This window comes from Desulforegulaceae bacterium, assembly GCA_034006035.1.
Lineage (GTDB): Bacteria > Desulfobacterota > Desulfobacteria > Desulfobacterales > JACKCP01 > JACKCP01.
In genome coordinates, this window is record JAVETN010000010.1 from 1 (window position 1) to 57,671 (window position 57,671).

At 32.0% G+C, this 57,671-nt stretch carries 57 protein-coding genes and 1 tRNA gene (1 of these 58 running past the window's edge); 19 read left to right on the top strand and 39 right to left on the bottom strand.

The features are described 5' to 3' along the window. Window positions 1–48: 48 nt before the first annotated feature. Window positions 49–123: transfer RNA gene (locus RBR53_08400), tRNA-Gly, on the bottom strand. A 272-nt stretch (window positions 124–395) separates the two neighbouring features. On the opposite strand from RBR53_08400, the gene RBR53_08405 reads away from it, so the two are divergent. Continuing rightward, window positions 396–1,247, top strand: coding sequence for a DMT family transporter (locus RBR53_08405; GenBank protein ID MDY0132675.1), 852 nt, complete (start codon window positions 396–398; stop codon window positions 1,245–1,247). Window positions 1,248–1,299: 52 nt separating this feature from the next. On the opposite strand, the gene RBR53_08410 is transcribed toward RBR53_08405, so the two are convergent. Together RBR53_08410 and hemL are read right to left on the bottom strand one after the other, a co-directional pair. Next, window positions 1,300–2,736, bottom strand: coding sequence for a Mur ligase family protein (locus tag RBR53_08410; GenBank protein ID MDY0132676.1), 1,437 nt, complete (start codon window positions 2,734–2,736; stop codon window positions 1,300–1,302). Between the two features lie 75 nt (window positions 2,737–2,811). Further along, window positions 2,812–4,104 (bottom strand): glutamate-1-semialdehyde 2,1-aminomutase, encoded by a 1,293-nt coding sequence (gene hemL, locus RBR53_08415; GenBank protein MDY0132677.1) that lies wholly within the window; start codon window positions 4,102–4,104, stop codon window positions 2,812–2,814. 136 nt (window positions 4,105–4,240) lie between these two features. Between hemL and RBR53_08420 the strand changes: the two genes are divergently transcribed. Continuing rightward, on the top strand, window positions 4,241–4,978 hold the full coding sequence (locus tag RBR53_08420; protein MDY0132678.1) for an RNA 2'-phosphotransferase: 738 nt from the start codon (window positions 4,241–4,243) through the stop codon (window positions 4,976–4,978). A 29-nt stretch (window positions 4,979–5,007) separates the two neighbouring features. Here RBR53_08420 and RBR53_08425 read toward each other — a convergent pair whose 3' ends face one another. Next, the gene (locus RBR53_08425) at window positions 5,008–6,687 is read right to left on the bottom strand and encodes a response regulator (GenBank protein ID MDY0132679.1); all 1,680 of its coding nucleotides are present in this window, start codon (window positions 6,685–6,687) and stop codon (window positions 5,008–5,010) included. Between the two features lie 199 nt (window positions 6,688–6,886). Between RBR53_08425 and RBR53_08430 the strand changes: the two genes are divergently transcribed. After that, complete coding sequence (locus tag RBR53_08430) at window positions 6,887–7,387, top strand: hypothetical protein (GenBank protein MDY0132680.1); 501 nt, start codon at window positions 6,887–6,889, stop codon at window positions 7,385–7,387. Window positions 7,388–7,406: 19 nt separating this feature from the next. Here the strand turns inward: RBR53_08430 and RBR53_08435 are convergent, their stop codons facing one another. The 3 genes from RBR53_08435 to RBR53_08445 all read right to left on the bottom strand — a co-directional run bounded on the left by RBR53_08435 (window position 7,407) and on the right by RBR53_08445 (window position 11,278). Then, window positions 7,407–9,575 carry a DUF3141 domain-containing protein gene (locus tag RBR53_08435; GenBank protein ID MDY0132681.1) on the bottom strand — a complete coding sequence of 723 codons (2,169 nt, stop codon included), beginning with the start codon at window positions 9,573–9,575 and terminating at the stop codon, window positions 7,407–7,409. 192 nt (window positions 9,576–9,767) lie between these two features. After that, window positions 9,768–10,619: an AAA family ATPase gene (locus RBR53_08440; protein ID MDY0132682.1), complete on the bottom strand. Its 852-nt coding sequence runs from the start codon at window positions 10,617–10,619 to the stop codon at window positions 9,768–9,770. 197 nt (window positions 10,620–10,816) lie between these two features. Next, window positions 10,817–11,278, bottom strand: coding sequence for a chemotaxis protein CheX (locus RBR53_08445; GenBank protein MDY0132683.1), 462 nt, complete (start codon window positions 11,276–11,278; stop codon window positions 10,817–10,819). A gap of 161 nt (window positions 11,279–11,439) precedes the next feature. On the opposite strand from RBR53_08445, the gene RBR53_08450 reads away from it, so the two are divergent. Then, on the top strand, window positions 11,440–13,434 hold the full coding sequence (locus RBR53_08450; protein ID MDY0132684.1) for an acyl CoA:acetate/3-ketoacid CoA transferase: 1,995 nt from the start codon (window positions 11,440–11,442) through the stop codon (window positions 13,432–13,434). Between the two features lie 61 nt (window positions 13,435–13,495). On the opposite strand, the gene RBR53_08455 is transcribed toward RBR53_08450, so the two are convergent. From RBR53_08455 to gspG, 13 genes are all read right to left on the bottom strand, one after another. Then, window positions 13,496–13,993 carry a hypothetical protein gene (locus RBR53_08455; protein ID MDY0132685.1) on the bottom strand — a complete coding sequence of 166 codons (498 nt, stop codon included), beginning with the start codon at window positions 13,991–13,993 and terminating at the stop codon, window positions 13,496–13,498. Between the two features lie 238 nt (window positions 13,994–14,231). Continuing rightward, entirely contained in the window at window positions 14,232–15,098 is an 867-nt protein-coding gene (locus RBR53_08460; protein MDY0132686.1) for a hypothetical protein, read from the bottom strand. Continuing rightward, on the bottom strand, window positions 15,091–16,812 hold the full coding sequence (gene gspE / locus RBR53_08465; protein MDY0132687.1) for a type II secretion system ATPase GspE: 1,722 nt from the start codon (window positions 16,810–16,812) through the stop codon (window positions 15,091–15,093). The genes RBR53_08460 and gspE overlap by 8 nt, the downstream gene beginning before the upstream one ends. Continuing rightward, window positions 16,805–18,727 (bottom strand): type II secretion system secretin GspD, encoded by a 1,923-nt coding sequence (gspD, locus tag RBR53_08470; protein ID MDY0132688.1) that lies wholly within the window; start codon window positions 18,725–18,727, stop codon window positions 16,805–16,807. Before gspD ends, gspE begins: the two co-directional genes overlap by 8 nt. Before the next feature lie 87 nt (window positions 18,728–18,814). After that, the gene (gspC, locus tag RBR53_08475) at window positions 18,815–19,675 is read right to left on the bottom strand and encodes a type II secretion system protein GspC (protein MDY0132689.1); all 861 of its coding nucleotides are present in this window, start codon (window positions 19,673–19,675) and stop codon (window positions 18,815–18,817) included. After that, on the bottom strand, window positions 19,672–20,535 hold the full coding sequence (gene gspN, locus RBR53_08480; GenBank protein ID MDY0132690.1) for a type II secretion system protein GspN: 864 nt from the start codon (window positions 20,533–20,535) through the stop codon (window positions 19,672–19,674). The genes gspC and gspN overlap by 4 nt, the downstream gene beginning before the upstream one ends. Beyond that, window positions 20,528–21,061, bottom strand: a complete 534-nt coding sequence (gene gspM, locus RBR53_08485) for a type II secretion system protein GspM (protein ID MDY0132691.1) — start codon at window positions 21,059–21,061, stop codon at window positions 20,528–20,530. Before gspM ends, gspN begins: the two co-directional genes overlap by 8 nt. Beyond that, the gene (locus RBR53_08490; protein MDY0132692.1) at window positions 21,054–22,424 is read right to left on the bottom strand and encodes a hypothetical protein; all 1,371 of its coding nucleotides are present in this window, start codon (window positions 22,422–22,424) and stop codon (window positions 21,054–21,056) included. The genes gspM and RBR53_08490 overlap by 8 nt, the downstream gene beginning before the upstream one ends. A 9-nt stretch (window positions 22,425–22,433) precedes the next feature. Then, window positions 22,434–23,528 (bottom strand): type II secretion system protein GspK, encoded by a 1,095-nt coding sequence (locus RBR53_08495; GenBank protein MDY0132693.1) that lies wholly within the window; start codon window positions 23,526–23,528, stop codon window positions 22,434–22,436. After that, window positions 23,482–24,147 (bottom strand): prepilin-type N-terminal cleavage/methylation domain-containing protein, encoded by a 666-nt coding sequence (locus RBR53_08500; GenBank protein MDY0132694.1) that lies wholly within the window; start codon window positions 24,145–24,147, stop codon window positions 23,482–23,484. The genes RBR53_08495 and RBR53_08500 overlap by 47 nt, the downstream gene beginning before the upstream one ends. Next, a complete protein-coding gene (locus tag RBR53_08505; GenBank protein ID MDY0132695.1) occupies window positions 24,140–24,538 on the bottom strand; it encodes a prepilin-type N-terminal cleavage/methylation domain-containing protein in 399 nt (132 codons plus the stop codon). The genes RBR53_08500 and RBR53_08505 overlap by 8 nt, the downstream gene beginning before the upstream one ends. Next, window positions 24,535–25,029, bottom strand: a complete 495-nt coding sequence (locus RBR53_08510) for a prepilin-type N-terminal cleavage/methylation domain-containing protein (GenBank protein MDY0132696.1) — start codon at window positions 25,027–25,029, stop codon at window positions 24,535–24,537. Before RBR53_08510 ends, RBR53_08505 begins: the two co-directional genes overlap by 4 nt. Before the next feature lie 3 nt (window positions 25,030–25,032). Continuing rightward, window positions 25,033–25,470: a type II secretion system major pseudopilin GspG gene (gspG, locus tag RBR53_08515; GenBank protein MDY0132697.1), complete on the bottom strand. Its 438-nt coding sequence runs from the start codon at window positions 25,468–25,470 to the stop codon at window positions 25,033–25,035. A gap of 237 nt (window positions 25,471–25,707) precedes the next feature. Between gspG and ndk the strand changes: the two genes are divergently transcribed. Then, entirely contained in the window at window positions 25,708–26,133 is a 426-nt protein-coding gene (ndk, locus tag RBR53_08520; protein MDY0132698.1) for a nucleoside-diphosphate kinase, read from the top strand. Further along, entirely contained in the window at window positions 26,134–26,904 is a 771-nt protein-coding gene (locus RBR53_08525) for an RNA methyltransferase (GenBank protein ID MDY0132699.1), read from the top strand. Between the two features lie 140 nt (window positions 26,905–27,044). On the opposite strand, the gene RBR53_08530 is transcribed toward RBR53_08525, so the two are convergent. After that, window positions 27,045–27,512 carry a hypothetical protein gene (locus tag RBR53_08530; GenBank protein ID MDY0132700.1) on the bottom strand — a complete coding sequence of 156 codons (468 nt, stop codon included), beginning with the start codon at window positions 27,510–27,512 and terminating at the stop codon, window positions 27,045–27,047. A gap of 440 nt (window positions 27,513–27,952) precedes the next feature. Here RBR53_08530 and RBR53_08535 point away from each other — a divergent pair, with 440 nt between their 5' ends. From RBR53_08535 to RBR53_08555, 5 genes are read left to right on the top strand one after another with little or no spacing between them, the layout of a single operon-like run. Next, window positions 27,953–28,753: an ABC transporter permease gene (locus RBR53_08535; GenBank protein MDY0132701.1), complete on the top strand. Its 801-nt coding sequence runs from the start codon at window positions 27,953–27,955 to the stop codon at window positions 28,751–28,753. A gap of 2 nt (window positions 28,754–28,755) precedes the next feature. Further along, complete coding sequence (locus tag RBR53_08540; GenBank protein MDY0132702.1) at window positions 28,756–29,502, top strand: ATP-binding cassette domain-containing protein; 747 nt, start codon at window positions 28,756–28,758, stop codon at window positions 29,500–29,502. 22 nt (window positions 29,503–29,524) lie between these two features. Continuing rightward, complete coding sequence (gene mlaD, locus RBR53_08545; protein MDY0132703.1) at window positions 29,525–30,001, top strand: outer membrane lipid asymmetry maintenance protein MlaD; 477 nt, start codon at window positions 29,525–29,527, stop codon at window positions 29,999–30,001. Further along, complete coding sequence (locus RBR53_08550) at window positions 30,002–30,613, top strand: ABC transporter substrate-binding protein (protein ID MDY0132704.1); 612 nt, start codon at window positions 30,002–30,004, stop codon at window positions 30,611–30,613. Between the two features lie 10 nt (window positions 30,614–30,623). Beyond that, the gene (locus RBR53_08555; protein MDY0132705.1) at window positions 30,624–31,463 is read left to right on the top strand and encodes a VacJ family lipoprotein; all 840 of its coding nucleotides are present in this window, start codon (window positions 30,624–30,626) and stop codon (window positions 31,461–31,463) included. Between the two features lie 48 nt (window positions 31,464–31,511). On the opposite strand, the gene RBR53_08560 is transcribed toward RBR53_08555, so the two are convergent. From RBR53_08560 to RBR53_08625, 14 genes are all read right to left on the bottom strand, one after another. Next, entirely contained in the window at window positions 31,512–32,144 is a 633-nt protein-coding gene (locus RBR53_08560) for a hypothetical protein (GenBank protein MDY0132706.1), read from the bottom strand. Window positions 32,145–32,180: 36 nt separating this feature from the next. Then, the gene (locus RBR53_08565; protein ID MDY0132707.1) at window positions 32,181–33,113 is read right to left on the bottom strand and encodes a hypothetical protein; all 933 of its coding nucleotides are present in this window, start codon (window positions 33,111–33,113) and stop codon (window positions 32,181–32,183) included. 245 nt (window positions 33,114–33,358) lie between these two features. Continuing rightward, a complete protein-coding gene (locus RBR53_08570) occupies window positions 33,359–33,682 on the bottom strand; it encodes a hypothetical protein (GenBank protein ID MDY0132708.1) in 324 nt (107 codons plus the stop codon). Between the two features lie 25 nt (window positions 33,683–33,707). Beyond that, window positions 33,708–34,424 (bottom strand): SH3 domain-containing protein, encoded by a 717-nt coding sequence (locus RBR53_08575; GenBank protein ID MDY0132709.1) that lies wholly within the window; start codon window positions 34,422–34,424, stop codon window positions 33,708–33,710. A gap of 3 nt (window positions 34,425–34,427) precedes the next feature. Then, a complete protein-coding gene (locus RBR53_08580) occupies window positions 34,428–36,107 on the bottom strand; it encodes a BatD family protein (GenBank protein ID MDY0132710.1) in 1,680 nt (559 codons plus the stop codon). Continuing rightward, complete coding sequence (locus RBR53_08585) at window positions 36,107–37,912, bottom strand: VWA domain-containing protein (protein ID MDY0132711.1); 1,806 nt, start codon at window positions 37,910–37,912, stop codon at window positions 36,107–36,109. The genes RBR53_08580 and RBR53_08585 overlap by 1 nt, the downstream gene beginning before the upstream one ends. Continuing rightward, complete coding sequence (locus RBR53_08590; GenBank protein ID MDY0132712.1) at window positions 37,909–38,889, bottom strand: VWA domain-containing protein; 981 nt, start codon at window positions 38,887–38,889, stop codon at window positions 37,909–37,911. The genes RBR53_08585 and RBR53_08590 overlap by 4 nt, the downstream gene beginning before the upstream one ends. Window positions 38,890–38,892: 3 nt before the next feature. Then, on the bottom strand, window positions 38,893–39,429 hold the full coding sequence (locus RBR53_08595; GenBank protein ID MDY0132713.1) for a hypothetical protein: 537 nt from the start codon (window positions 39,427–39,429) through the stop codon (window positions 38,893–38,895). Then, window positions 39,422–40,315, bottom strand: coding sequence for a DUF58 domain-containing protein (locus RBR53_08600; GenBank protein ID MDY0132714.1), 894 nt, complete (start codon window positions 40,313–40,315; stop codon window positions 39,422–39,424). The genes RBR53_08595 and RBR53_08600 overlap by 8 nt, the downstream gene beginning before the upstream one ends. 5 nt (window positions 40,316–40,320) lie before the next feature. Then, window positions 40,321–41,295, bottom strand: coding sequence for an AAA family ATPase (locus RBR53_08605; GenBank protein MDY0132715.1), 975 nt, complete (start codon window positions 41,293–41,295; stop codon window positions 40,321–40,323). Between the two features lie 152 nt (window positions 41,296–41,447). After that, complete coding sequence (locus tag RBR53_08610) at window positions 41,448–41,639, bottom strand: hypothetical protein (protein MDY0132716.1); 192 nt, start codon at window positions 41,637–41,639, stop codon at window positions 41,448–41,450. Between the two features lie 185 nt (window positions 41,640–41,824). Further along, window positions 41,825–43,057 carry a tryptophan synthase subunit beta gene (gene trpB, locus RBR53_08615; protein MDY0132717.1) on the bottom strand — a complete coding sequence of 411 codons (1,233 nt, stop codon included), beginning with the start codon at window positions 43,055–43,057 and terminating at the stop codon, window positions 41,825–41,827. Between the two features lie 4 nt (window positions 43,058–43,061). Next, the gene (locus tag RBR53_08620) at window positions 43,062–43,358 is read right to left on the bottom strand and encodes a Trp family transcriptional regulator (GenBank protein MDY0132718.1); all 297 of its coding nucleotides are present in this window, start codon (window positions 43,356–43,358) and stop codon (window positions 43,062–43,064) included. Window positions 43,359–43,431: 73 nt separating this feature from the next. Continuing rightward, on the bottom strand, window positions 43,432–43,686 hold the full coding sequence (locus RBR53_08625; protein MDY0132719.1) for a hypothetical protein: 255 nt from the start codon (window positions 43,684–43,686) through the stop codon (window positions 43,432–43,434). Window positions 43,687–43,776: 90 nt separating this feature from the next. Between RBR53_08625 and RBR53_08630 the strand changes: the two genes are divergently transcribed. The 4 genes from RBR53_08630 to pyk all read left to right on the top strand — a co-directional run bounded on the left by RBR53_08630 (window position 43,777) and on the right by pyk (window position 49,025). Continuing rightward, window positions 43,777–45,057 (top strand): glycosyltransferase N-terminal domain-containing protein, encoded by a 1,281-nt coding sequence (locus RBR53_08630; protein MDY0132720.1) that lies wholly within the window; start codon window positions 43,777–43,779, stop codon window positions 45,055–45,057. Between the two features lie 253 nt (window positions 45,058–45,310). Then, the gene (gap, locus tag RBR53_08635) at window positions 45,311–46,303 is read left to right on the top strand and encodes a type I glyceraldehyde-3-phosphate dehydrogenase (protein MDY0132721.1); all 993 of its coding nucleotides are present in this window, start codon (window positions 45,311–45,313) and stop codon (window positions 46,301–46,303) included. A 14-nt stretch (window positions 46,304–46,317) separates the two neighbouring features. After that, window positions 46,318–47,514, top strand: coding sequence for a phosphoglycerate kinase (locus RBR53_08640; GenBank protein MDY0132722.1), 1,197 nt, complete (start codon window positions 46,318–46,320; stop codon window positions 47,512–47,514). Between the two features lie 110 nt (window positions 47,515–47,624). Further along, entirely contained in the window at window positions 47,625–49,025 is a 1,401-nt protein-coding gene (pyk, locus tag RBR53_08645; GenBank protein ID MDY0132723.1) for a pyruvate kinase, read from the top strand. A gap of 29 nt (window positions 49,026–49,054) precedes the next feature. Here pyk and RBR53_08650 read toward each other — a convergent pair whose 3' ends face one another. After that, a complete protein-coding gene (locus RBR53_08650; protein ID MDY0132724.1) occupies window positions 49,055–49,492 on the bottom strand; it encodes a PaaI family thioesterase in 438 nt (145 codons plus the stop codon). Between the two features lie 115 nt (window positions 49,493–49,607). On the opposite strand from RBR53_08650, the gene RBR53_08655 reads away from it, so the two are divergent. The 4 genes from RBR53_08655 to RBR53_08670 all read left to right on the top strand — a co-directional run bounded on the left by RBR53_08655 (window position 49,608) and on the right by RBR53_08670 (window position 54,671). Then, complete coding sequence (locus RBR53_08655) at window positions 49,608–50,612, top strand: HDOD domain-containing protein (protein MDY0132725.1); 1,005 nt, start codon at window positions 49,608–49,610, stop codon at window positions 50,610–50,612. A gap of 225 nt (window positions 50,613–50,837) precedes the next feature. Beyond that, complete coding sequence (locus RBR53_08660) at window positions 50,838–52,286, top strand: acyl-CoA dehydratase activase (GenBank protein MDY0132726.1); 1,449 nt, start codon at window positions 50,838–50,840, stop codon at window positions 52,284–52,286. A gap of 2 nt (window positions 52,287–52,288) precedes the next feature. Continuing rightward, window positions 52,289–53,338: a 2-hydroxyacyl-CoA dehydratase family protein gene (locus tag RBR53_08665; GenBank protein ID MDY0132727.1), complete on the top strand. Its 1,050-nt coding sequence runs from the start codon at window positions 52,289–52,291 to the stop codon at window positions 53,336–53,338. Next, complete coding sequence (locus RBR53_08670; GenBank protein ID MDY0132728.1) at window positions 53,328–54,671, top strand: 2-hydroxyacyl-CoA dehydratase family protein; 1,344 nt, start codon at window positions 53,328–53,330, stop codon at window positions 54,669–54,671. The genes RBR53_08665 and RBR53_08670 overlap by 11 nt, the downstream gene beginning before the upstream one ends. 58 nt (window positions 54,672–54,729) lie before the next feature. Here the strand turns inward: RBR53_08670 and RBR53_08675 are convergent, their stop codons facing one another. From RBR53_08675 to RBR53_08685, 3 genes are all read right to left on the bottom strand, one after another. Then, entirely contained in the window at window positions 54,730–55,227 is a 498-nt protein-coding gene (locus RBR53_08675) for a ferritin family protein (protein MDY0132729.1), read from the bottom strand. A gap of 110 nt (window positions 55,228–55,337) precedes the next feature. Beyond that, window positions 55,338–56,726, bottom strand: a complete 1,389-nt coding sequence (locus tag RBR53_08680; GenBank protein ID MDY0132730.1) for an MATE family efflux transporter — start codon at window positions 56,724–56,726, stop codon at window positions 55,338–55,340. A gap of 278 nt (window positions 56,727–57,004) precedes the next feature. After that, a protein-coding gene (locus RBR53_08685) for a bifunctional diguanylate cyclase/phosphodiesterase (GenBank protein ID MDY0132731.1) crosses the window boundary here: on the bottom strand, window positions 57,005–57,671 show its 3' portion. The gene runs 1,235 nt beyond the window's last position; the window shows 667 of its 1,902 coding nt (coding positions 1,236–1,902); the start codon falls outside the window, past its right edge; its stop codon occupies window positions 57,005–57,007.

Below are 57,671 nucleotides of genomic sequence, written 5' to 3' on the forward strand. Positions count from 1 at the left end.
GAATAAAGGCTTTGCAGGCCTCTGCCTTACCACTTGGCTATGCCGCCGTGGAGCGGGAAACGAGATTCGAACTCGCGACTTCAACCTTGGCAAGGTTGCACTCTACCACTGAGTTATTCCCGCTCATTAAAAGCACGACATTTTGTATGACAGATTCAATTCTTTGTCAATGACTTTTTTTACCAGCTATAATCTTTTATACTCTTTACTATTTTTAATCTTAATGTAATTAATATATGTTTTCTTCAAGTTGAGAATCCTTGGTCATAAAATTTACTTCTTTTAATCTAAGACTATCTAAAGTTTATAGCAAATCCAACCTCAACCATGAAAAAATAAAAACTCAAATTTTAGATAACTTTAAATCAACAGATTTTAACTCTATTTGGTGGAAAATGCTCTCAAACCATACAAAAGGTGCTCTTTCAATTACAATTGCAGGGCTTTGCTTTGCTCTTATGGGAACAATGATAAAAAAACTTTCCTTTTCAATGACAAATGAAACAATAGTTTTTTCAAGAAATTTCTTTGTTCTGATATGCTTTATCCCTTTTCTTTTAAGAAGAAAAAACCGGATAAATCTTAAAACTGATAATTTCAGACTCCATCTTATAAGAGGCCTTTCAGGTCTTTTAGCAATGTATCTTTATTTTTTCACCCTTTCAAAACTTCCCCTTGCCGAAGCAGTTATGCTTTCATATACAAGCCCCCTTTTTATACCTTTTATTGCTTTTTTGTGGATCAAAGAACCACTTGAAAAGAAATTTATTGTTTCTGCTCTTGCCGGGCTTATTGGTATTATATTGATCCTAAAACCAGGAACCAGTATTTTTAATTTCAATGGAATCTTTGGAATAATTGCAGCTTTTTCAGCCTCCTTTGCAATGGTGGCAATAAGAAGAATGTCTAAAACTGAATCAGCTTTTAAAATTGTATTTTTCTATACTCTTATTGCTTCTGTAATTTCTTTTTTCCCTGCAATTTTTGCATTCACCCTTCCTTCAATAAATCAATTGATTCTGATTTCCTTTATGGGAATAGCAGGACTTGGAGGACAATTTTTTGTAACAGCTGGATACTCAATGGCCCCTTCAGCAAAAGTAGGCCCATTTACTTATACAACTGTTTTTTTTGCAGCTCTTATAGGAGTTTTCTTTTTAAATGAAACCTTTGATATTTACTCAATGATTGGAGGAACAATAATTGTTATGGCTGGAATCTTATCTCTTTCTGGAAAAAAAGAATAATGATTGATTAAAGACTGGATTTCTTCATTTTATTGAATTTAAAAACAACTACTTAAACGCTGATTTTTTTATTAAGCTTATCTAAAATTTTTTCATGGATTCCATCAAATCCTTTATTGGACATTACAAGAATAATATCTCCAGGCTCTGCCTTTTTTATTAGAAAATCAACAATTTCATCTGTTTTATCAAAAAGACTTGATTCAATATTTTTTTTATTTAATCCTTCTTTGAGTTTTTCCAAAGAAAGCCTTAACTCAGGTGAAAGCCTGGTTATTTTATCGGGTTTTTTTATACAGACAAAATCACTTCCTGAAAATGAGTTTTCATATTCCTCCTGAAAAACATTTCTCATACTTGTATTTGTGCCGGGTTCAAAAACAGAAATAAGCCTTTTGGGTTTCATACTTTTTTTTATTCCATCTATGGTAAGACGAACTTCCCTTGGATGATGGGCAAAATCATCAATAACTATTATCTTAGAAACTTCTCCCCTTATTTCCTGTCTTCTTTTCATTCCTTTATATGATTTAAGAGCTTGTTTTATCTGCTCAAAGTTCAATCCAAGACTTAAACACACAGAAACAGCAGCAAGACAATTATAAATATTGTGATCCCCTGTCATGGGAAGAAAAATTTCATCTTTTAAATCTTTGGAGCAATAATTAAACTTTAATCCCTTTTCCAGATATTTTTCATTTGAAAAAGAAATATTACTTTTTTCATTTTTTCCATAAAGCATTATATTTTTATTTTTAAACTGAGCTAGAACATCATCAAGTTCTTTGGAAGAATCAAAGGCAAAAATTAAAGATTTATCCTTTGTTTTTTCTATAAGTTCCTTAAAAGAATCTTTTATTTCCTCTACATTGGCAAAAATATCTGCATGATCAAAATCAATTCCTGTAATTACAAGCCTTGAAGAATTAAAATGAAAAAACTTTGATTTCTTATCAAAAAAGGCAGTATCATACTCATCACCTTCAATTACAAAAAGTTCTCCTGGAGCATCCATATATCCCCGATTAAAATTGCTATGAATCCCCCCAATAAAAAAAGAGGGGTTTAATCCGCAATAATGAAGAATCCAGGAAATCATCCCTGTTGTTGTAGTTTTACCATGGGTTCCTGTGACCATTATTACTTTTTTATCTTTAGCAAAAAAATGATTTATAGCCTGGGGCATTGAAAGATAATTGAGATTTTTTTCCATTACTTCTAAAACTTCAATATTGTCTTTACTAACAGCATTCCCAATAATAACCAGATCAAGTTCTTCATGGATATTATCCCTGGAAAACTCCTTTAAAACAATGTTTCTGGATTCAAGAAAAGTGCTCATGGGTGGATAAATACCCTGATCTGATCCTGTAAGATTATAGCCTTTATCAGAAAGCATTGCACAAAGAGCTCCCATTGCTGTTCCACAGGCCGAGATAAGATGGATGTTTTTAATTTGTTCTGGAGGAAAATTTTTCTTAACTGCCAATTAAACTTCCCAAAAAAAAAGGTTAATGTCCGGCTATAAGCCGGACTTTTATAAAATTTTTAAAAACAGCTTTTTTTAATTTTTAGTTAATGTTTTAAAAACACTTAAAGCTGCGTTTACAGTTGCATTTATATCTGCTTCAGTATGGACTGAAGAAACAAACCCTGCTTCAAATTGTGAAGGTGCAAGGTAAATCCCCCTGGAAAGCATTTTTGAGTAATATTGGGCAAACAAATCCAAATCTGACGTTTTTGCATCTTCATAGTTATAAACTTCAATATCAGTAAAAAAGAATCCAAACATTCCACCTAAATGGCTGGCATAAATTTTTATCCCTGTTTCCTTTGCAGCATTTTTTATACCCAGGACAAGTTGTTCTGTCTTTTGGGAAAGCTTATCATAAAAAGAAGGCTCTTTAAGCTGTTTTAAGGTTGCTATTCCTGCTGCCATGGCAACTGGGTTTCCTGAAAGAGTTCCTGCCTGATAAACATTCCCGCTGGGAGCAAGGCATTCCATAATTTCTTTTTTTCCTCCAAATGCTCCAACAGGCATTCCCCCGCCAATAATTTTTCCAAAACATGACAAATCAGGCTTGATATTAAAATAACCCTGGGCTGAATTTTTACTCACCCTAAACCCTGTCATTACTTCATCAAAAATAAGAACACTTCCATATTCCTTGGTTTTATCCCTCAAAGCTTCAAGAAAACCCGGCTTTGGAAGAATACAACCCATATTTCCTGCAACAGGTTCAACAATTACACAAGCTGTTTTATCCCCGTAAAGGTCCATTATTTCATTGAACTTTTCAATATCATTAAAAGGAATTGAAATTGTATTTTTTGTAACATCTAAAGGAATACCCGGGCTTCCAGGAATATTTAAGGTGGCAACCCCAGAACCTGCACCCACAAGAAGAACATCGGAATGTCCGTGATAGCATCCATCAAATTTGATTATAATATCTCTGCCTGTAAATCCCCTTGCAAGCCTTACTGCACTCATGGCAGCTTCGGTTCCCGAACTTACCATTCTTACCATCTCAACAGAAGGAACAAACTCTTTAACAAGTTCAGCCAGCTCTATTTCCAGATCACAGGGAGCTCCAAAAGTTGTTCCTCTTCTTAAAACATCAACTATTGAAGCAGTAACTGTTGAATCAGCATGGCCTAAAATAAGAGGTCCCCAGGATCCTACATAATCAATATATGCATTTCCGTCGGCATCAAAAATTCTTGGGCCTGAACCCCTTTGAATAAATAAGGGGTTTTTATTTACTGATTTACAGGCCCTGACAGGACTGTTAACTCCTCCAGGAATAAGATTAACTGCTCTTTGAAACAGCTTTTCAGAATTTGTATCAACCATTTATCTGCCTTTCATTTTTATTTACATCTTTTCTATACCCTGATATTCATATCTGATAAAAACACTTTATGCTCTAGTAAAAAACAATACTTTACCGACCTTATCAGAAAAATTATTTATCAGCAAAAAAGAAATTATGAACAAAACTAATCAATCAAAAATAGACAAAATTCTTGAGTATATTCTTTTAAGAAGACCTGACGAATTTCTTCTTGTGCCGGATACTAACGGATATTACAGCTTTAAGGAAGTTTTAAAAGCCATTAGCGAAAAAAAAGATTTAAGCTGGATAACCAAAGGAAAAATCATTTCCTGTATCAACCTTGGCCAATCTCCATTAATTGAACTAGGTGAGCCAGGTCTTATCAAAGCTGTAAAATCAGACAAAATTCCTTTTCCCCAAAAAACTGAAAGTCTTCCCGGAGAAATTTACACCTGTATAAGAAAAAAAGCCTGGCCCCATGTTTATGAAAAAGGCCTTAATTATAAAAACAAAAAAATCATCTGTTTTTCATCAAAGGAAAAGGCTCTTATAAAAGGCAGAAGAATTGATCCTGAACCAGTTCTTTTACACGTGAGCACAAAAATTGCCCTATCAAAAGGGATTGGTTTTGAAAAATTTATGGAAGATATTTTTCTTGCTGAAAAACTTGAACCTGAAATGTTTAAAGGCCCGTCTACTGAAAAAACAATTCAAAAACTCAAAAAGAAAAAAACAGTTAAAAAAGAATCTTTCAATCCACCGGGAAGTTTTTCTGTAAATCCTGAAAATGTTTTTCCAGAGTTAAAACCTATGACCAAAGATTCATGGAAAAGAAACAAGAAAAAACTTAGAAGACAAAAAAAGAACTTATGGCCAGATGAAATTCAATAAAAATTTTATTTATCCATAAATTTCAAAAATTAAGACTCAATAACTTTTGAAATTTCAGTTTGAGTATCTTTTTTACATTTTTTTAAATCACCAAAAGCAATTTTAATTGAATCAAGATCAAGAGAATTAATTAACTCCTCTATAATCCCAGCTTTTTCTGCAAGTTTTTGAGCCCCGATATTTGCCGCTGATCCCTTAATTGAATGGGATAATTGATCAATTCTTAAAAAATCTGAATTATTTATTTCTTTTTCCAATTCATTTACAAGTTTTTGCAAATTATCAGTGAAAATATTTATTAGCTCTTTTCCTGCTTTTTCATCGCCCATGAGTTTTGACAAAAGACTTTCAAAGTCAAACAACATTTTTTTATCTTTATTTTCCTCTGAATTTAAATCATTTATTTTATCAGAATCAATATTTTGTTTGCCAGCAAAACTTTCAAGCATATTTGAAAGTTTCAATGGAGATTCAGGCTCTTGTAAATAAAATTCTTTGGAGTTATCCCTGGAAAAATTTAAAATACAATTATAAAGTTGGCCTTGTTTTACAGGCTTAGGAAGAAAAGCAATGGATTTTTTATCTAAATTAAAAAAATATTTCCTGTCTTTGGGAAAAGACATAAAAATTATTTTAAAATCATCAAACCGCCCATCTGCTCTTAGGGCAGAAAGAAGTTTTTCGCCATTCATCCAAGGCATTCTAAAATCTAGAATTCCAAGTTGAAAAGGATTTCCTGATTTTAAAGAATCTAAAAATTTTTCCATCCCCATTTTCTCGTTTTCTGCTGATTCACAATCAAACCCCCAGCTTTTAAGAAGGATTTCAAGATGTTTTCTATTAAGCTCATTATCTTCAACAAGAAGAATTCTTGGATTTGATGAAACTGACTCAGAAACTATTTCAGATAAAAAACTATTTTTACCCTGCCCAAAACCAAAAACTGCTGTAAACCAATAGTTTGTTCCTACAAATTCACTGGTTTCCAACCCAAATTCTCCTCCCATAATTTCAGCAATTTTTTCACAAATTGAAAAATTATGATCTAATTGATCTTGGTTTTTTTGATTATCTATTTTTGAGCCAGAACCTTTAATTCTAAATTTAAGCCTAACTTTATTCTTGGTCTGAGAAACTTTTTCAACCCTTAAACTAACTTCTCCTTTTTTAGCAAGCTTGATTGAATTTTCTAAAAGAATCAAAAGAATTTGACGAAGTTTTTCCGGTTTTCCTTGGAGAAAAACAGGCAGGTCAGATTCAGATAAATACACAAGTTCAATGTTTTTACTCTCTGATTTAAAACCAAGGAGAGCCAAGGTTTCTTCAACTACAGAATAAAGATTGAAATCAACAATTTCAGGCTGAAGTTTTTCAGATTCAATCCTTTGAAAATCCATTAAATCATCTATTATTGCAAGAATTGAGTCTGCCCTGGATTTTATTGTTTTTCCGTATTCCTTTTGCTGATCTGAAATTTTTGTATCAAGAAGAAGTCCTGTGGTTCCAATAATTTCATTAAGAGGAACTCTAATTTCCCGACTTATATTTAAAAAATATTCAGTCTTCAGTCTGGTTAACTGAAGAAGACTTTCATTTTCAATTTTATCTTCAACCCGGGTTTCATCTTCTCTTTTATAAAGAATTTCGCCCATTAAATAAAATCCCCTTGAAAGCTTTGATCTCAGTGTATAAAAAAGCGATTTTTTCATTAGAATCCAAACCTTGTTAGATTAAACTCTTTTATGCTCATTGTCATTTTATCTTTATTTTCTGTAAATCCACTAAACATATCAATACAGACATCAACGCAAAACCAATGCCACAACAACTTGAAAACAAAGGAATTAAACCAACTGGCATTTATCTTGCATATTTTATTGTAGTTAAAAGTTCTATTGAGGAGATTAAATGAGTTCAACCTTAAATTCCATTTCAGCCAAAACAGCTACTCCCCCGGCCAAAATCACCGGCAAAAGGGAAACGGACAGCTATACTCTGGCAGCGGCGGACAGTCTCCTTAAAACAACAGGACAATGGAAAAAATGGGAAAAAATCCGTCAAACCAATGACGCTCTTGCCAAAAATCTGGCTTCACTTTTAATGGAAAGGCACTATTTTTTAAACCAGGCCAAATCAGGTAAAAAAATTAATTGGGAAAAATTCAATCTTCTTACAGCAAAACTTAGCAATAAAGGAATTCATCTTTGGGATAAAAACGCACTTTTAAATTCAGGCTGGGAAAAAAGAAATAATTTAAACATAAATTCCTATCCAGATCCTGATAAAACAAATCCTGTTAATAATCAGATATTAAAATCAAAAAAACCTGAAAATACAAAAGGGCAGATCCCAAAGAATCTGCCCTTTTTTTTATATAGATTTTTAATTTTATTAGAATTTAAATTCTAAACTTAACTCCGATTTCTGGTTAGATTTTCATAATTTCTTTAATCTTTTTAATAATTTCTTCTTCTTTTTCATCAATCACAGAATCTGAAAGTGCTATTTTTTCTGCTATTTCAAGAGCTTCTTGTCTGTCTTTTTTAAAATGAATAAGCTTTGGCAAAGTTTCAAGAGCTGCTTCCTTGTCAAGATGGATAAGCCTTGATTGTTCAATTGTAATTTGTCTTATTTGAACTGGCTTTAATTCGTTAAGTTTGGGGTTTTCTCTTACAATTGACTGGGCTGTAATATACTCGGCTTTGTCAATCACTTCATCTGCACTGGAGATAGCAAGAATTATCCTTATAACTCCTTCTGCAAATCCGCCTTCATCCATTTTTTCCAAAAGTTTTGAATCAAGGCCATTTATTTCTTTATTTACAATTTTTTCAGCATCTTTCCAGATATTTTCTTCAAAATAATCTTTGTAAAAAAACTGAATAAGGGGGTTTCCATAGATTTTTTTAAAAAAGCGTTCTTGACTCAAATCACGTAAATCACGATAAAGATCAAGGCTGTCAACTATGATATTTGAAATGTTTTTTTCAGCTTTTCTATAGGAATTGTCCTTGGGAACTTCTTTTCTTTGTTTTTTCACATATTTTGCCAGGGTTTTCACAGGAATAATAAAAGGGTTCAAATCTGAAAAAATATATCTTTGTGTTCTTAAAGGATGGGTCTGCTTAAGAACTTCAGAAAGGGTTTCATTAGAAAGCATGGAAACAAAAGGACTGAAAAAAGCATTGTAAAACTTATCAAGGGTTGAAGATACAGTGGCAACAGGAAGAAAACTTGCCTCATCGTCAAATCCGTCATCAAGCTTGAGAATATCTTCCATTTCTCTTGGCTTGAATCCTACTTTAAAATGATCTTCCCAGTTTTCTGAACTTGTGTCATTTTCTTCAACAACCATCTCATAAAGCCCGGGTGAAAGAAAAGAAACCATATCTACTGTTCCAAGAATTTCCTTATGCTCTTTTTTAGCAACCCTGGTTGATACAAAAATACCAAGATGACCAATATCTTGATGAACAAGATAAACAATAACCTGATTATTCTTTTTTATTTCATCAGCATTTTTATAAACCTTTGGAATCCAGTTAAGTGCCTGCTGGGGAGGGGTGATATTGTCTCCTCCTGAAGCAAATACAATTATTGGGTCTGTTATATCTTTTATATCAACTTCAAAATCTTTATCTCCAAGTCTTAACTTCCCTCTTTCAAGTCGATTTCCTACAAAAAGGCTGTCAACAATAAAATGAATTTCTTCTTTGTTCATCATGAAAAAACCGCCCCACCATTTTTCAAAATCAAGAAACCGCTTTTCTTCGGTATCCACGTTTTCATAGACATGGTAATATTTAGACCAAAGAGTATTTGAAGGGTTGAGATTTTCCATATTCATTATAAGGTTTGCACCGTCAAAAAGGCCGCTGTTAATATCGCTCAAAAAAGAATTTATCCAAACTCCCCCGAGAAGACCGCCTTTATATCTCATAGGATTAGTTCCTTCAACTCCACCCCAATATGAAAGAGGTGCTCCATTTAATACAAGAGGCCCGCAAATTTCCGGTCTTGCTGCGGCAACAAAAGTTGCAGCCCATCCTGCCTGACAATTTCCTATAATTGCCGGTTTTTCAGCATCTGGATGAAGCTTTCTCACCTCTTCAACAAAAACTATTTCAGCCTGCTGAACATCAGCTATTGTCTGGCTTGGCATGGGTTTGGTAAAAAACAGAACAAAATAAACAGGATGCCCATAATCAAGGGCAAGTCCTACTTGAGAATCTTCTTTTGAGCCTCCGATTCCAGGACCATGACCAGCTCTTGGATCTATTATAATTATTGGTCGTTTAGGACGGCTGTCCTTGGGTTTTGGCTCTCTTTTGTCATTGGATAAAGATTTTTCTTCTTTTCTTCTGTCCTTGATTTTAACCAAAGAATAATTAACAGGAGTATCAAGAGTTCTTCCGTCAACTACCAACTCATACTCATAAATTAAAACAGGGGGCTGACCTTTTTCAAGATGTTCAAGATAAACATTTCCCCTTTTTCTCATTATATCTAGATAAAGAATGCTTCTTTGGACTGAATCTATTAAATATTCGTTTAAATCAGAAAAACCTGCCATTGTATCTGTGGTTTTTTTAAGCATATTAAACTCCTTAGTTTATTTAGTTGGGAATAAAAGTAGAATTTTATTTCCATATTTTTAATTTCTACAATTTATTTCTGAAAAATTAAGTCAAATCTTAAGCCAAACTTTAGTTTATCTTATTTTAAAATCAAATTCAAAAAGTTAATCATCAATAGATATTATAACCACTTTTTGTTGCATTGCAACAAATCAGATCAATGATTTGACAATTTTCATAAGCCCTTTAACGGTTTTATTATCCTTTGGGCCTGAAACAAAGAGCTTTCTTTGTAAAGTAAACTTTCTTACTTCAGGATTAAAAGGAATGGCTCCTGAAAAAACAATATTGTCACCAAAAAACTTTTTATAAAAAACTTCCACGGTAGTTATGGTTTCATAAGAAGTGTCAGTTTGTGAGGCTGAAAGGTAAATGTAAAAATCATCAAGGCTCTTTTTTAAAGCTTGATAATAAGGGCTTTTGGTTTTTTGCAAAGCATCAAGAATTTCAACAGGACGAAAGCTTGAGCCCTGAGGAAAAAGGCCTGAAAGTTTTTTTGAAGGAATGGTTTCCATTATTTTGCAAATAAAAGCCCTGTGTACAAATCTAAATGAATTTTCAAGGGAAAGGGGATCTGTTGTAAAAAGAACAAAAGGAAAATCTCCTAAAAGAAAAAAATCCATAAGATTTTTATTTGTTCCCGCACCTAAATCCAAAATTATATAATCATAATTTAGTTTTTTAATTTCCTTGCTCAAAAGATTTCTCATGGTATAGGAAAAATTTCCAAGATCTGCTGTGCAGTTTTTTGAATTTAAAAGAAAAAGACGATCAAATCTTGTCTGGATTATACAATCTTTAAGGGAGGATTTTTGGTTTAAAAAATCTTCAAGTCCTGTTTTGGGGTTGGTTATCCCAAAAAAAGTATGGAGATTAGCTCCTCCTGTATCAAGATCTATTAGAAGAGTTTTTTTCCCAATCATTGAAAGAAGGCCGCCTATATTGGCAGAAAAAAAAGATTTTCCAATTCCGCCCTTGCCTCCTCCTGTACTAATTATTTTCAATATTTTTAACCCTTGATCTTCTTTGTGTCTTAGATGACAAACCTAAAATCAACTAAAGTCTAAATTCAGTAAATTACACAGGCACTTAAAATATAATGGGCTGCAAAGTCAGCATTTAAAGCAAGTACCATTGAGATATCCTTCTCCAAAAAGATGCCCTTCTCCAAAAGCCTTTAAATTTTACTAAATCCAAAATATTATTCTTCTATAGAAACTTCAATAAACAAATCACCAAAATCTGATTTTACAGGAATTGACATAAAAGGTCTTTCCTCAAGATTGGGAAGAAAATGTTCCTCCCCTTCTTTTATACCATGGGATAAAACCTTTAGCTTTATCCCCTGTTCAGCAAATTTGTTGTTAGCCTGACCGCAGACCATATTGACTATTTCACCCACAGCATCTTTTACATCATCATTGATTTCATTTACTTCCTCACCAAACATTTTTGATACAATTGATAAAATTGCATCCTTTGAAAAAGTTAAGGAAACAAAACCTTTTTTATCCCCTGAAATTTCCATAAGACCGCTTAAAGGCCCGCTTGAAGAAGGAGCTTTTTTTAAATAGGGTCTTGAAATTTCTGCCTTGATCTGGGCAGTTGTTTCAAGAATATAAAGAAGAGTCTGAATAAAGGGATTTATATGTTCTGCTTTCATTTAATTTTGACCTATGATTTTAACTGGGAAAAGAAGCAATTATTTTGATGAAAAAAAATATTTATGTTAACTTTCATTTGGTCAACATTACTTCAATGAAGTAGCCATTTCAAGAAATCTTTTAAATTTACCCTCAATCTTTTATCCAGGAGATATATTAAATGACCAAGGTTTCAGATACACATCCTCTATTAACAGAATTAACACCAGGAAGCCTTACAAAAGGAAAAATGGTTTCTGCAAAAGAAGCAATAGACCTTATTTCCGATAATGACACCGTTGTAGTTAGCGGCTTTGTGGGAACAGGCATTCCTGAAAAAATCCTTGTTGAACTAGAAAATAAATACTTGAATGAAAAAAGTCCAAAAAATCTTACTCTTATTTACACAGCAGGAATAGGAGACAGAAAAGATGCAGGCATGAATAGATTTGGCCATGAAGGCCTTTTAAAAAGAGCCATAGGAGGTCACTGGGGTCTTGTTCCCAAACTTTCAAAGCTTGCCCTTGAAAACAAAATTGAAGCCTACAATCTTCCCCAGGGAGTAATTTCTCATATGTACAGGGACGGGGCTGCTAAAAAACCAAGAACAATTACATCTGTAGGACTTAGAACCTTTGTTGATCCAAGACTTCAAGGGGGTAAAATAAACTCTGTTACAACAGAAGAGATTGTTGAACTGATTGAGTTTGACGGCAAAGAGTATCTTGCCTACAAAACTTTTCCAATAAACATTGCTATAATACGAGGAACAACTGCTGACACCCAGGGTAATATAACAATGGAAAAAGAAGCCTTAACCCTTGAATCTCTTTCAATGGCAATGTGTGCAAAAAACTCAGGGGGTCTTGTAATTGCTCAAGTTGAAAGAATTGCAGAAAAAAACTCTTTAAATCCCCAAAAAGTCAAAATACCCGGAATTCTTGTGGACTGTATTGTTCAGGCCGAACCCCAATATCATAAACAAACATTAAATACCCAGTATAACCCAGGACTTAGCGGAGAATTAAGAATCCCTCTTTCATCCATTGAAGAAATGAAAATGGACGAAAGAAAAATTATTGCAAGAAGAGCTGCTTTTGAACTTGAAGCAAACTCTGTTGTAAACCTTGGAATTGGAATGCCTGAAGGAATTGCAAACATAGCCAATGAAGAAAAAATCATTGATTATATAACTCTGACAGCAGAACCAGGGGTGATAGGAGGAATTCCTGCAGGAGGACTTGATTTTGGAACTGCTGTAAATACAGAAGCCATAATTGATCAACCCTATCAATTTGATTTTTATGATGGAGGAGGACTTGACCTTGCTTTTCTTGGAATGGCAGAAACTGATCAATCAGGGAATGTCAATGTAAGTAAATATTCTGGAAGCATTGTTGGATGTGGGGGTTTTATAAATATTACTCAAAATGCAAAAAAAGTAATTTATCTGGGTACTTTTACAGCTGGAGGGCTTAAAGTTAAGACCAAAGACAAGCAACTGGAAATTGAAAACGAAGGTAAATTCAAAAAGTTCAAAAACCAGGTTGAACAAATTACTTTTTCAGGAACTATTGCAGCTGAAATGAAAAAGCCTGTTTTATATATCACTGAAAGAGCTGTTTTTTCCCTATCAAAAAAGGGACTTGTACTTGAAGAAATTGCACCTGGAATCAGCCCTGAAAAAGATATTTTTCCTTTTATGGAGTTTATGCCCATAATTTCTGAAAACTTAAAAAAAATGGATGAAAGAATTTTTGTTGATGAGCCAATGGAACTTAAAAACGATCTTATGTCTGTTCCAATTAAATCAAGGCTTGTTCTTGACAGAGAAAATCTAAAATTCTTTGTAAACTTTGAAGGACTTTCCATTAATTCAAGAGATAAAATAGAAAAAATCAGAAAATCTGTTTCCGATATTCTTTCACCTCTTGATACCAAAGTTTCCACCATAGTAAACTATGACAACTTTTTTATCACTCCTGATCTTGTTGATGAATACACCCATATGGTAAAACTTCTTGTAGATGAGTTTTATTCGGGAGTTACCAGATATACCACAAGTGCATTTTTAAGAATGAAATTAGGGGATGCGTTTAAGGAAAGAAGAGTTGCCCCCCATATTTATGAGAATAGAAAAGAAGCTGAAAATGTTTTAACTGAAATAGTTGACTAAAACTTTACAAACTCAGGCAGCTGAAAAAAAACTTTTTATTTCAGCTGCTTATTTTACTTACCTAAAAATCTGAATTAAAATAAAACTCATTTTCATCAAAAACCTCATAACTTACCATTGAAATAAATTCAAAATCAGAAATTTCAAAGTCAGAATCAGCAGAAATTGATCTGCCTGCAGATTTGAATGTATTGATAAAATGAAAATCAACAAGTTTGGTGTAAAAAGAAGAAAACACCTCGGGAGTGCAATCAAGGCTTATATGAAATGAATTATCAATTTTTTTTTCTTTAGCAAAATGCTGGATCAAAATATAAAAACATGCTGCTGAAAGATATTTGCACAAGGGCCTTTTATTAAGCTCTGGATAAAACCTGCTTACATGGATTTTCTTACCAAATTTATCCAAGCAAAGAACAAGTTCTCTTGAAATAACTTCTCCTGTTTTTCTGTCTTTTATAAAATAAGTATTAAAAGAATCATTGGGAAAACATGAAAGATTAAATTTTTCAAAAAGACAGCCCACTTTTTCCTCAATAAAAAAATGCTTATTTTTCATGCCGTTTCCTTAAGCCCGGCATGAATTATAAAATGTCGGGAAAACTTGAAAAGTTCTAAAACAAATTAAATATTAAATTCAGTCTTAAGTGAACTAAAAAAGCAATGACTTGGCCTTCAGGTTGATTTTTTAATTGAAAAACAAAACTTCCCTGAATTAAGCTGGAACAAAAAAGTCAATTTTAATTCCCCGCCAAAAACTTTTAGCTTCTTAATATATTATTAATTGGAAATTCAAGCTAAAAATCAACTTTAAATTCAAGCTTGAATTTATAAAGATCTTTTACCCTGAATCTGCTTTCTAATTCCTCAAAAGCCCTGGCTTTATAAATATTATTTTCAACATTGGCAGCCCTTATTCCCCCGTAAATATTACCTGAATAAAAACCAAGGGTTAAAGCAGAAAGAAGAACTCCTGCCAGATTCATATCATTATCAAAAGCCTCATATGCTGAAGCTGCAAAAAGAGAATTTATAAAAAACGAAAAAAAGGCATCTTTGTATCTATTACAATACAAATATCCTCCCCCTGGAACTATGGAATAAACACCTGATAAAAAAGGAGATTTTTTTTCTTTGGTTAAAATATCAATGTTTTTTTCCAGTTCATTGAAATTTAACAGGGATTTTGTTTTTAAATCTGTTTTTCCTATTTCTTTTCTTGCTTCTTCAATCTTCATAAATCTTAAATAAAACCATACTTTATCATTTAAAACTTTTTTTTTAAGCTCATTATTGTCTGAAATTCTTTCAAGATTTGAAAGGCTTGAAATATAAAGGCCAGGTTCATTTATCTGAAGGTAGATTTCTGATAAAAAAACAAAAGATGGGAGACTGTATTTTTTTTCACAATTTTCTGAAATTTCTGAAAACAACTTAAAAGCTTCTTCATATCTTTTAGTATAATATCTGCAAAGTGCTGTTTTAAAACAAACTTCACATGAATTGTTTTCAAGAAGATAAGCATCATAAAAAAACTCTGCCTTATGATAGTTTTTATTTTCAAAAAACTTATCAGCTTTGGACAAAATTTTTTGATCAAATTCCTGGGTAAAACCAGTTGAACTAAAAAGAAAAAATAAAAGAAAAAACAAAAACCTAGGCATTGGTGACCCTTAAAACCTCTTCAATGGTGGTTGAACCTTTGAGTATTTTTTCAACTCCATCAAGCCTTAAAGTGGTCATTCCCTTTTTAACAGCTTCCCTTTGAATAAGGTTTGAGTCCTGGGTTTTAAGCACAAGGGTCTGGATTTCATTATCCATTATCATAATTTCATAAATACTCATTCTTCCCTTATAGCCTGTATTTACACATTGTTCGCACCCAACTGAAGTGCAAATCTTTTTACCCTTAAGTCTGTCACCGCAAGCTCCCAGGGTTTCAGCCTCAATATCTTCAGGAATATATTCTTTTTTACAATTATTGCATAAAACCCTTACAAGTCTTTGGGCAATCACTGCTTTTACAGATGATGAAATAAGATATTTTTCTATTCCTATGTCAGAAAGTCTTGTTATGGCACTTCCAGAATCGTTTGTATGAAGAGTTGAAAAAACCAGATGACCTGTAAGTGCTGATTGTACTGCAATTTCAGCAGTTTCTTCGTCTCTTATTTCTCCCACAAGAATAACATCGGGATCTTGTCTTACTATTGATCTAAGACCTCTTGCAAAGGTAAGCCCAATTTTTCTATTAACCTGAATTTGGCCTATTCCATTGAGCTGATATTCAACTGGATCTTCTATTGTTATTATATTTATATCGGGTCTGTTTATTTCTGAAAGAACAGCATAAAGAGTGGTGGTTTTTCCGCTTCCTGTGGGGCCTGTGACAAGAATGATGCCATTAGGAATTCTTATAAGACTGTTTATTGTGTCAAATATATTTTTTGACATTCCAAGTTCGCTAAGTTTTAAAAGTCCCCCGGTTTTGTTTAAAAGTCTCATAACCACTCTTTCACCAAAACCTGTAGGAATAGTTGAAACTCTTATATCAATTTGCTGGTTTCCTATTTTAACTTCAATCCGCCCGTCCTGGGGGAGTCTTTTTTCGGCAATATTAAGCTTTGCCATTACTTTTATTCTGGAAATAAGGGCTGTCTGCATCCACCTTGGAGGAGAAATCATTTCATATAAAACCCCGTCAACCCTAAATCTTATATGAAATTTATCCTGATAGGGCTCAATGTGAATATCTGAGGCATTTACTTTAACTGCCCTTGAAATAACGTGATTTACAAGTCTTATAATGGGGGCTGAAGCTGTATCATCAAGAAGATCTGTAGTTTCTTCTATTTCATTTAAAATATCTTCAGCACTTTCTTCAACATCCTGGACTATATCATCAGCCGAGTCTGAGTCAGCTTGATCATAGGCAGAATTTATAAAAGAAATAATTTCATTTTTTTTGCAAAGAGCAACACTATAATCTTTAATTCCAAGATAAGAAGCTAGATCATCTGCTTCATTAACAAAAACAATATCATTGAAAAGAAAAACAGATTTTTTATTTTCTTCCTTAAATATTAAAGGAGCAATAAAAAACCTTTTCAAATAATTAATAGAAGCCTTGGCAGTAAACCCAAAATCATAGTCATCTTCAGGAACTTTATTGTAAAATTTGAGTTTACAAATTGATGCAAAAAGATTTAGAAGAATTTCTTCAGAAACCTGACCTGACTTTGTTAAAACATCTGTAATACCTGAAAGACCGGGGTTTTCGGGAAAAATTTCGTTGATTTTTTCAAATTCAATTCCGCTGTTCAAAGCAAGCTGATTTATAAATTTATCTTTTTCAGACAGAAGATCAATATCAGTCATATAGAGGAATATCCTTAGTTTTCTTTTTTAAATTCTTTTCCATTGTTTCATCAATGTGTTTTCTTTTTTCCCTGTAAAGTTTTCCAGCAGTTTCTGAACTGCTTACTATATGGGGGGTTATGAAAACATACATATTTGTCTTGTCTTTTGAACTTCCTCTTGTCTTAAATAAATATCCAAGAATTGGAATATCTCCAAGACAGGGAACTTTATTTTCAGATTCTGCAAAAGACTCATCTATAAGCCCTCCAAGAACAACAGTATTGCTTTTTTCAACAACCACTGTGGTTTCTATATTTCTTTTAAGAGTTGTTGGAAGCTCCCCAAATTCACCGGCAACTGAATCGATTCTGGATACTTCCTGGAAGATTTTAAGCTTAACAAGTCCATCCTGATTAATTTGAGGGGTTATTTCAAGTAAGACTCCTACATCTTTATATTCATAGTTACTATATGCATTATCAGTACCTGTGGTGGCTTTTATAAGATAGGGAATGTTTTTACCCACTGAAATTTTAGCTGTTTGATTATCAAGGGTCATTATCTGGGGAGTTGAAAGAATATTCATATTTTTATCATTTTTATAGGCTGAGATCACAGCTCCAAGGTTTGGAAATGAAACCCCACCTATTTCAATAGCTTCTGTGATTACACCCATTGAAAATCCGCTGGGCAGATTTCCAGTTTTTGCAAGCCCCCCTAAGGTTGAATATGGAAGGGCTGTACTTCCTGAAAAACCTCCTCCATAAACTCCTTTTGAGCTTTTTATATCTTTTTCATATCCAAGAGCCCATTCAGAACCAAGTCCAAAGTCATTACTCATATTCATTTCAACTATAAGACACTCCAGATAAACCATGGGACGATTTATATCAAGTTTTTCTATAAGTCTTTCAATTACTTCATAATCGTTTCTGCTTGCTTTAATTATAAGGGTATTTGTGTCTTTATCAGCTGTAATTGCCACATCTCCTGAAACAACAGGAGCAGATTTTTTGGAAGACTCACTTGACGAACCAGTTCTTGAAGTCCCCGAAGCAATACTTTGCAATACCTCGGCAAGAGACTCAGAATCAGAATGCTCAAGATAGTAAACATAAAATTTTTCATCCCCTTTGGGTTTTTCCAAGTCAAGATGAGCCACAAGTTGTTTTATTCTTTCAAGATCTACTTTTCCTGCCACTGCAATTATGGAGTTTGTTCTTTCATCTGGAATAAAATTAACTTTATTTATGGTTATTTTTTCGTCGGACTTTTGGGTGGCAGGAAAAATTAATTTCAAGGTTTTTGAAAGCTCAGAAGCATCTGCATATTCAAGGGGGATAATTGAAATTTCACGTCCTGTGTCCCTTATATCAACTGCTTCAATAATTTTAATCAGCCTGGAAACATTGGATTGATAATCAGTGATTAAAATCATTGAACTTTCCTCATAGGACATTACAGCACTTCTTTTTGAAACAAGAGGCGCAATAAGTCTTTGAATACTTCTTGGATCCGCATAATCAAGGGGGATTACTTGGGTGACCATTGTATCACCTTCAAAGCTAGTATCCCGTCCTTTTATTGTTTCCATATTTTTTGTTCTTGCCTCAAAAGTAGAAACAATTTTAACAACATCACCTGCTGGAACTGCTGCAAAACCATTTACATCAAGAACAGATTCAAACACCCTATAGGCCTCTTCAGGAGAAATTTTACCAGGTGAAACAACAGTTACATTTCCTTTTACCCTATTATCTATTATAAAGTTTTTATTTGTAACTTCGCTTATAAATTTTATAAAAACGTTGATATCAACATTGTCAAAATCTATGGAGACCTTGTTTTGTGCAAAAGACTTTGCCCCAAAACAAAAAATCATTGGAACAGCAATAAAAACAAAAATAAATTTTCTTAAACCTTTTAAGCTCATTGAATCTGCCTTTTAAATTAAATTTATACCCAAATTGAACAATTCAGATTTAAACCCGAAAATCATTCAATCCAGCAACAAGAGTTTTTATTCAATATTATATTCTATTGTTTTTCCCTGACCTTTTCTTTTTATCTGCAATGAAATTGAATCTGAACTTTTAAGTCCATTGTAAAGACCTATGGCATCACTAACTGTTTTAATTTCATTGCCGTTTGCTCCAACTATTATATCACCATTTTCAAGGCCCATTTTTTTGAAAAGAGAAAAATCTTTGATACTGTCAATGGCAATTCCACTGGGATTTCCGTTTTCAAAATGAGGTCTTGCCCTTGCCTGCCTCATCAGGGAATTCAAGTTATCCAAAGACTTGTTAACAAATTCCCTTGAAATTTGATATTTATCTTCTCCGCTTGAACTTATGGAGCTGTCTATACTGGCAAAATATTCACTTTTTTGTCCTTCTTCAGGATCTATTACTAAAATCTCATCTTTCCCATTTCTTGTTAAAACAACCTTTTGACGGAAAATTCTTTTAATTTCAGCATCTTGAATTTTATCAAGTTCAGTATAAAGCTCTTGCTTATTATTGGATAAAATCACTGCGTAATTATTTTGAAAACCTACAACAGTACCCATAAGTTTTAATTTAAGGGAAGTTTTATCAAGCCCTGCAATATCTATTTCAGGCTTAGAAATTACTTTGGAAACAAGGGTTCCAAAAAGATTTTTGTCATAAATTGAGGAATAAGCCTCAAGAGGCTCAATTGATGATTGAGTTTCATTGTTTTTATTTTTCCCGACTTGTTCTGTAACTTTTACTTCAGATCCAGTTTTTGGTAAAAGATCGGAAAAAACAAAGTGATAAAAAAGATCTACACCTGAAAAACAAATCAAGGCAGTCATAATTAAATTTAGAGAAATAAAAATTGTTTTTATTGATTTCATTTAAACCTTACCATTGGATTTAATAAATTTCCCTTGATTGTAAATTCAATATTTTTTTTGTTTTTCACAATTGGAAGTATCAATGCCATTGAAGGATTATCTTTATTTTTTAAAATATATTCAGGATCAGGAACAAATTTTCCATCAATATCTGCCCTTGACCTTTGGATTTTGTCAATCCTGCTCAGCCTTCCTGTAAAACTGGAAAAACCAACCTTGGACCTTAAAATTGAATCCTCAAGCAAAAGATCCTTATCTTCAATTTTTCCTTTAATTTCAGCACGGTTAATTTCAAAAACTGAAACAGGAACAAGAAGAAGTTTTGAAACAAGATCAAAGTTTTGAAGATTTATAATAGAGCTTAAGTTCCCTTTTTTATCTGAATAATCAAGCTTAACTCTTCCATTGGCCTGTCCCAAGATGGCAAAATCGTTTCCCAAAAGAGGCTGGGTTTCTTTTAAACTAATATTTTCAAAAACAGAATCAAAACTAAAATCTTCTTTTATTTTAAAAAGACTTAACTTAATTTCAGAGTCTATTCTTCCTCCAAAAACCTGAGCATTTATTTTTAATTTCAACTTTCCAATCAAAAGATTAAGAATTGAGGGAGAAATTTTAACTTGATCAATTTTTAAGTTTTTTATCTGCCCAGATGATAATTCAAGATTTTTAATTTCCAGTTTAAAAGGAAATTCAGGTTTTACAATTTCTGCTCTAAAATCGACTTTATAATGTTTTTTTAGTTTTTCCGATAAAAACAAGGCTCCTTTTTCCCCAGGAAACAAAAGGTGGGCAAAAACAATCAAAAGAAAACAAATATAAAAGAAAATCAAAAAAACATAAAAAAACTTTTTAAGCATTGCTTTTCACTATTTCCGCCTGAAGGGTTGATATTATGGCTCCTCCTTTATCACTTCTAGAAATCCTCAAACCCTTAATCACAACAGCATCTGAAGAGGATTCAACCAAATGAATAAACCCAATAAGACTTTTCATATCAATTCCAGAAACCTTGATTTCAACTTTTTCTATGGTAAGTCCCCCGGTTTTTTCAGTTGAAGGTTTCATATAATCAACATTATTTTTAATTCCTGCTTTTCCTGCAATTGAATCCATAAATGAAAAAAGGGCTAAATCAGAACCCTGGCTGACCTGTCCAAATGATGAGGTTTTAACCAAACTTTTATATTCTTTTCCAAGAAGTTTTATTTGATTAGTCTGATAAACACAGGAATTTATCTTGTTTTTCAAATCTTTTTTATAATTAATCACAGGTAAAATAAAAAAATTTATAACCACAAAAATTAAAAGGAAAGATAAGCCTCCAATTAAAATTCTTTTTTCTCTTTCTTCAAGACCAGAATAAAATTCTTTAAATTTATTCATTAACTTTAATCTCCAGCCTAAACCTTACTTTTCCTAAGTTATCAGTATTTGCCATGGCTATTTCAACATTTTTTATTAATTTATTACTGGAAATATTGTTTTTTAAAGAGTCAATAAGATCATAGCCTGATGCAGTTCCTGAAATGCTTATTGAAAAAGGAAGAACGGTCAAGTTTTCAAGCTCAACCAAATCAGGAGGAATCTGATCCATTATTGCCCTTAGTAAAACAATTTTTTTAATTTCAGAAACATGGCCGCTTTCTTTTTGACTTTCCCTTGCCTTTATAATTTCTATTTTTGCCTGATCAACTACTGAAGGAGTAATGGTTTTTATACCGGGAAAGTTTTGATTCACAGCAGTTTCAAGGTTAATAAAAGCAGCTGAGTACTCTTTTTCTAGTTCATTAAATTTAAAATATAAACTGGAACCAAAAAAACATAAACCAAGAATCAAAAAAGCCCCTGAAATAAAAATTTCTTTTTTATATTCTCCAAAAAACTTGTTAAATCCAGGCTTTGTTTTTCTGAAAATCAAAGGATTTTCTTTTAAAATTTCATACCCGCAAAGAAGAGCTAAAAGTCCAACTTCATTATCAGCAGAAAAATCCAGGTGATTTTTAAGATCTTTTTTATTAAAAAAAACAATTTTATCAGAAAACTTTAAGCTTAATTCTGATTTTGTTTTTTCATCTGTTTCAAAATCATTTAAAAAAATTATTTTAAGTGGGTCAAAATTTTCCTTTACAGATAAGGAAGTAAAATTAGAAAGAAGGCTTAAATCAGAAGCAATTTTAATTGAACTAGAAAAATTGGAAATCTTTTTTGCACTTAAAATCTCTTTTTCAGAAACTGCAAACAATACTCCAGAATTATCATTTTGGGGCACAATTAAAATACTGTCTGAATTTACCATTCCAAGACTTAAAAACGCATTGGCACAAAAATATGGAAAGGGAACAAAACCTGAAACTTCAATATTTTTTTCACTTAAAAAAGCTTTTTTATCTTCCATGTATGAATTGGAAAGTCCTAGGCAAAACGCTTTTGATGAATTCTTTTTAGATTTGTTTTTTAAAATAGAAAACTCAAATTCTAAAAAATCATTTTTTAAAGGAAAATAAGGTTCAAGTTCAAAATCAATTATTTTTTCAATGCTTTTTTTGTTATTAAACGGAAAATCATGGTTTTTAAAAAAAAGATTCTCAGAATCAAAACAAAAAAACAAAGGCAGTTTGCTATTGTTTTCTTTAGTGTAAATATCAGAGAGCTTTTTATATAAAACTCTTTTTCCTGATTGTTTTACTGAAAAAACAATTGGATTTCCGTCTTTATCTGGTTGGGGTGCCGAAAAAATTTTAGTCATTTTTTAAGTTTATTCAATTATCCATTTTTCAGTTTTAACATCCCATTTGCCATTTTTATCAGTATACCTTCTTAATACAGCTTTAACTTTTACTGACAAGTCATTGTCTCTTGCAACAGCTTCAACTTCAAACAAATCAGAAGAGGTGGTGATAAATTCTTCGGCAAGGGGAAGATCTTCACACCCTGGACACTTCTTATACCAGCCCTCATCAAGACTGTTGACAAATTTACCATCTGATTTTTCCTCCCTAAAAGAAAATATTTCATCTGCCATGTGTAAAAGGGAATTATCAGTGATAAGAGCTGTGATAACCATTTTAGGAGCAGTGTTTATATTGATTTTTCCTTTGTATTGATATGAGCTTCCGCTTCTTTCAACTTCTCCTTCTACAGTAAGATACTTTTCTGCAATACCAGAATTGTAAACTTTGTTCCACAATTTTTCATTCATTCCCTTTACCAGGGATAATTCCTCAATACTTTTCAAGGGTCCGTTTCTTGGAGGAATCCTGTTTTCAGATAGATAATACCCTGATTCAGCACCTGAAAGTCCTGTTATTGAATCGTCATCATCATGATCAAGCCAGTCAAGCAAAGGATTAATTATATCATAAGGATTATTTAACAGTTCAGGATCCTCCAGTCTTATTGCCTCAAGGAATCTTTCCCACAATTTTATCTGAGCCTGATTTTTTTGATTGGGAAATTCTAAAAGAGCATTGATCTGAATTTTTGATAAAAGATCTATAATATTAATTTCAAGTTCATTGGGTGAAAAACCTAAAATTCTAAGATAAAAACTCACCTGCTCTTTATCAGCCCAAAACTCCTGGATTGTATCGGTTTCAGAACTTGTTTTATCTTTTATAAGCATAAGTTTTGCTATATCTATTCCTGCTTTTGCCCTGTCATGAAGAACAGTTCTTTTTTTAAGTATAATGGCTTCAAACAAAAGATCCCTTACTTTCAAATTAAGGGAAAGAGCCCAACCTGCAAGGAGAGTAACCATTATCAAAGTAACTATAAGGGCTATTCCCTTTTGATTGGAAAAAAATCTATTCTTCTTTTTTTCTAAAAACAGGAAGCTTGATTTTTGTTTCAAATTTTTCCTTTTCATCATCTATAAAAAGTACAATTTCAAGTTTTAAAAAATAAGGAGTTGAATATTTGAATTCAGAAGAATCTGAATCCCAGAATTCAAATTCGTTTTTATCCTCATCGTAAAATACAAGATTAAATTTTTCTACATTTTCACAAATGGGAAAAGAAAGGCTTTCTTTTTCTAAATCTGTTTCAGGGTAAGGATAATAAAAATCACCTCTATATAAAACATTCTCTTTTAAATAATAAAAAATTTCAGATGGAGATTTTAAATAATTGTTTCCAAACCCAAGATGTGAATATGAAGTAAATCTTAATTTAGTTGAAGAATTTTGTCTGAATTCATTTTCTGCCCAAAAAAAATATTTTGATCTAAACCCATGATCTTCACTTTTTTTATACAAGGGAGGAAGTTCGCAATAAAAATTATTTAAATCTTCAACAATTCTTGTAAGAGCTGTTTCTGCCTGGGATAAAATTGAGGTTTTTCTTTCAATTTTTTCCCTTGCCTGAAAAAGTGCTGAGTAGGAAAAAAAAAGGGTGGAAAACACAACACCTAGTATAAGAACTGCAAGTACAACTTCTATTAAGGTAAACCCTTTTTCATTAATTTTAATCATCGGCTTTTTCATAAAAAAAAGTTTGAAATTCTTTGGAGTTTTTGGAAATTGTAACAATAATTTTATTAATTTTTATATTTTCAATCTCCTCAGGAAGAAGATCAGTATATCCAGAAAGAAACAACTCTTCTTTTTTAATATTCCAGGTAAAGTCTTTTAGTTCATCTTCAAACCTTCCATTTTCTCCCATATTTATTTTTGAATCAGTTTTAAATTCAGTAACAATTTTCTGGGCAAGAAAAGGAGCTTTCATATCAAAATCAGAGCTTGTAATCATTAAGATTGATTGGGCATAAAGTCTAAAAACAGCGGTGAGAATAAGTGCAAGAACAGCTAAGGCAACCATTACTTCAAGAAAAGTAAACCCGTTTATACTCTTTTTTAAAATCATTTAAAACCATTCTCAAAAAAATGAAGTTTATTATGTATTTGAGGTGAATTCAAAAAAGGGTGAACAACAATGGAAAAAACTTTATTATCTTTTTTATTTCTCAGTATAAGAATAAAAGGATCATTATATCCTTTGGAATAAAAGTTAATATAAGCTTTTTTTGTTGTTGAGTAACTTGATTTATGGGTTTGAACTCCTGCTATGTCAAAATTTGTGCCAAGGTTTTTTTTGTCAGGTTCTAAATCTTTTCCAGTTTCAATCCAGAAATTGTCTGAGCCGGGATCTATAACCAAAGTAAGATCTCTTGACTTTTTTAATGCTGAAATTTTCAATTCCCGAATAAATCCGTCAAAAGCCCTAATACCCTTTTTTGATCTATCCTCGGATAAAAAACTATCAAGTCTTGGGACTGCAAATCCAAACATCAGAGAAATTATCACCATAACAAGGATGATTTCCATTAATGTGAATCCATTTTCCCGACTTTCCATCAATCAATCTATTTCCCATGAATTTATATCTTTATTTTCTTTTTCACCGCCGGGCATCCCGTCTGCTCCATAGGAAATAAGGTCATAGTCTCCATTAAGTCCTGGAGAAAGATAAATATAGTCATTTCCCCATGGATCTTTTGGAATAGTTCTTTTATCGAGATATCCTCCTTCACGCCAATTTCTCAAATCCCCGGATTCAGGCCTTGCTACAAGAGCATTAAGCCCCTGCTCTGTAGTTGGATACCTTCCATTATCAAGCTTATATAATTTCAAGGCTGTTTCAAGACCCTGGATATCAACTTTTGCCTTTACAATTTTGGCGTCATCTGTTCTTCCCACAAGCTTTGGAACTACAAAAGTGGCTAAAATCCCAAGGATAATAACAACAACCATTACTTCAATAAGGGTAAATCCAGAGTTTTTTTTCAAAACTTTCATTAAAAAAGACCTCCACTCTATATAAATGTATTAAAAGCACTTTTGCAAAAATTTAAGCAAGAGAACTTTTAGCATTTTAATTTAAAAAAATAAAGCAACCCATTATAAAAAGGCTTAAAAGATTAGAATAATCTTAAACCAGGTTTCCTAAAATCAATAAAGATAGAAAATTAAGATTGATTTAGATTCTTTTATATTTTAAATCAATAAATTCTAAAATTAACCAGGGAGAATAAAATGGCTGAAAAAACTTTAGGAATGATAAAGCCTGACGCAGTTGAAAAAAATGCAATTGGAAAAATAATTTCTATGATCGAAGATGAGAGCATAAAAATAAAAGCAATTAAAATGACAAGGCTTACAAAAAAATCAGCAGAAGAGTTTTATTCAGTTCATAAAGAAAAACCTTTTTTCAGTCAGCTAGTTGAATTTATGACCTCAGGACCTGTGGTTCCAATGATCCTTGAAGGAGAAAATGTGATTCAAAAGTACAGAGAACTTATGGGTGAAACAGATTTTACAAAGGCCAAAAAAGGGACCATCCGTAAAAATTTTGGTTCAGCAATGGAAAAAAATGCTGTGCATGGCTCAGATTCTCCTGAAAATGCGAAAAAGGAAATTTCATTTTTTTTCTCAACCCAAGAAGAGCTTGGAATATTTTAAATGAAGGACAAAAACTTATTTGACAATGTCTCTATTGTACTTGTGAGACCAAAATACTCAGCCAATATAGGCTCCAGTGCAAGGGCAATGAAAAACATGGGATTTACAAAACTTATAGTTGTAAACCCTCTTGACTATGAAAAAGAAAAAGCAAAAAAATTATCAACCCACGCTGCCCAGGATATTCTTGAAAATGCTGTTTTCACAGACAACCTTGATCTTGTGTTAAAAGATTTTAATTTTTGTATTGGAACAACAGCAAGACTTGGAAGACAAAGAAACCTTTCCATGTCAACCCCTTATCAAATGGCTCAAAATATTAAAAACCTTATTTCCAACAACAAAATTGCAATCCTTTTTGGGCCTGAAAACAAAGGGCTTGAAAACCTTGAACTAAAAAAATGCCATAGACTTCTCACCATAGATACCGAAGAATTTTCATCATTAAACCTTTCCCAGGCTGTGATGATAGTTACCTATGAAATTTCAAAAGCTTTGAAAAAACAGCCTGAGGACTTCCATATACCTACACTTGCCAACAGGTTTGAACTTGATTCAATGTATGAACATCTGAAAGATATTTTAATGAAAATAGACTTTATTCATCCGGAAAACCCAGACCATTGGCTGGATAATTTCAGAACTTTTTTTTCAAGGCAGGATATGAGGGCAAAAGATGTGAATATCTTAAGAGGTGTTTTAAGGCAGATAGAATGGTATGGAAACTATATGTATGAACTTGGAAAAAACCCGGTTAAAGACCAAGATTAAATATTAAAAAAACAGAATAGTTTTTGATAAAACTCAAAAAGACTTTCCTCTTAAAAATTTATCCAAAGGAAAAATGATAAAAAACCTGATTTTAATATCTAGCATAGGCTTGAATATTAAAAAAGCAAACCTTCAACTTATTACTTTCTTCCTGAAAAAAGTGAATTATAATAAACTTCTTTTCTTGGCTTGATATAGAGTTTGATTTCCGCTGTTGCCAGGCCTTCCTGATAAGTTACCTCTTCAACATTTGCCCCGCGCATATATGATTTTGCAACTACAACTATTTGATCTTTATCAAGACTTCCGTTTCCTGCTTCTGAATTTGCCTGGATAATAAGCCCGGCAAGTCTTTCTGAAAGCCTTCTGTATCCATCGAGAACAGCTGCTCTTTCTGCCATATATTTTTGTTCCATTGGAGTTCCATTTTGAGGGGCAACTCCTTTGCCGATTTCAGTAATAAGTATTTTAGTGACAGCTTCCTCGGGCTCAATGCCGGCAATAAGATTATCATGCATTCTTACAAACTGGTATTCTTTAAGCACATGGTGATCTGTGGCACAGCCTAAAAAAAATATACTGATAAAAATAAAAAATATTTTTTTCATACCTAAATTCTCCTTAATGAATTTTTTTAATTTTTCGGTTAATTCCCACCAATACTTTAATCTTTATTGTTTTTAAGCCCTGACAAAGAGAATAATTTTAATTTTATTTAATAAATACAAGGAAATGATATCATATAAAAAAACAATACAAACTTATACTTTAAATAAATATTAGTTTTATCCATTAATTTAAACTGAGCTTTCTTGATTGAACCAGCCAAATTTTATTCTGAGTCTAAGACCTTTTAAGACAGCCTTAATTAAATGCTTTAAACCGCCTTTACCCCCCTTTTATCTTTTACCTTGATTTAAACTTTTTCATAAAGTACAAAATCATCAGTACTTATAGTTTGTTTTTTTGACTGAAGCTATATCCTTTTTTTATTTCTAATGTCTGTCCGGCTTTTTTTTTAATTAATAATCTAATCCAAAGGATGATTATGGATTTTGCTTTGAATCTTTCAAGAATATTGGGAGAAAAAACTCTTTTCACAATTAACCGTCTTGGAAAAATATTTATTTTTTTTATAAAAGGGCTTTTTCTTTTTTTCAAGTGGCCCATTCAGTTCAACAAACTTTTAAATCAGATTTATTTCATTGGTCTGAAGTCAGTTTTAATAGTTTGTCTTACCGGGCTTTTTACTGGAATGGTTCTTGGGCTTCAAGGATATTACACCTTGATTAATTTCGGTTCTGAAGGTTACCTTGGAACTGCAGTTGCACTTACAATAGTAAGGGAACTAGGTCCTGTTCTTACTGCAATAATGATTGTTGCCCGTGCTGGTTCTGCAATGACAGCCGAAATTGGAATTATGAGAATTTCAGAACAAATCGATGCACTTGAAACAATGAACATCAATCCTTTAAGATTTATCTTCAGTCCAAGAATCTGGGCTGCAGTAATCAGCTTTCCCCTTCTTACTGCTATTTTTGATTTCATAGGAATAATTGGGGGCTATATAACAGGTTCTCTTCTTTTAAACCTTAATGCAGGGATTTATTTTGCCAGGGTTGAATCAAGTATTACAATGAACGATATAAAAGGCGGGTTTATTAAAGCTTTTGTTTTTGGTCTGGTGGTAATTACAATCTGCTGCTACAAAGGTTTTTACACTCACCAGCAAAAAAATGTTTCAGGTTCAAAAAGCGTGGGATATTCAACAACTTCTGCTGTTGTTTTATCCTGTGTATGGATTCTTATTTTTGACTATGTAATAACTTCTTTTTATTTTAATGGATAATTATGAACAATAAACTAAAACCGCCTGTAGAACTTGTTGATATTTACAAAGGCTTTGGGGATCTTCAGGTTTTAAAAGGAATTAATCTTAAAGTTGAAAAAGGTAAAATTACCACCATTATAGGTAAAAGCGGGGGAGGTAAAAGTGTTTTACTCAAACATTTTATCGGCCTTCTTAAACCTGACAAGGGTCAGATTTTTTTTGAAGGAAAGCTTTTAAACAAAATGACAAGGCCTGAAATTAAAAGTTTCAGGGAAAAAATAAGTTATATGTTCCAGGGAAATGCTCTTTTTGACTCAATGACTGTTTTTGAAAATATTGCTCTTCAACTTTATGAAAACAATGAAAAAAAAGAGAAAATCAAAGATCTGGTAACAAAAAGAATAGCCCAAATGGAGCTTTCAGGTTCGGAAAATAAATATCCTTCAGAACTTTCAGGAGGAATGCAAAAAAGAGTCGCTCTTGCGCGAGCACTGATAAATGAGCCTGAAATAGTTCTTTTTGACGAGCCTACAACTGGTCTTGATCCCATAAGAAAAAATTATGTTCACAAAATGATTTCAGATTATCAGGCAAAATTCAATTTTACAGCAGTTATTGTAAGTCATGAAATACCCGGGGTATTCCAAATCTCAGATACTATAATGATGCTTGATGAAGGAAAAATTGTTTTTACAGGAACAAAAGACGAAATAAAAAACACAAACAACCCCCATGTGAAAAAATTTATTGAAGGCATAGCATATTAAAGTGTTTAAATTCGGAGGATAAATGAAAAAAATAACCCTTGAAACCGGAGTAGGTCTTTTTGTTGTGTTCGGTCTTATCTGCACAGCATACCTTACTATAAAACTTGGAAAAATGGAGCTTCTTGGAACAAACTATTATAAACTCAACGCAAATTTTCGAACAGTTGCTGGACTCAAATCCGGAGCAAATGTTGAAATAGCAGGAGTTCAGGTTGGAACAGTAGAAAAAATAATCCTTGATACAAAAACTTACACAGCTGTTACTGAATTGAAAATTGACAAGTCAGTAAATCTTTCTGCTGATGTAATTGCATCAATAAAAACTTCAGGCCTTATTGGAGATAAATATATTCAGCTTTCTCCAGGGGGAGATCCTAAGTTTCTTGAACCAGGTCAAATGATAACAGAAACTGAATCACCAGTGGATTTTGAAGAGTTAATAAGCAAGTATGTTTTTGGTTCAGTTGAAAACAAGGGACCAGAATTAGGAGGTTTTTAAATGATGAAAAAAATATTTTTTACTTTAACAATTTTTTTAATAATGGGTTTCAATTCTTATGCCCTCACACCCATGGAATCTATTAAACAGCCGACTGAAAATATTATCTCAATTCTCAAGGCAGACAAATATCAGACCCTTACACCAGAATTAAGAGAAGAACAATGGGGTGAAATTTGGGAAGTGGTAAAAAACTCTTTTGAATTTACAATCATATCCAGACTTTCTGTGGGTAAGTATTGGAGTTCTTTTTCTTTGGAAGAAAAAAAAGAATTCCAGGATGTTTTTGCAAAACTTCTTGCAAACACATATATAGATAAAGTTCAAGAAAACTTTAAAAATCAGGAAGTCAAATATATTGATGAAAAAATATCTGATAAAAAAGCTGAAGTAATGGTTCATGTTGCACTTGCAGATAACGATGTCCCAATAATCTATAGAATGCTTGATAATAACGGCTGGCTTATCTACGATGTAAGAATTGAAGGAATGAGCATGATAAAAAACTATAGAAGCCAGTTTGATGAGTTTTTGTTTAAAAAGTCTCCAAAAGAACTTATAGAGGCTCTTGATTCTAAAATAAACCAGCTAAGAGAAGAAAGAAAAAAATAGGCCAGCTGATATGAAAAGTTTTTTTTATTTTCTTTTACTTTTTTCTTTTTTTATCTTTTCTTCTTCTTCATTTGGAGAACAAATCATGGATGCTTCCATGGATATTGAAGACTCTTTTTTTGAAGAAATTGAATCAGATTACAATGACTTTAGTCCTGGTTTTTCAGATGAAGAACTCCTTGATGATGATCTTTTTGAAGATAGTTTTGTAAAAAGCAGCCAGTCACCAACTCTTGTAAAAAAAGATTATGACCCTATCGAACCAGTTAACAGGGCTATATTTAATTTTAATGACAAAACTTATATTTATGTTTTTACTCCCATTGGGAAAGGCTATGAAAAAGTAACTCCCAGGTTTGCCAGAACAGGTATAAGAAATTTTTTTTCAAACCTTCATTCACCTTTAAGAGTTGTTAACAGCCTTCTTCAGGGTAAAATAAAAAATGCCGGAAAAGAAACAGGAAAGTTTTTTGTTAATACTTTTCTTGGTTTTCTTGGGTTTATAGATTCCGCCAGTTCAATTGAAGGTTTAAACCCTTCAGAAGAAGACCTTGGGCAAACCCTTGGAAAATGGGGGATAGGCAATGGACCCTATCTTGTTCTTCCATTTATTGGGCCCTCTACCCTAAGAGATACAATTGGAATGACCGGTGAATTTTACATAAATCCAGTTTATTACGCCAGGGATTTTAACTCAAAAGAAAAACTTATAAGAGACGGCACTGAAGCCCTAAACTCTCTTCCAAATTCAATGGAGCTATACAAAACCCTTAAAGACTCAGCCCTGGATCCTTATACAGCAGCTAAAAATGCCTATATTCAGATAAGAGATGAAAAAGTTAAAAATTAACCTCAGATTAACCCCAAATTATTAATTTTAATCTTTTCCTGATGGGAGCTAAACAAAATCAAGGTTAAAATTTTTATCAAAGGGATTATCTTCTATAAAAACAATTTGCTCACAAGATAAAAAAGCTTTGACCTTTTGGGGATTTAATTTAAAAATAAAGATTTTTCTGTATAAATCTATTTTTTTTTCAAGTGATTTTAAATTTTCAATTTCATCTTCACAAAGATTAATAATATCAAACTTTTCCCCATATTCCTGATTTAAATAACTACTTAAAAGCATATCCCCTGAAATAAGAAGATCTTTTGAATTAGTTTGCCAAAACACTGGAACTTCAGAACTCCCGGGAAGCTTAATTGTTTTACCAATTTTATTACCATCAAAGCCTGAAATAAAAAGCTTAGTAAGTTTTTTATTTTTTATATAGGGAATGACTATGCCTTTATCAAAAACAAGGCTATCAGAATTTGTTTTTTCTATTCCCCAGCTTTCAAGGGACCTTTTAGTCAGTTTTTTATTCCAGCCAAACATTTTTTCCTGTAAAAATTTGTTTGTAAAACCCAAAGTAAAAAGCTTGGCAAGAACATCTTCGCTATGCTTTCCCCATAGCTGGTGCTCTGTTCTGATTAAAAAAGCCATTGCTTTTTTGGTCCATAAGTTTGAAGGTGATTTTTCTGACATTTTTAAATTATGCATATTTTCAAATTTTGTTTAACTTTAATTAGAGGTCTGTGGCGGTACCATACCAAATCTTGCCATTTGTTGGGGATACTGGATAAGAAATTCTTCAAGACTTCCCCTGGTTCCAGCAACTATTATGTTGTTAAGCTTAATTTCCTTGAGTTCCCCCTTAAAATAAGGCTTTGCAATTTTTTCTATTTTTTTCAAATGCTCCCTGACTTTTGTAAACTTATTTATTTCGTTATATTCAAGTGAAGAAAAATAAAAAAGCAACTCTTCTCGAAAAGAAGGATGCAGGGGAAAAACTGGGGCTGGTTCATTGGTTTTAACAGGTGTATTAAGGTTTTTTATAAAACTCAGACTCACACAAATAAATCTTTCCTTGGAATAGGGAGTCCTTTTTTTAAGATTTATAATAAGAGGCTCCATTTCAACCTCCTGTTCATAAATAAGGTCTGAATCAACACCTGCTGAACCAGATTTTTTAGGTCTTGGCTTAATCCATTCCATTTCAGCTCCGGAATCTTCTTTTGTAAGAATAAACTTTTCATCTGAAACTAATGTAATTAAATATTCATAGCTATTTCCCGGCTTCCACCCTGTTTCAATTTCATCTCCTGACTCAACAATTATTTCAAAATATTTGTTTTTATCTGATAATTTCCACTTTCCCTTTTGTGAGCCTTTTTTCTGAACAACCTCTGAAAAATGACCATGCTGCCTTACCTGAGACTCCCAGTTTCCATTGGCTTTCAAACTCATAATAATAAAGCTTCGTCTATAGTTGCAATTCCAATTCCCAAGGATTTGAAGCTCAAAGGGATCTTCTCTTTTTTCAGAGCCTGAACAAGACGCAAAACACAAAACAAGAATAAACAAGAATAAAGTTTTAATCTTTTTCATGGATTTTTTCACAATCGCAGTTTTTTTCATCACAAGAGCTGCACTCGTATGAAGCTTTGATTTCATTTTCTGATTTTCTCTTTTTTGAAAAACAAGAAAAATAAACAATCCCGGATATAATTAACGCCCCAAATATAAAATACATCATTCTTTTTACCCCGTTTTATTTTACTTCAAAACAATGCAATTTTCCCAACTTTAAAATCAGCTTAAAACCAAAGATTTAAATGAGCCAATCTATTTTAAATAAAAACTCACCTGGGTATTAAGCAAAACTAATTCTTTAGTAAATTACCAAGCCGGTCTTTACTCTAATTATTTCTGAAATTACTTAAAAAAACAACTTTAGATTCTTTTTTATTTTTTAAAGTCTTTATTCCAAAACAATTACATGAAAGCCAAAATTTAAAACACTTGGGACAAACTTCCAAAGCACAACCAATATGATGATATCCACCTTCAACTACTCCGCAATAAGGACATCTTTTTTTTATATTATTATGAATCTCATATAAAGTTTTATTTCTAGGCTCATAAACAATTGCTTGATAAAACAAATCATTGATTCTTAAATAATGTTTAACACATGAATCTGAAAGATTTTTTTCCTTACCGCATAAACTGCATTTTGCCATAAAAATTAATTTTCTTTAGCCAAAGTTAAATTATACCAATACTTGAATCAATTACCCAACCGGGCAGACCTTTTGGAGTTAAAATCTTACAAAATCCATTTGTGCATCTATCAATTTTTACAATGGAGCCTTGGGGAAGAGAAAAAAGTATAGATGCTTTTTCAGAGTGAGCTGAATATACTATTGATTTTTTTACTACCACAGCTTTCTTATAAACATTACACTCAAGATAATAATTTATACAGGTTAAAATAAGATAAAAACTTAAAAAACCTGAAACTATTTTTAAACCAATGAATTTTTTTCTAAATAAAATTAAAAAAAGAAAAACTCCAAAAACAATAACAGAGAGGATATTTATAAAATTTTCAGGTAAATATTGTCTTAGAAAGAAAATTTTATCAGTTAGAAAATTTTGCTCCTGATCATTAATGGAAAGCTTTTCTAGGCAAGCGTCCATATTAAATTTAAGATCTGGGTCAAAAAAAAGATATTTTTGAGCTTTTTTATACCATAAATAAGAATGACCATATTTTTCCAGTTTATAAAAACAATTACCAAGATTAAATGCAAGCTCACCTGTTAATCCAGAGCTTTCAATTTGATTTTGAAAAAGATTTAAAGAATCTTCATATTGGCCATTGTTGTATAATTCAAGGGCATTGCCAAAACTTGCACAGCAATTTAAAGGGTTAAAAAAAACAACAATTAAAATAAATGAACAAAAAATTCTTTTAAACATTTTTTAAAACCTTTTTATAATTTTTTTTCCTTTTAAAACCAAATCCTCCAAATCAAACTTTGTATTTTCTCCGGAAAACTCTGCAAATTCAAGCTCAGATAAATATTCTTTAAGCTCGGTGTCATCTGTTTTTGAACAAAAGATTTCCATAGGTTCGCCATAGGTTTTTACAAAAAAAGAATTTAAAACAACTCTTAGTTTATAAAGATTTTTATTTTCAGATTTTTTCCTTTGAAGTTTTTTAAGTTCTTTTAAATAAAACTTTTTACTTTTTTTTACAAAACTACCTGGATTTATTTTTTTAACAACAAAAAACATAAAAAAAACAAAACCAAAGGAAAAATAAAGCTTTAAAAACAAGAAATAGTCTGGAACTGAAGAAAAAAAACTCCCCTGGTCTTCCTTTAAATAAATAATATCATTTTTTAAAACTGGTTTTCTTATCTTTTTTTCTTCTTTTTTTTCAAGGCTTTTACTTTCGTCAATCTCAAAAGCTTCATTTTTTTCTCCTATAACAGAAAAGCTTTTTTTCTCAAGTTCAAGTTCAACCCAGTTTTCCGCTTCAGGATCAAAATAGCAAAATTTTAATTGAGGGATTTCAAATTCACCTGGCTTTGAAGGAACAACAGCATAATTAAAAACAACTTCTCCTTTTTCTCCTTTTAAAAATTTTTTTAACTCAAACTTTGGATTATCCGGATAAACCTTGAAATTTTCATTACTTTCAATCTCAGGAAGTTTAATTTCTGAAAGATTTCCCTCTCCTTTGATTGTAATTTTATAATTGATAAAATCATCTAAATTTAAAGAGTTTTTATCAATCTTTGAACTGGCAGTAATCTTGCCTGTTATATTTGTAAAAAAAGAATTTAAATTATTTTTAGGAAGATTTTTAATTTCATAGAAAATGGGATTGGTTGAAATAAATTTTCTTGAAGTCTGAAAAGATGAAAATCCAGGATCACTAAAAAAAGGATCATTGAAAAAAGGGCTGTTCTGTCTGCCTCTTCTTTCCCCTATTTGAGCTTCAATTCTTACAGGCTCAATAGTTCCTTTGGATAAATTTAAAGGATAAAGAGTGTATAAAATTTCAGAGACTGTATATGTTTTGCCTCCTGAAATCTTTGAATATGTTTTATCCTCATGTCTTTGGGCTTTAAAATTATTAAAATCAGGCTCTTCAAAACCTATTTTCAACACAGTTTCATCTGAATAAACTATAATTTTAAACTCTATGGCTTCACTCACATATGGAGAGCTGTTTGAAATAAAAGCTTTGGCAAAAAAACTGTCTTTCCCAATAATTCCAGTCTCATTTTTTGAAACATTTATTTCAAGGCTGTTTGTTTTTATGATTCCTTTATTTGTTTTAATTTCAATGGAAGGAATAAAAACTTTACCTTCTTTTACAGGAAGAACAACAAAGGAATAAATTGTTTTATCTTCACGCTTTCCGTTTATTATTCTTACACTTGAGTTTGTTGACGATGAAAGAACTTTAATTCCATCTATTTTTGGAAGACTAACATTTCCCTTTGCATTTTCTACACTTACAATAAGATTAAAAGTTTCATTTATTTTTACTTCTGATCTATCTGCCCTTATTTGAGCATTGGCTCCAAAAGATGTGTTTATTAATAAAAATATAAAAAAAATTGTATAAACAAACCAAAGTTTTTTCATTACCAGTCCTTTTCAACCTCTTTTTTTTTATAATAGGGAATAAGTCCCATTGGCTTATCTTTTACCTTGTTAAAAAGATCATATTCATAATTGTAGTTTTCCCCGGGTTCAACTTTTTCTTCCTGGGAGCTTAAAAACTCATCTTGAAAATCTTTTTCTATATTGGTCTGCTCAGTTTCCTGGCTTTCTTTTTTAGATTCAGCCAATTCATCTTTTTTATTTTCTTTTGAATTGTTTGATTCAGATTCTTTGTTTGTTTCATTGTTTTGATCAAAAGATTGGTTTTCTTTATTATCAGAACTATTTTCCTTTTGATTTTCCTTGTTGGATTGATTTTTATCCTCTGAACTTTCCTGCTTTTCAGAACTTTTATTATCTTTAGAATCTTTTTGATTTTGCTCCTCTTTCTTTTTGTTTTTAAGGATTTGAGCAAGCATTAAATTCTTTTGTGCATCTTCATCATCAGGAAATTTTTCCAGATATTTTTCATAAATTTCCATTGCCTTATCATAATTTTCTTTTAAAAGATGGGTATTCCCAAGGTTAAAAAGAGAATTATACCTTAAATTATCATCAGCTTCTTTTGATTGATAAACTTTTTCATAATTTTTTTGTGCACTATCATAATCTTTATTTTTATATCCTGAATTTCCAATATTATAATAAAGCTTTAGATCCCCAGGGTTATTAATTTGATCTTTTATCCAAATTTCCCTTGCTTTTTCATAATTTTCTTCATTGTAAAACTTAACTCCTTTTTCCTTTAAACTTTGAGAATTAACTTCAAAAGGAAGAATAAAAATAAAAAATAAAAATAAAAACTTTAAATTAAACTTTTTCCTGAAAATTAAAGATAAAGTCGCAAATATAAAAGCCAAACCTCCAAAAAATCTGTAAGAACTTAAATCTTCTATATTTTCTCTTTGATCAAATTCTTTAAGCTTCATTTTTTCCCTGATTTGTTTTTCATAAATGTTTTTCAAATCAAATCCTGATTCAGCATCAAAATAACTTCCATTAAATCTTTGAGCAACATCCCTTAAAAGAAAATCATTTTTTTTAGAAATAAGAATTTTACCTTGGTCATCTTTTAAAAAACCCAGATTTTCAATTGGAACAGGGCCTCCTTGTTCTGAAGCTATCCCAATTGTAAAAACAACAATATCTTCTCTTTTTTTAAGTGAAGATATTGACTTACCTGTGTTTTCCTCTCCATCTGAAATAAGAATAACCACTTTTGAGTCAGCAGTTTTTTCATCAAAAAGCTCAAAAGATTTTTCCAAAGCTTTATAAATATTTGTTCCTCCAATAGGAAAAGTATAAGGAGAAACATTATCAAGAAAAAGATCAAACCCTCTATAATCAAGAGTAAGCGGTGAAAGAACAAACCCGTCTCCAGCAAATACAACAAGACCTGCCCTGTCACCTTTTAAATTTTTTACTAAATTTGAAATTTCAAGTTTTGCTCTTTTTATTCTTGAGGGTTTAATATCTTCACAAAGCATACTTTTTGAAACATCAAGGGCAAATACAATCTCAACTCCTTTTTGGGGAATTTGGGTTTTTTTATAACCAGTTATAGGACCAAGAATTGAAATAATTAAAAAGAAAACAGCTGTAATTGAAAAAAAATCAGATAAAAATCTGGTTGTTTCAAGGTTGTTTAAGCTTACTTTTTTTAATGCCTGGTAACTTAAAAAATTATTAATAATTTTTTTTCTTTTTAATCTTGAAAAGATAAAAAGAAGAAACACAAGAGGAAGAAAAACAAATAGCCAAATATATTCAGAATATAAAAACTTCATGGTATTTCAATTAATCTTGTATGGGTTAAAAAAAGACTTAATAAAAATAAAAAAAGAGCTGAAACTAAAAAATAAAGATAATAATCATTGTTTGTTTCAAAACTTTCCACCTTTACAGTTGATTTTTCCAACTTATCAATGTTTCCATAAATTTTTTCAAGGTCTTCACGGTTTTTTGCATTAAAATAAGCTCCACCGGTGATTTTAGAAATTTCTTTTAAAAGCTCTTCGTCCATGGAAACCATTGCTTTTCTTAAAACTTCCCTTCCAAAAAAATCCTTGGTTGGAAAAGGAGCATAGCCAGTGGATCCTATACCTATTGTATATATCTTAATGTTTTCCTCGCCTGCCTTTACAGCAGCTGGTTTGGGTGGAAGTTCTCCGCTGTTGCTATCTCCGTCGGTTGCAAGAATAATTATATTGTTTGTGCTTTCAATATCTCTAAGTCTTTTTGCAGAAACAGCTATTGCATCTCCAATGGCTGTGTTTTGGCCTGCCATTCCAATTTCTATTTTATCTATAAAAAAATCTAATGATTTATAATCTCTTGTAAGGGGTAAAAGAGTAAATGCATGGGTTCCAAAAACAACAAGACCAATTCTGTCCCCTTCTCTTTTTTTAACAAAGTCTGAAACAATTTCCTTTAAAACATCAAGCCTTGATAAAGACATTGATTTATCCATATCCCTTGCCCTCATACTCCCTGAAACATCTACAGCAATAACAATATTTACTCCTTTTGAGTCATAAAAAGTTTTTTTATCTCCTGTTCTGGGATTGGCAAGAGCAATAATAATAAAAACAAGACAAAGATACTTTATAAAAGTGTTTAAATGGAAAATACCTGAAACCTTGCTTTTTAATTTAAATGGATGGCTTCTTAAAAAAAAGCCTGGCTTTCCTTTTTTTTCCAAAAAATAAACAAGGGGAATAATTAAAAGTAAAAACAAATATAAAAGAGATTCAAATTGAAACATAATTTAATCTTTATCTTCAATTTTAAGAATTTTGCCATTGTTATTTATACCTGAAATAATAAAATTTTCCATAAATGAATAAAAACCAGCAAAAGCTTGATTGTCATAAATTTTAGACCCTGAAAAACGTATTATTTCAGTGGTTTTTAAAAAATCTTCTATTTTTTTAAAGTCAATTTCTTCCAATTGACCTTTAATTTTTTCCAAAATTTCTTTTTCAGACAAAGGCAAAAAATCAAAATTATTTTTAAATCCAAGATATTTTTTAAATACAATCAAAAGATTTGTCCATTTTTCTTCTGTTTCTTTAAAAGAGTTGGTTTTAATTTTTTCCAATTCACTAAGAATCTCATCTTTAATTAAGCTGTTATTTTTTTCTATGTTTCCCTGGCTGAATTTTTTCTTAAAAAAAACAAACCCCAAAACAATAGCTAGAACAACCAAAACTAGAACAATCCACCAAAAAGGCTGAAAACCTTTGTCAAACTTTGCAATCCCTTTTATATCTGCCATCTGCTCGATAATGTCAAAATTATCCATGGGTTTTTTGAATCCTTAAATGCCTGTATTTAAAGTAATTTATCAAAAGATCTGCTGATGACTGATCTGTATCAAGATAAATAAGATCTGATTTTGATTTTTTAAATATTTTTTCAAGGCTGGTTTCAAAGTCTAATCCTTTTTTTTCTAAAATTTTCCTGGATTTTAAAGAACTTAAATCAAAACTTAATTCTTTATTAGTTTCAGGATCCAAAAAAGAAACAACCCCGATATCTGGAAAAGAAAAATCTTTTTTATCTCTTATTTTAACTCCAATAATCTCATTGTTTTGTTTTGCCCTTTTAAGCTGACTTTCAAAAGAAGGGGAAATAAAATCAGATACAAGAAAACAAATTGTTTTAGCTTTTGAAACCTTGGAAAAAAACTCAAGTGCTTTGGAAATATCTGTTTTAAGGCCTTTTTTTCTTTCAAAAGTATAAATTTCTCTTATAAGTCTCCATACATGGGAAACCCCTTTTTTGGGAGGAAGATAAACAGAAACCTCATCTGTAAAAAGAATAAGCCCTGCCCTGTCGTTATTTTTTATTGCTGCGTATGCTGCAACAGCTGCAAACTCTGCTGCTTTTTCAGTTTTGGTCATTGAAGCTGTAGTAAAAAACCCTGAAGAGCTCATATCAATCATTATGATTATATTAGCTTCTCTTTCTTCTCTGAAGATTTTTATATAAGGCTTGTTCATTCTTGCAGAAACCTTCCAGTCAATTGCCCTAACATCATCTCCTGGCTTATATTCTCTTACTTCCTCAAACTCCATTCCTGAACCCCTGAATACAGATTTGTATTGTCCGCTCATAGAAGCATTGACCATAAGGGAGGTTTTTAAATGAAGTTTTTTTATTTTTTTTAATTCTTCTTTTTTAATCATAAAATCTAAGGAACACTTATTTTATTTAAAATTTCATCAATTATTTCTTCAGGAGTGGTATCTTCAGCTTCTGCTTCATAGGATAAAAGGATTCTATGCCTTAATACATCATGGGAGGCCTCTTTTATATCCCCTGGAATCACATAGGATCTTTTATCAAGTAAAGCCTTTGCCTTTGCTGCAAGAGCAAGAAACATAGTAGCCCTGGGTGACGCTCCAAATCTTATATATTCTTTAATATTAAGATTATAGTCCTGGGGATTTCTTGAAGCCAAAACAAGATCCACAATATAGTCTTTAAGCTTATCATCCATGTATATTTCAAACACCAAATCTGACATTTTTTCAATTTCATCGGGCTGGGCAACAGAATTTATTTTTTCATGTTTTGAAAAAATCATTTTCTCTAAAATAAGTTTTTCTTCCTCTTTACTTGGATAATCAACTTTTAATTTCAACATGAACCTGTCAACCTGAGCTTCAGGTAAAGGATAAGTTCCTTCCTGTTCAATGGGATTTTGGGTGGCAAGAACTAAAAATGGCTTGGGAAGAAAATAGGTTTTATCTCCTATGGTAACCTGTTTTTCCTGCATTGCCTCTAAAAGTGCGGACTGAACCTTGGAAGGAGCCCGATTTATTTCATCAGCAAGGATTATATTGTTAAAAACAGGGCCTTTTTTAACTGTAAAATCACCTGTTTTAGGTAAATAAATTTCTGTTCCAACAATATCAGCAGGCAATAAATCAGGGGTAAACTGAATTCGCTTAAAACCAAGATTTACAGTCTTTGAAAGAGAATTTACAGAACTTGTTTTTGCAAGGCCTGGCACTCCCTCAAGAAGAATATGCTGTTTTGTTATTAAAGCTGTTAAAAGCCCGTTTGTCAGTTTTTCCTGACCTACAAGCTGTTTTTTTATTTCTTTTCTTATATTTTCTATAACTTCAGTAACTTCAGCTATTTTTTCATTTATTTCATCCATAAAAATAAAAAACCTTATTGTTAAATTGTTCTCTTAGAAAATCTTTGTTTTATGCAAATTAGAAAATAACAATTTAAATAAGAATTTCAAGAAATAAAAAAAGCCGCACAAAAAAGAAAAGTGCGGCTTAATAAAAAAGAAAACAAGTAAAATTAATGCTTGGGATTAAAACCTTCAACAATAAGAATATTTGCATAATAGGTAGGGAATCCTAAAAGGATACCACCAAGAAAATAATTAAATCCGGCTCCGCCAATTCCTTTAGAAACACCAATAAAAATCAAAACAATTGCAAGCCAGATAATTGCATTTAGAATAGTAGGCTTAAAAGGCAAAAAATCCATCTTCGTTCTCCTTGTATTTTATTAAATTTATTTAAACTCAATTTAGTATTAAATTGATAGTCTTTAATTATAAAACAAATCAGACACTATTAAAGATTTTTATCGTATTTAAAAATAATGTCAAATCTAAAATTGATTTTAAATCTTAAAAAGCCTTAAATTTCAGTAAAAACTGTGTTTTCTTTTTAATCCTGATCTTTTTTAATTCCATAATTTTGTCCGTAAGTCTCAACTACAAAATCAATATCCTTGTCCCCTCTTCCGGAAAGATTAACAAGAATAGACTTTCCTTTACCAAACTTTAAAGCAAGCTTTGCTGCATAGGCAACAGCATGACTGCTTTCAATTGCAGGAATTATTCCTTCAGTTCTTGAAAGCTCAAAAAGAGCATCAATTGCTTCTTTATCAGTTATTGTTACATAATTAACCCTTTTAATATCTTTTAAAAGAGAATGCTGGGGTCCAACCCCTGGATAATCAAGCCCGCTGGCAACAGAATAAACTCTAAGGGGATTTCCTTTTGTATCCTGAAGAAGATAGGATTTAAATCCATGAAGAACTCCTGGGGTTCCAAGTGTCAAAGTCGCAGCATGATTTCCCGGTTCAAGTCCTATTCCAGCAGGTTCAACTCCATAAATTGAAACATTTTCATCTTCAAGAAAAGCTGTAAAAAGCCCAATTGCATTTGAGCCTCCCCCAACACAGGCTACAATGGCGTCGGGAAGTTTGCCGGTAACTTCCATAACCTGCTCTCTTGCTTCATATCCAACTATCTGCTGAAAATCCCTCACCATTGTTGGAAAAGGATGGGGCCCAAGTACAGAGCCTATTGCATAAAATTGTGTAACAGGATCTTTGATATATGCTTCAAAAGCTGCATCTACAGCGTCTTTAAGTGTTTGAGTTCCTCTTTTTACAGGAATTACATTTGCACCTAAAATCTTCATTCTTACAACATTGGGGTATTCTTTTCTTATATCAACAACACCCATATAAACATCGCATTCAAGACCAACCACAACAGCAGCCGTTGCTATAGCAACTCCATGCTGCCCTGCTCCTGTTTCTGCAATCAACTTTTTTTTGCCCATTTTTTTGGCTAAAAGAGCCTCACCAAGGCAATGGTTTATTTTATGTGCTCCTGTATGATTAAGGTCTTCCCTTTTTAGATAAATATCTGCTCCACCCAGTTTTTTGGAAAGAGTTTTTGCAAAATAAACTGGACTTGGTCTTCCCACAAAAGTTTTATAAAGAAGAGAAAGTTCGTCTTGAAAAGACTTGTCTTTAATCAGTTCAATATACTCATCATTTATTTCATTCATTAATTTTTGAAGATCCGGAGGAAGAAAACATCCTCCGTAGTCTCCAAAAAAACCTGATTTATCGGGCATTTCATAGTTTAAAATTTTTTTATTCATCCAATTAATCCTCAAAATTAAAATTATCCAAAATATTTTTCACAACCGAGTCTTTTTTTTTCAAAATTTTTGAACCTCTGGTAATCCTGCACAATGAAATTTTATAGTTTTGTGCAATCTTTCTTTGAGTTTGTCCTTTATAAATAGCCTTAAGAAGTTTCCACCTCATCACAAGATCAAAACATTCTTTTCCGGTTAATATTTCTTCAATAAAAACCTTCATTTCATTTTTGTCATTTATTTGACAAAAAACTTCAGCAAGTTCTTCAAACGCTTTTTCATCTATTGTTCTTTTACTCATTTTTTCCTCTAAAACTGTTTCTGCGTAAAGAAACATAAGGGCTTTCTTTTGTCAAGAAAAAAACCTTTTCAAATCAACTTTTTAAAGAGTTCCTAAAATAAAGTCCAACATCAATTGATACAAGAATTGAATTAAAAACATAAAGCCAGATTACATTGTCATAATGAAAAAAAATTTTGTGAAATACCCCAGAAACATATCCTGTTAAAACAATCAGCATAAAGGCAAGACTTTTACCTGAATTATTCCCTGAGGTATATGATTTATAAATACTTGCAGGCCAGGCACTCCCAAAGCAAAGCAGCATTAAAATCTCAAAAAAACTCATTTTTAATTCCCTTTTAAAATTTTAGTTTAGGTTGCAGTAATAAAAAAAAGTTTGTATTAATTTAAAATATTTTTTAAAAACAGGACTTATATGAAAATCACCTATTCTCAATACAAATTCTTTTCATCTTTTATTGGTGAAATCTTAATTTTGATTTCCCAATTTTTAAATTTTTTTTACAAAAACAAATACTCATCATTTATTTTCAAAAGAAGCCATAAAAATATAGTTTCATCCAAATCATCCAAAAAAAAAATATGGTTTTATGCTTCTTCTGTTGGAGAGGTCGGAGTTTGTGAAATTGTTATTAAAGAAATGCTTAATTTAAAAAAAAACTTAAGCTTTCATATTTCAATAATGACAGACTCAGGGTATGAAATTGCATCTTCAAATTTTGCTTCAATTGCAGACATTTCTTATTCTCCATTAGATTCCTACTTTAATGTAAAAAAAACCTTTGAAATTATAAAACCCGACCTTTTATGTATAATTGAAACTGAACTTTGGCCAAATCTTATTTATCAGGCAAACAAAAATAAAATTCCTATAATTGTTACAAATGCCAGAATATCAAATTCTTCCTTAAAAAATTATTCTAAGACAAAAGATTTTTCAAAATATATAATTAATCTTGTTGATAAATTTTATGCCAGTTCATTTCAGGATGAAAAAAACCTGATTAAGCTTTCATGCAAAAAAGAAAAAATTATAGTAACAGGAAATGCAAAATATGACTTCAAAATTGACAAATCCCAGTATGAAAAAACAAAAACAACCTATAAAAACTTTTTTGGCTTCAAAAAAACTGACCTTATATTTGTTTGCGGAAGTACAAGGGAAGGTGAAGAGGAAATTTTAATCCCTGTTTTTAAAAAATTAAAAAATGAATTTAAAAATCTTAAGCTTGTTCTAGTTCCAAGACATCTTACAAGGCTTGATGAAGTTAAAAATGTTTTTTTAAAAAACAATTTAAGCTTTGGGTTAAGAACAGAAAACACTGATAAACCATACGAATCAATTATCATTGATACAATGGGAGAACTTAAAAAAATATATTCGATTGCTGACCTGGTTTTTGTAGGGGGAAGCCTTTTAAATTTTGGAGGACAAAACATTCTTGAACCAGCAGCTCTTGAAAAACCGGTAATCTTTGGCAAGCATATGGACGATTTTAAAGAAATCTCAAAAATTCTTTTAAATGAAAAAGGAGGGTTTGAAGTTTCAGAATCAAACATAAATGAGGTGATAAAAAAACTTTTAGAAAATAATGAATTAAGAAAAATATCAGGCCAAAACGCTTTTCAAGTAGTGAAAAAAAACAGAGGAGCTGGATTAAAACAGGCAAAAGGAATCCTTGGATATCTGTCCTGAAAGGATTGATTGAAAAATTTCATTAAATTCATCCCAAATTCTAAAACTAACTTTTTCCAGCAGCTAAATCAACTTTAGAGTTATTTCATTTATCGTATATCAGCCTAAAAAAACAAAGGCTTATCTTTTAAGTCAGAGCTTGATTTTTTTAAATTTTTCAAGGTTAAAAAATTTAAAAAAAACTGGCAGTTTTAATTTTATCTATATGATATAAGGCAACCAATGTTAAATTTTTAAACTATCAGGAGATATCATGGTTAAAATAGGAATAAATGGTTTTGGAAGAATTGGAAGGCTTGCATTCAGGGCAGCCATTGAAAAAAAAGAGGTTGAAGTTACAGCTATAAACGACCTTATAGAAATTGACTATCTTGCCTATCTTTTAAAATATGACACAGTTCATGGAAGGTTTAAGGGAACCATTGAAATTGAAGGGAATTATCTTGTTGTAAATGGTAAAAAAGTCAGAATCACCAACGAGAAAAACCCTGAAAACCTTAGATGGAATGAAGCTGGAGCAGAAGTAATTATTGAATCAACAGGACTTTTTCTTACCAAAGAAAAAGCTGAGGCACACATAAAAGCAGGGGCAAAAAAGGTGGTAATGTCTGCTCCTTCAAAAGATGATACTCCAATGTTTGTCATGGGAGTAAACCAGGAAAAATACAATGGTGAAACTATAGTTTCCAATGCTTCATGCACAACAAACTGCCTTGCTCCCCTTGCCAAAGTAATTAATGATAATTTTACAATTGTTGAAGGCTTAATGACCACAGTTCATTCTGCAACAGCAACACAAAAAACAGTTGACGGCCCTTCCCCTAAAAAATGGAGAAGCGGAAGATCTGCAATTCAAAATATTATCCCGGCAACTACAGGAGCTGCCAAAGCTGTTGGAAAGGTAATTCCCGAGCTTAACGGCAAACTTACAGGAATGGCTTTCAGAGTTCCCACAGCAAATGTTTCAGTTATTGACCTTACATGCAGAATTGAAAAATCTGCTTCCTATGATGAAATCAAAAAAGCGGTTAAAAAAGCAGCTGAAAATGAATTAAAAGGAATAATCCTTTACACTGAAGATCAGGTGGTATCTTCTGATTTTACTGGAGAATCCTGTACTTCTATTTTTGATGCTGAAGCAGGTATCGCCTTAAACAATAACTTTATAAAGCTTATTGCCTGGTATGATAATGAATGGGGCTATGCAAACAAGGTTGTTGACATGGCAAAACATATTTCTAAATAATTTCGAGGATTAAAATGGGTAAACTTTTTATTGAGGATCTTAACCTTGATAATAAAAAGGTAATTTTAAGGGTTGATTTCAATGTGCCCTTAAAAAATTTAAAAGTTGCAAACGACAAAAGAATAAGAGCTGCACTTCCTACAATAAATTATTTGTTGAGTAAAAATGCTTCACTTATACTTATCTCCCATCTTGGGCGGCCTAAGGGAAAAATTGTACCTGAATTAAGTCTTAAACCGGTTGCAGCTCATCTTTCAAAGCTCATAAATAAAAAAGTCAAATTTGTTGACGACTGCATAGGACAAAAGGTTAAAAATGAAATCTCAAAGCTAAAACCCGGCGAAATTCTTGTTTTGGAAAATTTAAGATTTAGAAAAGACGAAACAGAAAACAACCCAGAGTTTGCCAAAGAACTGGCATCTTTAGCTGATATTTATGTTAATGATGCTTTTGGCACTGCCCACCGGGCTCATGCTTCTACTGAGGGAATAACAAAATTTATCAGCAAGGCAGCCTCTGGTTATCTTCTCAAAAAAGAAATGGATTATCTTGGCAAATCCCTTGAAAATCCCCAAAGACCTTTTACTGCAATTATTGGCGGAGCAAAAATTTCAGGAAAAATAGATGTAATAGACTCCCTGCTTCCAAAAGTTGATTATCTTTTAATAGGCGGAGGAATGGCCTCAACTTTTCTTAAAGCCAAGGGTTTTGAAACAGGAAAATCCCTTATTGAAAAGGACAAGGTTTCCCTTGCAAAAAAACTTCTTTCAAAATCCAAGGGTAAAATCATTCTTCCAATAGATCTTGTTATTACAGATTCTCTTGATTTTGATTTGGGAATTGCAGGCAGTATAAAAGATGTTAATAGCAGTCATATTCCAAAAGAAATGATGGCTGTAGATATAGGTCAAAAAACTATTGAAGAATTTTCTAAAATAATAAAAAAATCAAAAACCATAGTTTGGAACGGACCAATGGGAGTTTTTGAAATTGAAAAGCTTTCCAGAGGAACTTTTCAAATTGCAAAAGCAGTGGCAGATGCTTCAGCAAATGGAAGCATTACAATAATCGGAGGCGGTGATTCAGCTTCAGCCATTGAAAAAGCAGGTCTTTCAGAAAAAGTATCCCATGTTTCAACTGGAGGCGGAGCTTCCCTTGAATTTCTTGAAGGAAAAAAACTCCCGGGGGTTCAAGCATTGTCAGATATTTAAAACTGAAATTTAAGTTTAATCCAGAAATATAAAATCCTGATTTGTTTGTACTTAATAAGTTTATACAAACAAATCAGGTTAACTTTTTTACTTCATCCAGGAGTGTTTAGATGAACAAAACAAAAATTGTCTGTACCATTGGTCCTTCAACCAACAGCCCTGAAATAATAAAAGAACTTATAAACTCTGGAATGAATGTAGCAAGGCTTAATTTTTCCCATGGAAGTCATGAATCCCATAAAAAAACCTTTGATCTTATTAGACAAATTTCAGATGAGCTGGATAAGCCAATTGCTATTATTCAGGATTTAAGCGGGCCAAAAATCAGAACCGGAAAAGTTGAAGAAAAAGGAATTGAACTTATACCAGGCAATGAATTAATTCTTACAATTGATGATATGATTGGAAAAGAAAACAAGGTTTCAGTTTCTTATAAAAATATTTTAACCGAAGTAAAAATAAATGAGCTGATTTTACTAGCTGACGGACTGATGGAAATCAGGGTAAAGGAAATTAAAGGCAATGAGATAAAATGTATTGTTGAATCAGGAGGAATTTTAACTTCAAACAAAGGAATAAACCTTCCCGGAACCAGCCTCAATATTCCGGCACTTACTGTTAAAGATAAAAAAGATCTTGAATTTGGTCTTTTAATCGGGGTTGACTTTGTTGCTCTTTCATTTGTCAAAAACGGTGCAGACATTGATGATATAAAGCAAATTATCAACTCTAAAGGCAAAAACACTCCTGTAATTGCAAAAATTGAAAAGCATGAAGCAATTGAAAACTTTGATGAAATTCTTGATAAATCAGACGCAATAATGGTTGCAAGGGGAGATCTTGGAGTTGAAGTACCCCTTGAAAAAGTACCTCTTTATCAAAAAATGCTTGTGACCAAGGCTGTCCAGGCTGGAAAGCCTGTTATTATTGCAACTCAAATGCTAAGCTCAATGGTAAATTCACCAAGACCCACAAGAGCTGAAGCCACAGATATTGCCAATGCAGTTTTAGACGGAACAGATGCACTTATGCTTTCTGAAGAAACAGCAAGCGGGAATCATCCAGTTGAAGCTGTAAAATATATGAGAAAAATAGCTGACAATGCAGAGCAAAACTATCCTTATTCAAAATTCCAGCTTCAGCCCCAATCTGAAACATCAAGAGCAGTTCCCTATGCCGCCTGTATTCTTTCAAACTTTACAAAAGCAGCTGCAATAGTAGCTCCAACCCGCTCTGGAAATACAGCTGCCCAGATTTCAAGATTTCGACCTGAAAGCAAGATAATTGCTCTTTCTCCCTTAAAAGAATCAATGAGAAAACTATGCCTTTACTGGGGATGTATTCCTAAACCTTTTGGTAATCCAAAAGATACAGATCAAATGCTTGAACAAGGAGCTAAAGCAGCCATTGACTCAGGAATTGTAAAAAAAGGGGATACAATTGTAATTACAGCAGGCCATCCTATCTGGGTATCAGGAACCACAAATATGCTTAAAGTGAAAAACCTGTAGACAAAGAAATTAAAACTTAATTTGATTTTTCAAAGTTCAGGATTTAAAGCCGATTCAATCAAGAGTTTTGATTTTACAAAAATTCCGTTTCCCCTGGCTATTTCATTGTTATCGCTGTCATAAAGAACAGCTTCTGAAATATATTGGGTCTTATTTTTATTCACTACCCTGCCGTAAACTTTTAAAAAACCTGATGAAACAGGTCTTGTCATATAGGTTGTAAAAGAGGTTGTAACAAGAAAATGTTTATATTCAAGTGAGCTTGCAGCAAAATAAGCCCCATCATCAAGCATTTTGAAAAAAACACTTCCATGGACAGAATTGCCTGTGTGAAAAAATTTTTTATCAACTTTAATTTTAATTTCAGCTTTTCCCTCATTAACAAATATTTCTGGATTGAAAAATTCATTTATCGGGGCCTTTTTATACATTGATTCAAGCATTCTAAAATGCTTCTTTTTATTCATTTGGTTGCCTCCAACAAACTTTTATAATAGTTAGAAATAAACTGCTGGAATTTATAAAAAATATTGAGTAAAATAAGCTTTTAAATCTTTATAGAATAAAATTAGGGAGTCTTTCTTGAAACTTAAATGCCCCCATTGCCACAAACTTTATAATATACCCGAAGATAAAATACCTTCCAACCCAAATTTAAAAATAAAATGCCTTAAGTGCAAAGGGGTGATTTCTCTAAAAACCGACATTGTTTCAGAACTCATAACTAAAAAAGATTCAATTGCCAATGATTGTGAAAAAAGAAAACAAAGATTACTTGAAAAATCAAAGACCTTGCCCCCAATACCTGAAGTGCTTTCAAAAGCAAGAGAAATAATTGAAAAAGAAAACACTGATATCAAAGACCTTGCAAAAGTTCTTGAAAAAGATCAGGCCATGGCTGCAAGAATACTTAAAATTGCAAACTCAGCATATTATTCATTGATAAATCCGGTAAACTCCGTTCAACAGGCATGTGTAATTCTTGGTTCAGATGTATTGCTCCAAATGATAACCCTGGCAAGTACTTCAAAACTTCTTGGCAAAGAGCTTAAAGGCTACTCAATCAGCTCCAAAGAAATTTTTACCCATTCAACAGGAGTTGCCTTTGCAGCCAAGCTTATTGCCCTTAAAACAAACCCATCTTTAAGTACAGATGCTTTTTCCGCTGGTATTCTTCATGACTCAGGCAAACTTCTTCTTGATGAAAATCTTATCAAGGTAAAAGATCTCTTTGTCTCAAAAGTATCTTCAGGTATCCAAGTTTATATAGCAGAAAAAGAAATTTTTGGATTTGATCATTGTGAAATCGGATACGAATTCCTCAAAAAATGGAATATCCCCCCTAGCCAGCTTAAAGCGATAAGATGGCATCATGAACCTTCAAAATCAGAGCAAGACCTTCTTGCCTTTATAGTCCACACAGCAAACCATATAATGGCTATGCCGGCAGATTTTCCAATAAACACAAACAAGCTTATTGAGCCTGATTCTTTTAAAATTTTACAATTAACCACTGAAGAACTTGAAATAATAAGAGCTGAAGCCATGAAAGCAACAGAAGAAATCTTTCAAGCATTCATTTCTTGATAATTTCACTGATTTTTGCTCTCAATAAAAAGTTTTTTTATATTAAAACTTATCTTGACTCAATTACAAAACTTGCTAATTTAAAATAATTTATCTTAAGAATTGTAAACACAGTTAACCAGAAATTATCTTTAAAATTTATTTTACTTATAACACTATCCAAAAAATTTTTAATTAACCAACTGCTGGCTGATGGTCAGTCAACAAAAACGAATAAGGCCTGTTATGGACAAAAAGCTAATAAAATCAAATGAAACAAAAATATTTAAAAAAAGACCCAAGGAAAAATCAGAAATATTTTTTAGAATTCCTTTTCTTTTCCTGGAAACAGCTGAGAAAAGGCTCAAAAACGCCTGGGAATCAGCTGAGAAAATAATAAAATTCTTTGAAAATAAAAACTATAAAAAACTGGAAACTAAAGATTTTGTTATTTTGGAAAAAGAAGACAGCTCAAAAATAGAAATAAACACAGATGATTCAGATTTATGGATAAAAACAAATTTAAAAAACAAAAACAGCCAAAATCTGATTGAAGAGCTTGAATCTGAAATTTTAAAGCTTGAAAGAAAAAGTTTTAAATTATTCCTAAAAAACAGCGATCTTTATGCCTGCACTTCAATAAATGGAAAATGGGAAGAAACTCTTAAAGGGTATTTAGGTCTTGATGCAGGCTCAATATCAATCAATATAGTTTTTTTAGAAGAAAGCGGAGTTATTTTTCAAACCCAATACACTCTCACAGAAGGCGATATAATAAATCAAATCAAAAAAGCCTTTACAGAGCTAAAACAAAATCTTCCTGTAAATACAAAAATACTTGGTTCAGGAGTTACAGGAAGCGGCCATGAAATATCAGGATCTCTTTTAAACGCCGATATTTATGAAACAGAGCTTGATGCACATGCTGAAGCCACACTTCATATGCTGCCTAACACCCAGGTGATCTTTGACATAGGGGGACAGGATTCAAAAGTAATGTATATTGAAGACGGTGAACTTGAAGACGCTGGAATGAACAAAAAATGCGGAGCAGGAACAGGAGCTTTTTTAGATGCCCAGGCAGACAGGCTTGGAATTCCCATTGAAAACTTCGGCCAAACAGGGCTTAAGGCAAAAAAACCCTATTCTTTTTCAAGTATGTGCACTGTATTTGTGGGAAGAGATTTGATTGCTGAACAGGCAAAAGGCAACACCAAGGAAAATATTATTGCAGGTCTTCACAGTAGCCTTGCCATGAACTTTTACTCAACTCTTGGAATAAACAAAAAAACAATAAAAACACCAATTGCATTTCAGGGAGGTGTTGCTTCAAATTTAGGAGTAAAAAAAGCTCTTGAGGATCTTCTTTTTGAAGCAAGAGGAGAAAAGGTTGAACTTTTAATCCCCCCTCACCACAAAGTAATGGGAGCCATAGGAATGGCACTTTTTGCAAAGGAAGAACTTGAAAACAACCAAGGAAAATTCAGGGGAATAGATACAATCTGCAAAATAAATTCAGAATTTGTAGAATGCACAAAGGCCAATCAAATAAACTGCCAAAAGGAAATGATCTGCGATCTTGTTCATCTTTATCTAGGAGATGAAATAATTGAAACCCTTTATGCCTGCAAAGATTATTATAAACTTATTGAAAAAGAAACAAATACTGAACTTAAAGCCAATTTAGGAGGTTGATTTTGAAAAAAACAGGATGGTTCTGCTCTTATACTCCAATTGAGCTTATTCATTCAGCAAAAGCTGTTCCTTTTGGAATAAAAAAAGATTCAAGGGCTGAGCATGAAGATGTGCTTCTTGGGGACTCAATGTGTTCTTATGTAAGATCATGCATGGGAGGTGCTCTTACCAATTCTTATGATGATTTAGCCGGAGTGGTGATAGCACATTCTTGCGAATGCATGAGAAAACTTGCCGATGGATGGACATTCAGGCAAGAAGAAATTAAGCCAAAATTGATTCATATTCTTGATATTCCAAAAATTGTGTCTGAGTCTTCAATAAAATTTTTTGCAGGAGCTTTAAAAAGACTAAAAAATGACCTTGAAAATCAATTTGGTCCAATAAGTAATGAAAGTATTTTTGAATCAATTGAAATATATAAAACAACAAGAAATCTTTTTAAAAAAGCAGACGATTTAAGGAAAAAAACTTCAACATCAATAACTGGTGTTGAAATGCAAGAGCTTATAAATGATTATTTTGAAATGCCCATTGAAAAATTTAATGAAAAAATGAAAAATTTCATTGATTCGAAAAAAAATCTGGTAACCAGTGAATCAAGACCAAGGGTAATGATTATTGGCGGCCCTGGGAATAAAAGTCTTATAAAATCAATTGAAGATTCAGGTGGCCTTTGCGTATTGGAAAATATGTGCACAGGATTAAGGGCTTATTCTGGATCCTATGGAGATGAAAAAGACCCTTTTGAGCTTCTTGCAAGACTTTATCTTGAAAAAACTCCCTGTCCAAGAATGCTTGGGTCCAAATCAAAAGAAAAAACTGAAGAGCTCCCCAAGTTGATTGAAGAATATAAAATTGACGGAATAATTTATTTTTCAATGAAATTTTGTGCAAACATGCAAATGGACTGGGCTCTTTTGAAAAACAACACAAGCTTAAAAACCCCAATGAAAGTAATTGAAGGTGATATAAGCTCTGAAGTCAATGAAAGGGAAATTCATTCTTTTATAAAAAGACTTAAAAAAAGAAAGAAAAAAAATGAGTCGTGAAAATATAGTAAAAGAAAATACCAAAGAAAGAAAAATTCAATTAAAAAATTTTCTAGAGGTAAATGGCCTTAAGGATCTAGAACCTGAAGAAGCTGTTAAAATGGCATTTGCATCAGAATATGAAACTCTTTCACCCTCAGCAAAACGAGGATATTTAAATACAAAACAATTTTTCAATGCATACAATATGAATATTCTAGGTCAGGAAGAATATTATCATCTTGCCTGGAGATCCCTTTTTGTTCCCACTGAACTCATCTATGCGATGAACCTTATTCCATATACAACTGAAATGGTCGCTTCCCAGCTTGCCATGTCAGGAGCTGCAAGGGGAAGAATTGAAACTGCTGAATCTTCAAACTTTTCCAGCGATTTATGTTCTTTCATGAAAGCAGTTGCAGGAGGGGTGATTGAAAACATCTTCCCCACACCTGATATTATGCTTACCTCAACCCATTTATGCGATCCTTCTGCAAAATATGCTGAACTTGCCTCCCATATTTATAAAAGGCCTGAATTTATTTTAGATATTCCCTATGGAATTTATGATTTAAGCATGAATAAAAAAAACCAGGCTGATGAACAAAGAATAAATGAAGCAATAGACTATGTTACAGAACAATTTCATGAAATGATTGATTTTGTAACTGAGCACACAGGACTTAAACTTGACGAAGAAAAGCTTAAAAACATCTGTACCTGGACAAATAAAGCAAGACAATACCTTGATGATGGAAATGATATAATTTTATATGAAAGAACTTCATCTAAAAAAGGAATAAAAGAGCTGGATTATGCTGCAAATCTTATGCAGACATGGGGGACTAAAGAAATTGTGGATGTTTATAAATCAAGATATGAAGACTATAAAAAAAATCAGCATGAAAACAAAGAAATCACCGTTCCAAGAATAGCATGGTTTCATTTAAGGCCCTATTTTAAAAACCAGCTAATGGAATATGTTGATAAAAAAATTGAAATCTCAGGTTCCCAGGTAAATTTTGTTTTTTTTGACGAACTTGATCCAAAAGATCCAATAAGATCCATTGCAAAAAGAACAGTAATGCATCCGGGATTTTCCTCAGTAATGGCAAGAACATCAATTGCAATTGAAAAAATACCTGAAGATACAAACGGAATAATTGCATACTATCCCAAATCATGCAGACATTTTCATGGGGGTGCAATTATGGAAAATGAAATGTTTAAAAAAGCAGGAATACCCATACTTACAATAGATGGAGATTGTGTTGATGACAGGGGAGATGATTTCCCCATTGTAAAAACCAGGGTTGACAGATTTTTAAAATCTATTTCAAAAATAAACACCTGATAAATTTTGGCTCCTGAGTTAATTTCAGGAGCCTTTTTGCCTAATTCAAACTTAACTTTTATTTACTTTTCATCTTTCTTAAAAACCCCTGAAGCTGAACAATATGTCTTTGTTCTTCTTTGATTATTTCATTTATTTTATCCTGACCCATGGCATCGGGCACAAGATATAAAATTCCAATATAAAAAAGAATAGATTCCTTTTCAAGGCCAATAGCAATATTAACTATTTCCTCAATGGTTTCCTTGCCTGTAAGAGCCTTTGCAGCGTCAGCACTACCTTCTCCTCCATGGTATTCAGCCATGGACATAAGATAATCAGTAAGCTCATTGTCTGGATCAAAAACAGTTTTTTCTTTTTCTGATCCAGAAAGTTTTTTTCTCATTTTATCAAAAGTATCTCTATGTGTATCTTCCATATTGGCTAATTTTTCAAGGAAGAGGACATTTTCAGCCTCTTCCTGAAGTCCTGCAGCCTGTCTGTAAAACTCCGCTGCATTTTCTTCAATCTTTACGGCAACCTGAAACACCTCATCAGCATTAAAATTATAAGACATTTTTTCTCCCTTCAAATTTATTTTATAAATTACTAATTGTAATATCTTAAAAAGATAAGATTAAATATTTATTTTTCAATGCAAAGACAAAATTTGATATTTTAATTAAATTAAGCTCGGGCGTTTAAAATAAATTTTTTAGAAACAAAATAAAGTCTTATTCCAAGAAAAACACCGGAAACTGTAAGCCCTAAAATCAAACTAAGCCAAAAACCTCTTGCTCCCATGGGAGATACAATCCAGTCTGTCATTGAAATAAGATAACCTATGGGAAGGGTAATAACCCAGTATGCTACAAAAGTCAGAAGAAAAGTAACATTTGCATCTTTGTAGCCTCTTAATCCACTTTGAGATATAACCATCAATGCATCTGAAACTTGGTACAAGGCAGCTGTTTTTAATAAAAAAACAGCAATTTTTATCACTTCCTTATCTTCAGTATATAAAGAAGCAATAAATTCAGGACAAAATCTTGTAAAAATTAAAGTACAAACAGCAGCACTCATTGCAAAACTAATCCCAGTAATACATACAAATCTTGCAGAGTAAGGATCTTTTTTGCCAATTTCATGACCTGTTCGAATTGTAACTGCCATTCCAATGCTTAAAGGAAGGGAAAACACAAGGGAGGAGTAGTTTAATGTAATTTGGTGTCCACCTACCACAATTGGGCCAAGAACACCTATGAACAAAGTTATACAGGCAAAAATACTGCATTCCATAAACAATGTCCCGCCTATTGGAAGCCCTAGATAAAGAATTTCTTTTATACCCTCAAGCCTTGGAAGTCTTATTTTTTTAAATATTTCCATTTTTCTGATTTCTTCATCTATATAAGAATAAAAGAGCAAAAGAATTAAAAAAAACCAGAGAGTAAGACCTGTTGCTAGCCCGCAACCAGCACCCCCCATTTCCTTAAATCCCAATTTTCCATAAATAAGAGTATTATTTGCAAAAAAATTAAAGACCACAGCAAGTAAAGAGATAAACATTTGAGGCCTTGTTTTCCCAAGTCCTTCAATAAAAGATTTGAGACAAAGATAAAGGGCAATGGCTGGAAGCCCAATTGAAGTTCCAAACAAATAACCTTTAACAATCTTTTTTACTTCAGCGGAAAGCTCCATAAAATTAAGAATAAAATCAAGCCTATTAAAAAAGAAAAACAACACAGCGGCAAAAAACAATCCAATCCAGAATGAATCCGAAAGAATTTCCAAAGATTTCTTTTCATTTCTAGCCCCTTTAAGCTGGGCTGTTATGGCAACAACAGCCATCATTATTCCATTTAAAGAAATGATAAAAGGGAAAAAAAGACTTGAGCCAATAGCAACAGAGGCAAGATCAATGCTGCTATAATGCCCTGCCATTACAGTATCAATAAATCCCATTGCAGTCATTCCAAGCTGAGCCAGAAATATGGGAACTGAAAGCAAAAGAATAGACTTTAACTCATTAAAATATCTATTAAAAAAGCTTGGTTTAGCTGAATTAACTATCATTTTTTTACCTTGATATATAGAAAACATCTGTTTGGAACTTATAAATCTTGAAGAAAAAAAGGGGTTTACCGAAGAACTGAAAAGTAAAAACTTTAATTTAAATTGACTTTACAATTTTGCCCAATAAACAAACTTTTATTTATATCTGATAAATAAAAATAAACAATATTAAAATCTAATATTTGCTTAAATAAAACTTTGAAGATATTTGAGAGTTTGAAAATTAAATTTCAGAGGGTATTTCTAATTAGCTATTATAACTAAAAAAACATCAAAACTTAAACTAAAGGAGCTTGATTCAAATTGACCATTTCCTCAACCTCATGGGCTTTCATTGGTTTTCCAAAGTAATATCCCTGAATACAATCACAGCCCATTTTATAAAGGAGATTATTTATTTCTTTTGTTTCAACACCTTCGGCAGTTGTTTTCTTTTTAAGACTTTTACCAAGGCTTATAATTGCTTGAACAATTTGCCTGTTTTTCAAAGAAACGTCCATACTTCTAACAAAAGAAAGATCAATTTTTATATTATCCACTGGAAACATATTAAGATAGCTTAGGGAGGAAAAACCAGTGCCAAAATCATCAAGAGCAATTGAAAACCCAAGCTGATTAAGATATTTGAGATTTGAAATTACAAGACTTTGATTTATCATTAAAACACTTTCAGTTACTTCAAACTCTATTTTTTCAGGATTTACATTGAATTTTTGAATAATTCTAATGATTTTTTCAGGAAACTTTTCACTCTGAAGATCTATAGCAGAAAGGTTCACTCCAATAGTAAGATCATAGCCTTTTTCATTCCATTTTTCTGCCTGTTCAAGAGATTTAATAAGTATATGTTCTGTCAGTTTTTTTATATTCCCTGTGTTTTCAGCAATTGGAATAAATTTACCAGGGGGAATCAGTCCGTGCACAGGATGCTTCCACCTTGCAAGA

What these genes read in the sequence shown, in the direction of transcription:
- RBR53_08405 (MDY0132675.1), top strand. Translation starts at nt 396, where the DNA reads ATGCTCTCAAACCATACAAAAGGTGCTCTTTCAATTACAATTGCAGGG.
- hemL (MDY0132677.1), bottom strand. Translation starts at nt 4,104, where the DNA reads ATGGTTGATACAAATTCTGAAAAGCTGTTTCAAAGAGCAGTTAATCTT.
- RBR53_08420 (MDY0132678.1), top strand. Translation starts at nt 4,241, where the DNA reads ATGAACAAAACTAATCAATCAAAAATAGACAAAATTCTTGAGTATATT.
- RBR53_08425 (MDY0132679.1), bottom strand. Translation starts at nt 6,687, where the DNA reads ATGAAAAAATCGCTTTTTTATACACTGAGATCAAAGCTTTCAAGGGGA.
- RBR53_08430 (MDY0132680.1), top strand. Translation starts at nt 6,887, where the DNA reads ATGAGTTCAACCTTAAATTCCATTTCAGCCAAAACAGCTACTCCCCCG.
- RBR53_08435 (MDY0132681.1), bottom strand. Translation starts at nt 9,575, where the DNA reads ATGCTTAAAAAAACCACAGATACAATGGCAGGTTTTTCTGATTTAAAC.
- RBR53_08445 (MDY0132683.1), bottom strand. Translation starts at nt 11,278, where the DNA reads ATGAAAGCAGAACATATAAATCCCTTTATTCAGACTCTTCTTTATATT.
- RBR53_08450 (MDY0132684.1), top strand. Translation starts at nt 11,440, where the DNA reads ATGACCAAGGTTTCAGATACACATCCTCTATTAACAGAATTAACACCA.
- RBR53_08455 (MDY0132685.1), bottom strand. Translation starts at nt 13,993, where the DNA reads ATGAAAAATAAGCATTTTTTTATTGAGGAAAAAGTGGGCTGTCTTTTT.
- RBR53_08460 (MDY0132686.1), bottom strand. Translation starts at nt 15,098, where the DNA reads ATGCCTAGGTTTTTGTTTTTTCTTTTATTTTTTCTTTTTAGTTCAACT.
- gspE (MDY0132687.1), bottom strand. Translation starts at nt 16,812, where the DNA reads ATGACTGATATTGATCTTCTGTCTGAAAAAGATAAATTTATAAATCAG.
- gspD (MDY0132688.1), bottom strand. Translation starts at nt 18,727, where the DNA reads ATGAGCTTAAAAGGTTTAAGAAAATTTATTTTTGTTTTTATTGCTGTT.
- gspC (MDY0132689.1), bottom strand. Translation starts at nt 19,675, where the DNA reads ATGAAATCAATAAAAACAATTTTTATTTCTCTAAATTTAATTATGACT.
- gspN (MDY0132690.1), bottom strand. Translation starts at nt 20,535, where the DNA reads ATGCTTAAAAAGTTTTTTTATGTTTTTTTGATTTTCTTTTATATTTGT.
- gspM (MDY0132691.1), bottom strand. Translation starts at nt 21,061, where the DNA reads ATGAATAAATTTAAAGAATTTTATTCTGGTCTTGAAGAAAGAGAAAAA.
- RBR53_08490 (MDY0132692.1), bottom strand. Translation starts at nt 22,424, where the DNA reads ATGACTAAAATTTTTTCGGCACCCCAACCAGATAAAGACGGAAATCCA.
- RBR53_08500 (MDY0132694.1), bottom strand. Translation starts at nt 24,147, where the DNA reads ATGATTAAAATTAATGAAAAAGGGTTTACCTTAATAGAAGTTGTACTT.
- RBR53_08505 (MDY0132695.1), bottom strand. Translation starts at nt 24,538, where the DNA reads ATGATTTTAAAAAAGAGTATAAACGGGTTTACTTTTCTTGAAGTAATG.
- RBR53_08510 (MDY0132696.1), bottom strand. Translation starts at nt 25,029, where the DNA reads ATGGAAAGTCGGGAAAATGGATTCACATTAATGGAAATCATCCTTGTT.
- gspG (MDY0132697.1), bottom strand. Translation starts at nt 25,470, where the DNA reads ATGAAAGTTTTGAAAAAAAACTCTGGATTTACCCTTATTGAAGTAATG.
- ndk (MDY0132698.1), top strand. Translation starts at nt 25,708, where the DNA reads ATGGCTGAAAAAACTTTAGGAATGATAAAGCCTGACGCAGTTGAAAAA.
- RBR53_08525 (MDY0132699.1), top strand. Translation starts at nt 26,134, where the DNA reads ATGAAGGACAAAAACTTATTTGACAATGTCTCTATTGTACTTGTGAGA.
- RBR53_08530 (MDY0132700.1), bottom strand. Translation starts at nt 27,512, where the DNA reads ATGAAAAAAATATTTTTTATTTTTATCAGTATATTTTTTTTAGGCTGT.
- RBR53_08535 (MDY0132701.1), top strand. Translation starts at nt 27,953, where the DNA reads ATGGATTTTGCTTTGAATCTTTCAAGAATATTGGGAGAAAAAACTCTT.
- RBR53_08540 (MDY0132702.1), top strand. Translation starts at nt 28,756, where the DNA reads ATGAACAATAAACTAAAACCGCCTGTAGAACTTGTTGATATTTACAAA.
- mlaD (MDY0132703.1), top strand. Translation starts at nt 29,525, where the DNA reads ATGAAAAAAATAACCCTTGAAACCGGAGTAGGTCTTTTTGTTGTGTTC.
- RBR53_08550 (MDY0132704.1), top strand. Translation starts at nt 30,002, where the DNA reads ATGATGAAAAAAATATTTTTTACTTTAACAATTTTTTTAATAATGGGT.
- RBR53_08555 (MDY0132705.1), top strand. Translation starts at nt 30,624, where the DNA reads ATGAAAAGTTTTTTTTATTTTCTTTTACTTTTTTCTTTTTTTATCTTT.
- RBR53_08560 (MDY0132706.1), bottom strand. Translation starts at nt 32,144, where the DNA reads ATGTCAGAAAAATCACCTTCAAACTTATGGACCAAAAAAGCAATGGCT.
- RBR53_08565 (MDY0132707.1), bottom strand. Translation starts at nt 33,113, where the DNA reads ATGAAATCAAAGCTTCATACGAGTGCAGCTCTTGTGATGAAAAAAACT.
- RBR53_08570 (MDY0132708.1), bottom strand. Translation starts at nt 33,682, where the DNA reads ATGGCAAAATGCAGTTTATGCGGTAAGGAAAAAAATCTTTCAGATTCA.
- RBR53_08575 (MDY0132709.1), bottom strand. Translation starts at nt 34,424, where the DNA reads ATGTTTAAAAGAATTTTTTGTTCATTTATTTTAATTGTTGTTTTTTTT.
- RBR53_08580 (MDY0132710.1), bottom strand. Translation starts at nt 36,107, where the DNA reads ATGAAAAAACTTTGGTTTGTTTATACAATTTTTTTTATATTTTTATTA.
- RBR53_08585 (MDY0132711.1), bottom strand. Translation starts at nt 37,912, where the DNA reads ATGAAGTTTTTATATTCTGAATATATTTGGCTATTTGTTTTTCTTCCT.
- RBR53_08590 (MDY0132712.1), bottom strand. Translation starts at nt 38,889, where the DNA reads ATGTTTCAATTTGAATCTCTTTTATATTTGTTTTTACTTTTAATTATT.
- RBR53_08595 (MDY0132713.1), bottom strand. Translation starts at nt 39,429, where the DNA reads ATGGATAATTTTGACATTATCGAGCAGATGGCAGATATAAAAGGGATT.
- RBR53_08600 (MDY0132714.1), bottom strand. Translation starts at nt 40,315, where the DNA reads ATGATTAAAAAAGAAGAATTAAAAAAAATAAAAAAACTTCATTTAAAA.
- RBR53_08605 (MDY0132715.1), bottom strand. Translation starts at nt 41,295, where the DNA reads ATGGATGAAATAAATGAAAAAATAGCTGAAGTTACTGAAGTTATAGAA.
- RBR53_08610 (MDY0132716.1), bottom strand. Translation starts at nt 41,639, where the DNA reads ATGGATTTTTTGCCTTTTAAGCCTACTATTCTAAATGCAATTATCTGG.
- trpB (MDY0132717.1), bottom strand. Translation starts at nt 43,057, where the DNA reads ATGAATAAAAAAATTTTAAACTATGAAATGCCCGATAAATCAGGTTTT.
- RBR53_08620 (MDY0132718.1), bottom strand. Translation starts at nt 43,358, where the DNA reads ATGAGTAAAAGAACAATAGATGAAAAAGCGTTTGAAGAACTTGCTGAA.
- RBR53_08625 (MDY0132719.1), bottom strand. Translation starts at nt 43,686, where the DNA reads ATGAGTTTTTTTGAGATTTTAATGCTGCTTTGCTTTGGGAGTGCCTGG.
- RBR53_08630 (MDY0132720.1), top strand. Translation starts at nt 43,777, where the DNA reads ATGAAAATCACCTATTCTCAATACAAATTCTTTTCATCTTTTATTGGT.
- gap (MDY0132721.1), top strand. Translation starts at nt 45,311, where the DNA reads ATGGTTAAAATAGGAATAAATGGTTTTGGAAGAATTGGAAGGCTTGCA.
- RBR53_08640 (MDY0132722.1), top strand. Translation starts at nt 46,318, where the DNA reads ATGGGTAAACTTTTTATTGAGGATCTTAACCTTGATAATAAAAAGGTA.
- pyk (MDY0132723.1), top strand. Translation starts at nt 47,625, where the DNA reads ATGAACAAAACAAAAATTGTCTGTACCATTGGTCCTTCAACCAACAGC.
- RBR53_08650 (MDY0132724.1), bottom strand. Translation starts at nt 49,492, where the DNA reads ATGAATAAAAAGAAGCATTTTAGAATGCTTGAATCAATGTATAAAAAG.
- RBR53_08660 (MDY0132726.1), top strand. Translation starts at nt 50,838, where the DNA reads ATGGACAAAAAGCTAATAAAATCAAATGAAACAAAAATATTTAAAAAA.
- RBR53_08670 (MDY0132728.1), top strand. Translation starts at nt 53,328, where the DNA reads ATGAGTCGTGAAAATATAGTAAAAGAAAATACCAAAGAAAGAAAAATT.
- RBR53_08675 (MDY0132729.1), bottom strand. Translation starts at nt 55,227, where the DNA reads ATGTCTTATAATTTTAATGCTGATGAGGTGTTTCAGGTTGCCGTAAAG.
- RBR53_08680 (MDY0132730.1), bottom strand. Translation starts at nt 56,726, where the DNA reads ATGATAGTTAATTCAGCTAAACCAAGCTTTTTTAATAGATATTTTAAT.